Annotated in this window: 52 protein-coding genes (1 of these 52 cut by a window edge); 13 read left to right on the top strand and 39 right to left on the bottom strand. The window is 71.0% G+C overall.

What is annotated here, in order from left to right; translation table 11 throughout:
- The 4 genes from CIK71_RS15095 to glsA form a co-directional block, all read right to left on the bottom strand.
- Window positions 1-615, bottom strand: the beginning of a protein-coding gene (locus CIK71_RS15095; protein ID WP_096166507.1) for a glycosyltransferase. The gene continues 1,035 nt to the left of window position 1, outside the view; only the first 615 of its 1,650 coding nucleotides appear in the window; its start codon is at window positions 613-615; its stop codon lies beyond the left edge, outside the window.
- On the bottom strand, window positions 612-1,442 hold the full coding sequence (locus CIK71_RS15090) for a DUF5926 family protein (protein ID WP_096166506.1): 831 nt from the start codon (window positions 1,440-1,442) through the stop codon (window positions 612-614). Before CIK71_RS15090 ends, CIK71_RS15095 begins: the two co-directional genes overlap by 4 nt.
- Window positions 1,443-1,483: 41 nt before the next feature.
- Window positions 1,484-2,041 carry a GNAT family N-acetyltransferase gene (locus CIK71_RS15085; protein WP_096166505.1) on the bottom strand — a complete coding sequence of 186 codons (558 nt, stop codon included), beginning with the start codon at window positions 2,039-2,041 and terminating at the stop codon, window positions 1,484-1,486.
- Between the two features lie 99 nt (window positions 2,042-2,140).
- Entirely contained in the window at window positions 2,141-3,175 is a 1,035-nt protein-coding gene (gene glsA, locus CIK71_RS15080) for a glutaminase A (protein ID WP_158541937.1), read from the bottom strand.
- Between the two features lie 91 nt (window positions 3,176-3,266).
- Between glsA and CIK71_RS15075 the strand changes: the two genes are divergently transcribed.
- The 3 genes from CIK71_RS15075 (at window position 3,267) to CIK71_RS15065 (ending at window position 5,621) form a co-directional block, all read left to right on the top strand.
- Window positions 3,267-3,542, top strand: a complete 276-nt coding sequence (locus CIK71_RS15075; RefSeq protein ID WP_096166503.1) for a hypothetical protein — start codon at window positions 3,267-3,269, stop codon at window positions 3,540-3,542.
- Window positions 3,543-3,648: 106 nt separating this feature from the next.
- Window positions 3,649-4,431, top strand: coding sequence for a metal-dependent hydrolase (locus CIK71_RS15070; RefSeq protein WP_096166502.1), 783 nt, complete (start codon window positions 3,649-3,651; stop codon window positions 4,429-4,431).
- A gap of 161 nt (window positions 4,432-4,592) precedes the next feature.
- A complete protein-coding gene (locus tag CIK71_RS15065; RefSeq protein ID WP_096166501.1) occupies window positions 4,593-5,621 on the top strand; it encodes an ornithine cyclodeaminase in 1,029 nt (342 codons plus the stop codon).
- A 458-nt stretch (window positions 5,622-6,079) separates the two neighbouring features.
- On the opposite strand, the gene CIK71_RS15060 is transcribed toward CIK71_RS15065, so the two are convergent.
- The 10 genes from CIK71_RS15060 to CIK71_RS15015 all read right to left on the bottom strand — a co-directional run bounded on the left by CIK71_RS15060 (window position 6,080) and on the right by CIK71_RS15015 (window position 18,032).
- Window positions 6,080-8,227 carry an iron ABC transporter permease gene (locus CIK71_RS15060; protein WP_096166500.1) on the bottom strand — a complete coding sequence of 716 codons (2,148 nt, stop codon included), beginning with the start codon at window positions 8,225-8,227 and terminating at the stop codon, window positions 6,080-6,082.
- Window positions 8,224-9,267 carry an iron-siderophore ABC transporter substrate-binding protein gene (locus CIK71_RS15055; RefSeq protein ID WP_096166499.1) on the bottom strand — a complete coding sequence of 348 codons (1,044 nt, stop codon included), beginning with the start codon at window positions 9,265-9,267 and terminating at the stop codon, window positions 8,224-8,226. The genes CIK71_RS15060 and CIK71_RS15055 overlap by 4 nt, the downstream gene beginning before the upstream one ends.
- A gap of 173 nt (window positions 9,268-9,440) precedes the next feature.
- On the bottom strand, window positions 9,441-10,283 hold the full coding sequence (locus CIK71_RS15050; RefSeq protein ID WP_096166498.1) for an ABC transporter ATP-binding protein: 843 nt from the start codon (window positions 10,281-10,283) through the stop codon (window positions 9,441-9,443).
- Window positions 10,284-10,427: 144 nt separating this feature from the next.
- Window positions 10,428-11,726, bottom strand: a complete 1,299-nt coding sequence (locus CIK71_RS15045; protein ID WP_096166497.1) for a uracil-xanthine permease family protein — start codon at window positions 11,724-11,726, stop codon at window positions 10,428-10,430.
- A 72-nt stretch (window positions 11,727-11,798) separates the two neighbouring features.
- Entirely contained in the window at window positions 11,799-13,574 is a 1,776-nt protein-coding gene (locus tag CIK71_RS15040) for a DUF7937 domain-containing protein (protein WP_096166496.1), read from the bottom strand.
- A 157-nt stretch (window positions 13,575-13,731) separates the two neighbouring features.
- Complete coding sequence (locus CIK71_RS15035) at window positions 13,732-14,424, bottom strand: DUF6320 domain-containing protein (RefSeq protein WP_245857641.1); 693 nt, start codon at window positions 14,422-14,424, stop codon at window positions 13,732-13,734.
- Window positions 14,421-16,067: an alcohol acetyltransferase gene (locus tag CIK71_RS15030; RefSeq protein WP_096166495.1), complete on the bottom strand. Its 1,647-nt coding sequence runs from the start codon at window positions 16,065-16,067 to the stop codon at window positions 14,421-14,423. Before CIK71_RS15030 ends, CIK71_RS15035 begins: the two co-directional genes overlap by 4 nt.
- Complete coding sequence (locus tag CIK71_RS15025) at window positions 16,064-17,032, bottom strand: alpha/beta hydrolase (protein ID WP_096166494.1); 969 nt, start codon at window positions 17,030-17,032, stop codon at window positions 16,064-16,066. Before CIK71_RS15025 ends, CIK71_RS15030 begins: the two co-directional genes overlap by 4 nt.
- 58 nt (window positions 17,033-17,090) lie before the next feature.
- Window positions 17,091-17,609 (bottom strand): flavin reductase family protein, encoded by a 519-nt coding sequence (locus tag CIK71_RS15020; RefSeq protein ID WP_096166493.1) that lies wholly within the window; start codon window positions 17,607-17,609, stop codon window positions 17,091-17,093.
- Between the two features lie 3 nt (window positions 17,610-17,612).
- Window positions 17,613-18,032 (bottom strand): YccF domain-containing protein, encoded by a 420-nt coding sequence (locus tag CIK71_RS15015; protein WP_096166492.1) that lies wholly within the window; start codon window positions 18,030-18,032, stop codon window positions 17,613-17,615.
- A gap of 193 nt (window positions 18,033-18,225) precedes the next feature.
- Here CIK71_RS15015 and argS point away from each other — a divergent pair, with 193 nt between their 5' ends.
- On the top strand, window positions 18,226-20,016 hold the full coding sequence (gene argS, locus CIK71_RS15010) for an arginine--tRNA ligase (protein ID WP_096166491.1): 1,791 nt from the start codon (window positions 18,226-18,228) through the stop codon (window positions 20,014-20,016).
- A gap of 173 nt (window positions 20,017-20,189) precedes the next feature.
- Window positions 20,190-20,900, top strand: coding sequence for a lysoplasmalogenase family protein (locus CIK71_RS15005; protein ID WP_096166490.1), 711 nt, complete (start codon window positions 20,190-20,192; stop codon window positions 20,898-20,900).
- Between the two features lie 59 nt (window positions 20,901-20,959).
- Here the strand turns inward: CIK71_RS15005 and CIK71_RS15000 are convergent, their stop codons facing one another.
- Complete coding sequence (locus CIK71_RS15000; RefSeq protein WP_096166489.1) at window positions 20,960-21,859, bottom strand: alpha/beta hydrolase fold domain-containing protein; 900 nt, start codon at window positions 21,857-21,859, stop codon at window positions 20,960-20,962.
- A 242-nt stretch (window positions 21,860-22,101) separates the two neighbouring features.
- Here CIK71_RS15000 and mtnN point away from each other — a divergent pair, with 242 nt between their 5' ends.
- Window positions 22,102-22,851 (top strand): 5'-methylthioadenosine/S-adenosylhomocysteine nucleosidase, encoded by a 750-nt coding sequence (gene mtnN / locus CIK71_RS14995; RefSeq protein WP_096166488.1) that lies wholly within the window; start codon window positions 22,102-22,104, stop codon window positions 22,849-22,851.
- A 308-nt stretch (window positions 22,852-23,159) separates the two neighbouring features.
- Window positions 23,160-25,094: a BCCT family transporter gene (locus CIK71_RS14990; protein ID WP_176485663.1), complete on the top strand. Its 1,935-nt coding sequence runs from the start codon at window positions 23,160-23,162 to the stop codon at window positions 25,092-25,094.
- A gap of 90 nt (window positions 25,095-25,184) precedes the next feature.
- On the opposite strand, the gene CIK71_RS14985 is transcribed toward CIK71_RS14990, so the two are convergent.
- Complete coding sequence (locus CIK71_RS14985) at window positions 25,185-26,126, bottom strand: NAD(P)-dependent oxidoreductase (RefSeq protein ID WP_096166487.1); 942 nt, start codon at window positions 26,124-26,126, stop codon at window positions 25,185-25,187.
- A 228-nt stretch (window positions 26,127-26,354) separates the two neighbouring features.
- Here CIK71_RS14985 and CIK71_RS14980 point away from each other — a divergent pair, with 228 nt between their 5' ends.
- Window positions 26,355-28,151, top strand: a complete 1,797-nt coding sequence (locus CIK71_RS14980; RefSeq protein ID WP_096166486.1) for an alpha/beta hydrolase — start codon at window positions 26,355-26,357, stop codon at window positions 28,149-28,151.
- 56 nt (window positions 28,152-28,207) lie between these two features.
- Here CIK71_RS14980 and CIK71_RS14975 read toward each other — a convergent pair whose 3' ends face one another.
- Window positions 28,208-29,059 (bottom strand): sulfurtransferase, encoded by an 852-nt coding sequence (locus CIK71_RS14975; RefSeq protein ID WP_096166485.1) that lies wholly within the window; start codon window positions 29,057-29,059, stop codon window positions 28,208-28,210.
- Complete coding sequence (locus tag CIK71_RS14970) at window positions 29,060-30,286, bottom strand: endonuclease/exonuclease/phosphatase family protein (RefSeq protein ID WP_096166484.1); 1,227 nt, start codon at window positions 30,284-30,286, stop codon at window positions 29,060-29,062.
- A 224-nt stretch (window positions 30,287-30,510) separates the two neighbouring features.
- Here CIK71_RS14970 and CIK71_RS14965 point away from each other — a divergent pair, with 224 nt between their 5' ends.
- Entirely contained in the window at window positions 30,511-31,383 is an 873-nt protein-coding gene (locus CIK71_RS14965; RefSeq protein WP_096166483.1) for an NAD(P)-dependent oxidoreductase, read from the top strand.
- 34 nt (window positions 31,384-31,417) lie between these two features.
- On the opposite strand, the gene CIK71_RS14960 is transcribed toward CIK71_RS14965, so the two are convergent.
- From CIK71_RS14960 to CIK71_RS14940, 5 genes are read right to left on the bottom strand one after another with little or no spacing between them, the layout of a single operon-like run.
- On the bottom strand, window positions 31,418-31,933 hold the full coding sequence (locus tag CIK71_RS14960; protein ID WP_096166482.1) for an AAA family ATPase: 516 nt from the start codon (window positions 31,931-31,933) through the stop codon (window positions 31,418-31,420).
- On the bottom strand, window positions 31,930-33,639 hold the full coding sequence (locus tag CIK71_RS14955; RefSeq protein WP_096166481.1) for an FAD-binding dehydrogenase: 1,710 nt from the start codon (window positions 33,637-33,639) through the stop codon (window positions 31,930-31,932). Before CIK71_RS14955 ends, CIK71_RS14960 begins: the two co-directional genes overlap by 4 nt.
- 4 nt (window positions 33,640-33,643) lie before the next feature.
- Window positions 33,644-33,964, bottom strand: coding sequence for a hypothetical protein (locus CIK71_RS14950; RefSeq protein WP_096166480.1), 321 nt, complete (start codon window positions 33,962-33,964; stop codon window positions 33,644-33,646).
- A 45-nt stretch (window positions 33,965-34,009) separates the two neighbouring features.
- On the bottom strand, window positions 34,010-35,452 hold the full coding sequence (locus CIK71_RS14945; RefSeq protein ID WP_241964015.1) for a TFIIB-type zinc ribbon-containing protein: 1,443 nt from the start codon (window positions 35,450-35,452) through the stop codon (window positions 34,010-34,012).
- 6 nt (window positions 35,453-35,458) lie between these two features.
- Window positions 35,459-36,688 (bottom strand): SPFH domain-containing protein, encoded by a 1,230-nt coding sequence (locus tag CIK71_RS14940; protein ID WP_096166479.1) that lies wholly within the window; start codon window positions 36,686-36,688, stop codon window positions 35,459-35,461.
- A 95-nt stretch (window positions 36,689-36,783) separates the two neighbouring features.
- Here CIK71_RS14940 and CIK71_RS14935 point away from each other — a divergent pair, with 95 nt between their 5' ends.
- Entirely contained in the window at window positions 36,784-37,803 is a 1,020-nt protein-coding gene (locus CIK71_RS14935) for an arsenic resistance protein (protein ID WP_096166478.1), read from the top strand.
- 36 nt (window positions 37,804-37,839) lie between these two features.
- Here the strand turns inward: CIK71_RS14935 and CIK71_RS14930 are convergent, their stop codons facing one another.
- The 6 genes from CIK71_RS14930 to CIK71_RS14905 all read right to left on the bottom strand — a co-directional run bounded on the left by CIK71_RS14930 (window position 37,840) and on the right by CIK71_RS14905 (window position 45,214).
- On the bottom strand, window positions 37,840-39,714 hold the full coding sequence (locus CIK71_RS14930; RefSeq protein ID WP_096166477.1) for an ABC transporter ATP-binding protein: 1,875 nt from the start codon (window positions 39,712-39,714) through the stop codon (window positions 37,840-37,842).
- 533 nt (window positions 39,715-40,247) lie between these two features.
- A complete protein-coding gene (locus tag CIK71_RS14925) occupies window positions 40,248-41,174 on the bottom strand; it encodes a Na+-dependent transporter (protein ID WP_096166476.1) in 927 nt (308 codons plus the stop codon).
- An 83-nt stretch (window positions 41,175-41,257) separates the two neighbouring features.
- Window positions 41,258-42,025: a response regulator transcription factor gene (locus tag CIK71_RS18080; protein WP_245857639.1), complete on the bottom strand. Its 768-nt coding sequence runs from the start codon at window positions 42,023-42,025 to the stop codon at window positions 41,258-41,260.
- The gene (locus CIK71_RS14915) at window positions 42,022-43,173 is read right to left on the bottom strand and encodes a sensor histidine kinase (RefSeq protein ID WP_245857635.1); all 1,152 of its coding nucleotides are present in this window, start codon (window positions 43,171-43,173) and stop codon (window positions 42,022-42,024) included. The genes CIK71_RS18080 and CIK71_RS14915 overlap by 4 nt, the downstream gene beginning before the upstream one ends.
- Window positions 43,174-43,202: 29 nt before the next feature.
- Entirely contained in the window at window positions 43,203-44,180 is a 978-nt protein-coding gene (locus CIK71_RS14910) for an ABC transporter permease (protein WP_241964007.1), read from the bottom strand.
- Window positions 44,177-45,214, bottom strand: coding sequence for an ABC transporter ATP-binding protein (locus CIK71_RS14905; RefSeq protein ID WP_096166474.1), 1,038 nt, complete (start codon window positions 45,212-45,214; stop codon window positions 44,177-44,179). The genes CIK71_RS14910 and CIK71_RS14905 overlap by 4 nt, the downstream gene beginning before the upstream one ends.
- Window positions 45,215-45,317: 103 nt before the next feature.
- Between CIK71_RS14905 and CIK71_RS14900 the strand changes: the two genes are divergently transcribed.
- The gene (locus tag CIK71_RS14900; protein WP_096166473.1) at window positions 45,318-46,826 is read left to right on the top strand and encodes an amidohydrolase; all 1,509 of its coding nucleotides are present in this window, start codon (window positions 45,318-45,320) and stop codon (window positions 46,824-46,826) included.
- A 21-nt stretch (window positions 46,827-46,847) separates the two neighbouring features.
- Here CIK71_RS14900 and CIK71_RS14895 read toward each other — a convergent pair whose 3' ends face one another.
- The 6 genes from CIK71_RS14895 to CIK71_RS14870 all read right to left on the bottom strand — a co-directional run bounded on the left by CIK71_RS14895 (window position 46,848) and on the right by CIK71_RS14870 (window position 51,539).
- Window positions 46,848-47,030, bottom strand: a complete 183-nt coding sequence (locus tag CIK71_RS14895) for a hypothetical protein (protein ID WP_096166472.1) — start codon at window positions 47,028-47,030, stop codon at window positions 46,848-46,850.
- A gap of 230 nt (window positions 47,031-47,260) precedes the next feature.
- Window positions 47,261-48,091, bottom strand: a complete 831-nt coding sequence (locus CIK71_RS14890) for a carbohydrate ABC transporter permease (RefSeq protein ID WP_096166471.1) — start codon at window positions 48,089-48,091, stop codon at window positions 47,261-47,263.
- Window positions 48,084-48,995 carry a carbohydrate ABC transporter permease gene (locus CIK71_RS14885; protein ID WP_096166470.1) on the bottom strand — a complete coding sequence of 304 codons (912 nt, stop codon included), beginning with the start codon at window positions 48,993-48,995 and terminating at the stop codon, window positions 48,084-48,086. Before CIK71_RS14885 ends, CIK71_RS14890 begins: the two co-directional genes overlap by 8 nt.
- Window positions 48,985-50,274, bottom strand: coding sequence for an ABC transporter substrate-binding protein (locus CIK71_RS14880; RefSeq protein ID WP_096166469.1), 1,290 nt, complete (start codon window positions 50,272-50,274; stop codon window positions 48,985-48,987). The genes CIK71_RS14885 and CIK71_RS14880 overlap by 11 nt, the downstream gene beginning before the upstream one ends.
- A 129-nt stretch (window positions 50,275-50,403) precedes the next feature.
- Window positions 50,404-50,793 carry a DoxX family protein gene (locus CIK71_RS14875; protein ID WP_096166468.1) on the bottom strand — a complete coding sequence of 130 codons (390 nt, stop codon included), beginning with the start codon at window positions 50,791-50,793 and terminating at the stop codon, window positions 50,404-50,406.
- Window positions 50,790-51,539 carry a VOC family protein gene (locus CIK71_RS14870; RefSeq protein WP_096166467.1) on the bottom strand — a complete coding sequence of 250 codons (750 nt, stop codon included), beginning with the start codon at window positions 51,537-51,539 and terminating at the stop codon, window positions 50,790-50,792. The genes CIK71_RS14875 and CIK71_RS14870 overlap by 4 nt, the downstream gene beginning before the upstream one ends.
- A 236-nt stretch (window positions 51,540-51,775) precedes the next feature.
- On the opposite strand from CIK71_RS14870, the gene CIK71_RS14865 reads away from it, so the two are divergent.
- Window positions 51,776-52,678 (top strand): serine protein kinase RIO, encoded by a 903-nt coding sequence (locus tag CIK71_RS14865; RefSeq protein ID WP_096166466.1) that lies wholly within the window; start codon window positions 51,776-51,778, stop codon window positions 52,676-52,678.
- On the opposite strand, the gene CIK71_RS14860 is transcribed toward CIK71_RS14865, so the two are convergent.
- From CIK71_RS14860 to CIK71_RS14845, 4 genes are all read right to left on the bottom strand, one after another.
- A complete protein-coding gene (locus CIK71_RS14860) occupies window positions 52,671-53,108 on the bottom strand; it encodes a DnaJ family domain-containing protein (protein ID WP_245857633.1) in 438 nt (145 codons plus the stop codon). The two genes, CIK71_RS14865 and CIK71_RS14860, sit on opposite strands and share 8 nt — an antisense overlap.
- A 46-nt stretch (window positions 53,109-53,154) precedes the next feature.
- Window positions 53,155-53,613 carry an SRPBCC family protein gene (locus CIK71_RS14855; protein WP_217990178.1) on the bottom strand — a complete coding sequence of 153 codons (459 nt, stop codon included), beginning with the start codon at window positions 53,611-53,613 and terminating at the stop codon, window positions 53,155-53,157.
- On the bottom strand, window positions 53,610-54,773 hold the full coding sequence (locus CIK71_RS14850; RefSeq protein WP_245857630.1) for a YncE family protein: 1,164 nt from the start codon (window positions 54,771-54,773) through the stop codon (window positions 53,610-53,612). The genes CIK71_RS14855 and CIK71_RS14850 overlap by 4 nt, the downstream gene beginning before the upstream one ends.
- A gap of 165 nt (window positions 54,774-54,938) precedes the next feature.
- Window positions 54,939-55,979 carry a GNAT family N-acetyltransferase gene (locus tag CIK71_RS14845; RefSeq protein WP_096166463.1) on the bottom strand — a complete coding sequence of 347 codons (1,041 nt, stop codon included), beginning with the start codon at window positions 55,977-55,979 and terminating at the stop codon, window positions 54,939-54,941.
- 183 nt (window positions 55,980-56,162) lie between these two features.
- Here CIK71_RS14845 and CIK71_RS14840 point away from each other — a divergent pair.
- Window positions 56,163-56,365, top strand: a 203-nt coding sequence (locus tag CIK71_RS14840; protein WP_141393735.1) for a MerR family transcriptional regulator, incomplete at its 3' end; no start/stop codon positions are given.

Here is a 56,365-nt window from a genome sequence, read left to right as displayed (position 1 = left end):
CTCGCGCGTGATGCAGCGAGTGCCCGACAGCGGCTGGGCCGCCTCCCACCCGGTGGCCCGCTGGATGCCCTTGCGCGCGGTGCGCACCACGATGCCCATCCCGGCAGCGCCGTCCTGAGGGGGCAGCAGCGCGATCGCCATGTCCACGCCCTGCCCGAGCACAGCATCCACGAGCGGCTGTGAGGCGATCGCAGAGGTCTCCATGTCGGCGTCCAGGAACAGCAGCGCGCGCGGAGGCGGAGCCGTTCCCCCGATCACGGGGAGCGGACCGGTATGGCCCGGCGAGCGCGGTTCGGCGTGCAGCTCCTCGGAGAAGTGGTCGCCACCGTCAGCGCGCTCGGCGTCCTCTCGGATCGCGACCATCTGCGCGCCGGTGGCCATGGCGGCCGCCTTGCCGCGGTTGGACTTGTGACGCACCACGAGCGCGTCGGCCCCCATGGCGACGGCGGAGGTCGCATCACTGGACCCGTCGTCGACGACGACGACGAGATCCACGCCCCGGATCTCCCGGGCAGCGCCGATCGTCGCCTCGATCCTCTCCGCCTCGTTCTTGGCGGGGATCACGACGGCCACCCGCTCGGGGCGGTATGCCGTCAGCGGCCCCGCAGTGCTCATCGCAGGGTCACCTGGCGAGCCACGATGCCGCCGCGCGCACGCCGCTCGAGCGCGGTGAGGGGCTCCTCAGTGGTCAGGGCCTGCTCGAAGCGGGTGCGGAAGGCCTCGGCCTCCGCCTCGACGCCCTCCGCGCCGAAGCCCTTGGGCAGGTCCCAGACGGGGACCGAGAGACCCTCGGCACGGAAGGACCCCACGTACTTGGTGCCCTCGCCGATGCCGGACTCGCGGCGGGCGTGCAGGCGGGTGACCGCATCGATGACCGTCTCCTCAGCGGCGTCGAGCACCCAGCGCAGGTGCTCCTTCGGACCGGCGTCCACCCAGTAGGCGTGCGGGAGACCCTCGACCGGCCGAGTGGGCATGATCGAGTCGTTGGCCTGCTGGATCGACGACTCGATCTCGGCGGTGCGCTCGGCGCGCGGATCGAGCCAGAACTCGAAGGTGTCCTCCACGGAGATCTCGAAGTCCCCGTCCAGATCGAGGATCTCCTGCAGGCGCGGTGCGTCGTCGTCGAGAGTCACCGCGGTGACCGGGTTGCCGGGCTCGAGGGCGAGGGCCTGCTTGATCGCCTGGCCGAGACCGCGCGAGAGGTCGCCGCCGGGGAAGCCGGCCTGGATGCCCACGGTGACCGAGCCGTCGGTGCGGCGCACGGCGGGCCAGGCCATCGGCAGGATCGTCGCCAGTTCGACGTCGACCGAACCGTACTCGGCGGTGGTCTTCGCGGCCATCGTCGCCGCGGGGATGAGCTGCCGCATCGCGACCAGGTCGCGTTCGTTCGGCAGCCCTTCGAAGGGGCGGAGGACCAGGGCATCATGCGAGGCGGAACTCATGCGAGAAGTCTACCGATCCGCAGGGGTGCCTCGTCGGACGCTCACGCCCCGGGCTTCGCGTCGCTGCCTGACGCGCTGGCTGTGGAGCTGGGTGAGGCGCTGGCTGTGGAGCTGGGTGAGGCGCTGGCTGGAGCGGGTCGTTCCATGAGCAGTTCGGCGTCGTCGTCCGGATTGCGACCGATCACGGCGAAGCCGCAGCCCTCGTACAGCCGACGGGCGGGCATGTTGGTCTCGACGACGGCCAGGCGCAGCCGGGTCAGCGGATGGTGAGCGGCGAGGTGGTCGATGCCGGAAGCGACGAGCGCGTGGCCGACGCCGCGATCACGAGCCTCCGGGGCGACCCAGACGGAGACCAGCTCGGCGCGATCAGGATGGTCGGGGAACATCAGCCGTGCCATGCCGGCGGGCGCCCCGTCGACCTCGGCGACGAACGGGACCATCGGCGGCGAGACGCCCTGGCGCCAGTAGTGCTCGGTGTCGCGGGCGATCACCTCGGCCAGGGTGCTGCCGAAGGCTTCGGGCGAGTCCTCGAGGGCGCGCAGGCGCAGGCCCCGCCAGATCGGCCATTCATCGGAGTCCAGGGAACGCACGGTGATCACCCCGCAAGTCTTCTCGTCGGCCCGCCCGCCGCGCAACCGGGTTCGCCGACACCCGCTCGGCACGACCAGAGCCCCCACCCGGACAGGCCTCACGGGGCCTCACAGATGCGTGCCGACCTCCATCAGCTCCCGGGCGCGCTCCTCGAGGTCCACGGGCTCCACCCCGTCGAGCATGTGGAGCACGAAATCCTCGCTGAAGCGTTCGAAGAACAGCGTGCCGCGCACCGAGTTGCCGTGCAGATCGAGCTGCGGGGCGTAGCTCGCGATCCCATAGCGCGAGGGCAGCGCCGCGATGATGCCGCCGCCCACTCCGGACTTCGCGGGCAGGCCGACGTCGCTGACCCAGTCGCCGGCGTTGTCGTACATGCCGCAGGTGAGCATCACCGAGAGCACCTGCCGAGCCGCGACGCGGGAGAACACCCTCTCGCCCGTCAACGGATTGGTGCCGCCCGAGGCGAGGGTCGCCGCCATGACCGACAGGTCCGAGACGGTGGTCTGCACGGCGCAGCCCTCGATGTAGCCGGCGACGACCTCCCCGGCGTCGTCCTCCATCGAACCGGCCGCGCGCAGCATGTACGCGAGCGCGAGGTTGCGGTCGGCGATCGTCAGCTCGGTCTCGAGGGTCTCGCGATGCACCTCGAGACGGCGCCCGGCGGCGGCGTCGAGCACCTCGCGCAGTCGCTGGGTGCGCTGCGCCTGCGTGGTGCCCAGCATCGCGTGCGTGCGGATCGCCCCGATGTTGACCAGGGGGTTCTTCGGCTTCTTGGTCTGCGCGTCCAGGCTGAGGGCGTTGAACTGCTCCCCCGTCGGCTCCTCGTCGACGACGCAGTCCACATAGTCCATGCCGTGCAGATCGATCGCCGCCCCGTAGGCGAAGGCCTTGGAGATCGATTGCATGGGGAAGGCATGGTCGGTGCCGGCCCCCGTGATCTCGCCCTCGACGGAGCACAGCGCCACACCGAGGTGGTGGGACTCGGCGCCGGAGACCAGCGAGAGCTCGGGGATGTCGCCGTCGGCCTCAGCGCTTCCGGAGATGCCGCGATCCGGGAGCACGACGTCGGGATCACCGGTCGCCGAGGCGGTGGACAGGGCCCGAGTGAGCCGGTCCAGGTACGTGGTCAGTGCGCTTGTCACGCCCCTGACGGTACAGGCCGACGGCACAGGCCAGGGCGGTGCGCCGCACGGGAACGCCTCGCCCGCCGGACCTCGCGGAGCCCCGTCGGGCATGGCGGTCGCACCCCTGCTCGGCGCCGATGCCGTCGCCTCCCCCACCGACGCGGCCCCCGCGGCCCCCGCAGCCCCCGCGGCCGCGAGGTGCCGCGAGGCGACGGCTGGGCCCGACGCCGACCCCGAGGTCGCCTGCACCATCGGCGGCGTGATCGCCAACAACTCCTCCGGGATGGCAGCCGGGCTGCACGGCGACACGGCGGCACGACGGCAGCGATTCGGCGGAGCACGCGCCAGGACTCGACTGGACTCGCCTGTCATGACCCGCCGGTAGTCTTCCCGGCGGCCCTCCTCCCCCGGTGACGACCTGTGTCCCACCAGCGGCTCCGTCCGCATTCTTCCCCTGGTGAGGCCATGTCGACCATCTGCCGAGGAGGACGATGCCCATGATGGGCGGACACCATGCGATCAGCGGCACCGCCGCCTGGCTGGCCCTGGCGGGCTCCGTCCCCGTGATGGGGCATGCGGCCGGCCTCGACCTGTGGGACCTCGACCCCGCGCAGGTGGTCTCCGGTGCCGTGGTCGCCACCGGCGCCGCGCTGCTGCCGGACATCGACCACCCCAGCGCCACCATCTCCCGCTCCGGCGGCGGCCTCACCAAGGCCGTCACCCGAGCGGTCAGCACCGTTGCGGGTCATCGCGGCGCGACCCACACCCTCCTGGCCGCCGTCGCCTTCACCGCGCTGGCGGTGCTCGTGAATCGCCTGGACTGGCAGGTCCGGGTGCCCGTGCTGGGCGAGATCGAAGCGGGCGCCGCCCTCCTGGTCACCGTGATGTGCGCCTTCGGCACCCGGGCCCTGAAGATGGTCGAGGGACGCCTGCTGCCCTGGGCGGTGGGCGTCGTCGCCGGTCTGCTGGTCGCCGCCATCGCGCCGGACACCTCGATCTGGCTCCCGGCCGCCGTGGCCGTCGGCGTGCTGACGCATCTGGTCGGCGACCTGCTCACCACCGACGGCATCCCCTTCCCCACCTGGCCGCTCGTCGTGAAGCCGCCGAAGCGGATGGCCTCGGGCCTCTGGCAGCGCAGCGGGGACATCGCGGTGCCGCTGCTCGGCGACGCCGGCAGCCTGCGGGAGTGGCTGCTCTGCACGGCGGTCACGGCCTATGCCGTCGTCGGCATGATCGGCACCCTCGTCGCAGAGCCCTGGGTGCTCGGCATCTGAGGCCCCTCCGAGCTGCGAGGGCGTCAGAGCCGGACCGCAGGCCATTCCGTGCGTTCCCTGCATTCCCTGCGTTCCCTGCATTCCCTGCGTTCCCTGCAGTCCCTACCCTGGAGGGGTCCGGGCCGACACCGTCGTCGGCCCCGCATCCAGGAGGTGCCGCCATGACCCAGCTGCTCGATGTCGCGCACACGGCCCGATGGCTCCGGCGCGACGGGGTCGAGAAGATCCTCATGCGCATGACCGACTGTCTTGAGGCGGACTTCCGCCGCTGGCAGAGCTTCGAGAAGATCCCGCGGATCGCCAGCCACACCCCGCTGGGCGTGATCGAGCTGATGCCTGCCTCCGACGGGGAGCTCTACTCCTTCAAGTACGTCAACGGCCATCCCTCGAATCCGTCGCGCGGCCTGCAGACCGTCACGGCTTTCGGGGTGCTGGCCGACGTCGACACCGGCTACCCGACCTTCCTCGCGGAGATGACGCTGCTGACAGCGTTGCGCACCGCTGCGACGTCGGCCCTCGCGGCGAGACTCCTCGCCCGGCCCGATTCCCGCACCCTCGCCCTGATCGGTGCCGGCTCGCAGTCGGAGTTCCAGGCTCTCGCCGCCCGCGGAGTGCTCGGCATCGAGGACCTACGGGTGTTCGACATCGATCCTGCCGCGATCGAGAAGGTGCGCAGGAACCTCGAGCCCCTCGGTTTCCGGGTGCACGCCGCCGCCTCGGTCGACGACGCGGTCGCGGGGGCCGACATCATCACCACCTGCACGGCGGACAAGGCCCGCAACACGATCCTGGACATCGCCCAGGTGCGGCCGGGCGTGCACGTCAACGCGATCGGCGGTGACTGCCCCGGCAAGACGGAGCTCGACGCCCGGATCCTGCAGGCCGCGCAGGTGATCGTCGAGTTCACCCCGCAGACCCGCATCGAGGGAGAGATCCAGCAGATGGCGCCGGACTTCCCCGTGACCGAGCTGTGGCAGGTGCTCACCGGTCGGGCCGCCGGACGTATCGATCCCGAGGCGATCACGGTGTTCGACTCCGTCGGCTTCGCGATCTCCGACTTCTCCGCGCTGCGCTGCGCCCGCGACGCCACCGCCGGGACCGACCTGCAGTCAGTTGTGGACCTGGTGGCCGACCCCGACGATCCCAAGGACCTCTTCTCCCTGGTGGACGTGCTCGCACCGGTGGGCTGAGGGGGCCTGAGGGGCCCGAGGGGACGTGAGCGAGCTGAACGACCTGAGGGAAAGGGAATCTGAGCGACCTGAGGCGATCTGAGCGCCCCGGAGCAGCACCCGACCGCGAGAGGAGCGGCAGCATGGATCCGCCGGGCTCGCACCGCCCACGCCGAATCGCTCAGGTCCGCCAGCACCCGGACCACCCTCTCGTCCTCCGTGAGCTCCTCCCCCAGCACCTGCGTCCCGTCCGACGCGACAACGCGACAGCGCGAAGCTGGCCACCCCAGATCCTCGGCCCGCAGTGGCCGACGCTCCGGCAAGGCTCCGGTAACCGGGCGTAATAGGCGTTTAGAGCGCCCTATACCGCCTATTACGCCGGGGTGGCGGGAGGTGCGAGGCGGGCGGACCGGCGAGAGCACTTCTGTCTGCCCGATGCTCGGTGCCCGGCACCCGGCACTGGAGCGTGCCGCGTGCGCTCACACGCGGGAGCGCCAGAGCAGCCAGACGAAGTAGGGCGCGCCGATCAGGGAGACCAGCAGCCCGGCGGGCACCTGTGCCGGGGCGATGAGCGAGCGGCCCAGCGCGTCGGCCAGCCCCACCAGGACGCCGCCCAGCAGCATCGCCACCGGGATGCTGCGCAGGTGCCGGCCGCCCACGAGGGATCGCGCGAGGTGGGGAGCGATCAGACCCACGAAGCCCACCACGCCGACGGCGACCACGCTGATCGCGGCGAGCACCGCGGCGAGGCCGAGCACCGCCATGCGGGTGCGTTCGAGCCGCACGCCGAGCAGACGCGGGGAGTCCTCGTCGATCGCCAGCAGGTCCAGCTCGCGGTGCAGTCCGAGCATCAGCGGCACCGCGATCGCGAGCACGACCAGCACGGGGACCACGTCGTTCAGAGTGCGGCCGTAGGTGGTGCCCGAGAGCCAGGTGAGGATCCGCGGGGTGTCCCAGGCATTGGCCTGCAGGAGCAGGAAGGTGGTCAACGAGCTCATCGCGTAGCCCACGCCGATGCCCACCAGCACGAAGCGCTCCGGGGCCAGACCGCCACGCCAGGCCAGCAGCCCGATGAGCGCGAAGGTCGCGATCCCGGCGAGCACGGCGGCGAGGATCATCAGCGTTCGGCCGCCGCCGAGCGCCGTCACGACGATCACGGCGCCGAGGCCCGCACCGGCGGTGATGCCCAGCAGGCCGGGCTCGGCGAGCGGGTTGCGCACGGTGGACTGGACGACGCAGCCGGCCAGGGCCAGCGCCGCACCGGCGAGCACGGCGGCGCTCATCCGCGGCACGCGCTCCCCCAGCGCCCGCGCCACGAGAGAGGGGGCGTCCCCCTGGAACCAGAGGGCGATGTCGCCGGTGCGCAGCCACAGGCTCCCGGCCAGCAGGCCCAGCAGCGCGATGCCCAGCAGTGCCGTCACGCACGCCACGAGCACGATCACCACGCGGCGTCGCGAGCGCAGGCCGGTGCGCGCCTGCGGCGGCTGGGCGGCGGCCCCGGAATCCGGCAGCCTGCGGGCCATGAGGATGATGACGATCGCGCCGAGCAGCGCGGTGGGGATCCCCGTCGGGACCGAGGTCGCGCCCTGCGGGCCGAGGATCGCGCGCACCGTGGCGTCGGCCAGGAGCACCACGAGGGCGCCGATCAGTCCGGCGGCGGGGATCAACAGCAGGTGGCGGTTCAGGGAGCGCACCACGCCGCCCAGCAGACGGGCGAGCACGGGGGCGCCGAGGCCGACGAAGGCGATGGGCCCGGCGACGGTGACGGCGGTGCTGGTCAGCAGCACGGCGGCGAGCACGGCGAGAACCCGGGTGGAGCGCACCGGGACGCCCAGCCCCGAAGCGGCGTCGTCGCCGAGACCGAGCACGTCCAGGCGCCTGCTCAGCACCAGGGCCAGGATCAGCACGGCGGCGATGAGCGGGAGCGCGCGCAGGGAGGCCGTGAGGTTCAGCTGGGACAGGGAGCCGCTGCCCCACGCGTACAGCCCCGTGGTCTCGGCCTCGAAGAGGATCAGCAGCATCGAGGTGCCCGACTGCAGCGCCATCGCGACCGCGGAGCCGGCGAGGATCAGGCGCGTGGTCGAGGAGCCGGCGCCGCCGGCGAGGGCCAGCACGATGCCGGCGGCGAGCAGCCCGCCGACGAAGGCGACGCCGCTGGAGGCCCACAGCGGCACCGCGATGTTCAGCGCTGCGACCAGCGACAGGGCGAAGTAGGATCCGGCGGTGACGGCGAGGGTGTCCGGCGAGGCGAGCGCGTTGCGGGACACGGACTGCAGCAGGGCGCCGGCGCAGCCGAGGGCCACTCCGACGGCGACCCCGGCCAGCAGGCGCGGCAGCCGGGACGCGGTGACGACGTCGCTGATCGCGACCCCGCCCACCGTGTCCTCTCCCCCGGCCAGGGCGGCGAGCAGGTCCCCCAGCCCGATCCCGGAGGTGCCCTGGGTCAGGTGCCAGGCGCCGACGAGCGCCACGCCGAATGCCAGCAGCACCAGCGTGGAGATCCCGCCGAGGATCCCCCCGGCGCCGACCCGCAGCGACTCGCGAGCCCTGCGGCCCGGGGCCTGATCGGGCGAGGGGTGAGCGGGCGAACGGCGAGCGGGCGAGGGATGAGTCGCCCGGGACGTCACGAGGCGGTCAGGATTTCGACATAGGCGTCGATGGCCTGCTCGGAGGAGCGGGGGCCGCCGAACGTCCAGATGCCGGCGGGGAAGGCGTAGGCGCGGCCGTCCTGCACGGCAGGAAGGCCGGTCCACAGATCGTTCTTCTCGAGCTCGGTGACGTAGTTGCCCGCGGGGTCGTCGGTCGAGGTGTAGATGAGGTTGGCATCGCCCACCGCGGTCAGGCCCTCGATGTCGGTCTGGCCCAGTCCGTAGGCGGGGTCGGTCTCGCCGGTCCAGACGCTGGTCAGCCCGAGCTCCTCGCCGAGCGCCGTGAACAGCGCGCCCGAGCCGAAGGGCCGGATCGACACATTGCCGCCGTCGACCCAGCCGTCGAAGTAGACGAAGTCGGTGGTGGTGAGGTCAGCGTCGGCGACCTGGGTGCGGGCCTCGGCGATGTGCTCGTCGAATTCGCTGAGCACCGCGTCGGCGCGCTCGGTGCGTCCCGTGGTCTCGGCGATGAGCGAGAACAGCCCGGTCATCGTGCCGATCGGGTCTGCAGCGTCGGCGCCGACGGTCGCCAGGACGGGGACGCCGAGGCTCTCGAGCTGCTCGACGACGGGATCGTCCTCACCGGTGGCCTCGACGATGATCAGGTCCGGATCCGCAGCCGCGAGGGCGTCGAGGTTCGGCTCTCCGCGGGTGCCGACGTCGGCCGTGCCCTCGGGCAGGGTCTCGGCGGTGTTCCAGGTGCCGAAGCCCTCGACGTCCGCGACCGCGACGGGCGCGACGCACAGGGTGAGGGCGTCCTCGACCTGCTGCCACTCCAGGACGGCGACGCGCTCGGCGGGCCCGTCGAGCTCAACGGTGCGGCCGAGGTCATCGGTCACCGAGACCGGCTCGGTCGACGTGGTCGTGGTGTCCTGTGCGCAGGAGTCGCTGAGCGCGGCGGCGTCCGAGGGCGTCCCCGCCGCGGAGTCGTCCATCTCGGTGGTGCCGCAGGCGGCGAGGGCGGCCGTGGCCGCGACGGCGGTGAGCGCGGCGAGGGCGCGACGGGGACTGCGGATCATGGGGGCTCCTGGCGGGATGAGGGACGACGTCGACGGGATCGGCGTCGGGCGGAGGAATGACGGAGGGATCAGGCGTAGGGCTCACGGGGGTCACGCGCCGGGGTCACGGTGGTCAGGTGCCGCGGTCAGACGCGGGGCCCCCGGGATCACGCAGATCGAGCGTGCGTCGGCGGTCAGACCGGTGCGGCCACGCGTGCGCCGTGACGTCCCAGGGCGTCGATGCGGAGGCGGCCGGTGCCAGGATCGTGCGCGACGTCGATGGGGATGTCGTAGACATCGCTGAGGTGCTCGGAGGTGAGCACGTCCGCGACGGCGCCCGCGGCATGGATGCGGCCGGCGCTGAGCAGCACCACCTGATCGGCGATGCGGGCGGCATGGTCGAGGTCGTGCAGCACGATGCCCACGGCGACGCCGTGGATCTCGGCGAGATCGCGCACCAGGTCGAGGGTCTCGATCTGGTAGCGCAGGTCGAGGTGGTTGGTGGGCTCGTCCAGCAGCACGATCCCGGTGTCCTGGGCGAGACACGAGGCGAGCCAGACGCGCTGCATCTCGCCGCCGGAGAGCTCCCCGATGCCGCGGGGAGCGAAGTCGGCGATGCCGGTCAGCTCCATGGCGTGGCTGATCGCGGCGCGGTCCGCGTCCGTGAGGCCGGCGAAGCGCCGCCGGTGCGGGTGCCGACCGAAGGCGACGACGTCGCGCACGGAGAGCCCCTGCGGGCTGGTGCGGGACTGGGAGAACAGCGCGAGGGCCCGGGCGAGCTCCTTGGCGCTCAGCAGAGCGGCGTCGCGCTCCCCCTCGGGCCCGCCCAACCGGATCTCGCCGCTGCCCAGCGGATGCAGGCGCGCCAGGGACCGCAGCACGGTGGATTTGCCGCTGCCGTTGGGGCCCAGCAGCGTCGTGACCGTCCCGGGGATCAGGTTGATCGAGACCCCGTGGACGACGGGCGTCCGGCCGTAGCGCAGATGCAGCTCCTGCCCGGTGAGGGCGGGGCGAGGGGTGGAGAGGTTCTCGGGCACGAGGGGAAGCCTAGCCTTACCTCATTACGCGCGTCGAGGCTTGTCCAATTCTGTGAGCAGCCCGTGACCGTCGGGCGCCCGACGTCGGACGCCCGAGGTCGGATGCCCGACGTCAGCATCAGCCATCGGGCTCATGCGTCGGGCTCAGCCGTGCGGCGTCGGCTCCACGGCCTCGGCCGGCTCGGAGTGCACATCGGTGCCGGTGATCCGGCCCAGCACGTTCATCGCGTGGTAGATGACCAGAGCCGCGATGGTGCCCAGCGCGATACCGGTGAGCGTGATGCCCTCGAAGGTCCAGGTCACGTTCGCGATGCCGACCACGAGGGCCACACCGGCGGTGATCTGGTTCTTGGGCTGGGAGAAGTCGACGCGACCGTCCACCCACATGCGCACCCCGACGATCCCGATCAGGCCGTAGAGCACGAAGGTCACACCACCGAGCACGCCCGGCGGGATGGTGAAGATCGCGGCGCCCACCTTCGGGGACAGCGAGAGCAGGACGGCGACGATGCCGGCCACCCAGTAGGCGGCCGTGGAGTACACGCGGGTCGCGCTCATGACACCGATGTTCTCGCCGTAAGTGGTGGTCGGCGAGCCGCCGAAACCCGCCGAAAGCGCGGTGGCCAGGCCGTCGGAGGCGAGCGTGCGACCCACCATGTGATCGAGGTTGCGATGGGTCATCAGGCCCACGCTGGTCACGTGCCCCACGTTCTCCGCCAGCAGCACCACGACCACGGGCAGGAACATCGGCAGCAGGCCGAGATGGAACTCGGGGTGGTGGAACTCGGGCAGACCGAACCAGGCGGCCTCCGCCACGGGGCTGAAGTCGACCTCTCCGCGCAGCACGGCCACGACGTAGCCGACCAGCACGCCCAGCAGCACCGAGACCCGGCCCAGCATCCCCTTGAACAGGGCCGTGCACAGCACCACGGCGAACAGGGTGACGGTCGCGGTGAACGCCGACTCCTGGAAGTTCTCGTACGCGGTGGGGGCGAGGTTGAAGCCGATCAGGGCGACGATCGCGCCCATCACGACCGGCGGCATGAGCGCACCGATCCAGCCGGTGCCGATCCGGGAGACCAGCAGCCCCAGCAGCGCGAGCAGGATGCCGGTGATCATCACGCCGCCGAGCGCCGCGCCCATGGAGTGCGCCTGTGTGGAGGCGGTGATCGGCGCGATGAAGGCGAAGGAGGAGCCCAGGTAGCTGGGCACCCGGTTCCGGGTGATGGTGAGGAACAGGATCGTGCCGATGCCGGAGAACAGCAGTGTCGTCGAGGGCGGGAAGCCGGTCAGCAGCGGCACCAGGAACGTGGCGCCGAACATGGCGATCACGTGCTGGGCGCCGATGCCGATGGTCAGCGGCCAGGTCAGGCGCTCCTCGGGCAGGACGATGGCGTCGGGCGAGATCGTGCGGCCGTCGCCGTGCAGTCTCCAGCGGAACATGGGTCTCCCAGGGGTGATCGGGGCCGGGCGACCGCAGCGGTCGCGGGGTCAGGCGGAGCAGGCCTCCGGGCGTCAGCGGCCCGGGAACGCCTTCTTGCGAGCGGTCTCCTCGGTGACGTCCGGGACCTGGCTCAGCAGCGAGATGCTGCCGGAGTCGCGGGCGCGGAAGTCCGCGAACATGCGCACGATGTCGGGGGCGCCGAACTCGTCGCGGACCGGGGCGGGCACGGTGAGCATGAGCGCGGCCGCGATGCCGACGGTCAGCGCCGTGCCGCCCGTGACGAGCCCCGCGCCGGCGCCGGTCGCGAGCGAGTTCACGATGACGTCCAGGAAGCCGACGACGACCATCAGCAGGCCTGCGATCACGCCGTTGGCCCGGGCGGTGACGGCGGGCCGCGACAGCAGCGAGGTGCGGGCGAACAGCGAGACCGCGACGAAGCACAGGCACACGGCGGCATCGATGAGGTGCAGCACGGGGCTGCCTTGGATGCGCCCGCTGGTCGCGACGACGGCGGCCAGCACGTGCCACAGGACCGCCGCGGTGTGCAGGAGGGCGCTGAACTCGAAGGCGCGCACGGTGAACACGAGCCAGTCCGTGCGCTGGAAGGCGATCGGCATGGTGCGCACGAACGACCGGGAGATCATCAGCCCGAGGGCGGCGAAGAGGAACGGCAGGTACACGTAGTCGGTCGCGAAGCTCAGCGGTGCGGCGAACTGCAGCTGCAGGGTGTTGTCCGCGAGTGCCGCGACCGCCAGGCTGCTCACCGCGGCGGTGGAGAACACGTACCAGGAGCGCTCGCGCAGCAGCGCGGAGGCCAGCACGATGCCCAGCAGCAGCGCGGAGATCACGGTGTCGCCGATGACCAGCAGCGAGTAGCTCCAGCCCGTGGTGAACAGGCGCCCGATGATCATCACGAGGGCCAGGAGCAGCGCTGCGGCCGCGGCGATCCCGACGGCGACCAGCAGGATCCTCGCGACGCGGCGGGCGCGGGCCTGCGGGAGGTAGCCCTCATGAGCGCGGGGCTCGATGCCGAGGATCGCGCCGAGCAGCAGCAGCGAGACGCCCACCCCGAGGCCGACGGGCGGGCCGTCGGGCAGGGAGGAGAACAGCACCGGCAGCGAGCCCACCAGATCGGAGACGACGGTGCCGACGGCCACCAGCAGCGCCGGGGCGAGACCCGCCACCCGCACCACGCGGATGGCGGGCAGCGGCGGCGTCGACGGGATCCAGCGCATCAGGTGCACGGCGACCAGGGCCGCCAGTCCCACTCCGATGACGATCTTGCCGACGCCGTCCACCAGCGTGCTGTGGGCGACGGTGAAGGTGGTGGTCATGGCCGCGACCATGCAGATCAGGGCCATCACGTCGCGCAGTGCGTCGAAGATCCCGAGGTTCTTGAAGCGCTCCGGGAGCACGAAGCCGTTCAGCCCGGTGGCGGGGGCGTCCTCATCCTCGGCGTTGGGCGTGGTGCCCGAGCGGGCGTAGGTGACGTCTCGCGGGGCCCGCAGCGGAGCGGTGGTGCTGGGGCCGACGGACTCCTCGGGCACGGTCACCGTGGTCGGGACCGCATCCTCCTCGGCGTCGGGGTCGATCGCGGGGATCGCGCCGGTCGCCGCGTCGGGCTCGGTGCCCGCGCGCAGCTGCTCGGGGTCCAGGCCGCTGAGGTCGACGGTCTCGTTCTCGCCCGGCGGCAGGGCGGCGCTGCGGCGCCGTGCGAGCAGCGGGGCGGAGTAGCGGTCGAATTCTGCACGGTCGGGCAGACGTTCGGTGGGCAGGGTGTGAGGGTCATCGGTCGCGAAGATCCAGTCCGAATCCTGGTTCTCCCCGTGCCGGCGCTCCTTGTCCATCGACCTGCTCTCCCGTGGTTCCGCGTGCATCGACCGGAGGGGTGTCCCCTGCTCGGCGCGCACATATCCTTCCGATCATAGAGAGACGACTCCCGCCGCCCCGTGGCGACGCGCCGCAGGGACCGGCCGTGAGGGTCGCGTGAGGGCCGTGCGAGCGCTAGAGATGCAGCCGTTTGGCGAGCTCGTGGCGCGCCGCGGAGCCGCTGGAGAGCTGCAGCAGGCCGAGCGCCAGGACGCACAGCGCGCCGCACAGCGCGGAGGGCAAGGGGGTGTTCACCCAGCCCAGAGCGAGGAAGACCAGGGGCGTCAGGCCCAGGATCACGATCAGTCCGCTGTAGACGATGTGCTCGCCCACCTCGATCCGCATCACCCGCACCACGATCATCACCGCGAGCAGTGAACTCGCACACAGGATCGGCACCACGTAGGTGAGGGACCACGCGCTCCAGCCCAGCAGGAAGTCCCAGTACACGCAGACCAGGCCCGCCAGCACGACGAAGTACACGGTGGACTTGGCGATGTTGCGTCGTTTGCGCACCGCCATCAGCGCCACCAGCCAGAGCGAGGCGACCGCGAGCCACACCGAGCGCAGCACGCCGAGTCCCGAGACCCCGGGGCTGATCAGCAGCTGCACGAGGAAGGAGGCCAGCACGAGTGCCAGCGAGGTCAGCACCAGGGCGCGCAGCAGGCGGCTCCGCGAGAACCGCAGAGGCACGTCGGGAAGCGGGCTCGGCGTCCGCTCCCCCGGTTCCTGCGGCTCCCGGAGCGCTGCGCCGCACAGCGGGCAGCGGCTCCAGGTCCCCTCGACGTCGACGCCGCAGTCGACGCATCTGCTCAGACCGGCGCTCATGAGGCATCCTCCTGGGGCTCATCGCCCTCACGGTCCTCGAAGGCCTCGGCGAGCTCCTGACCGGTGACGCGGCCCGCGGCCACGGAGATCTCCACCCCGGCGCCGGTGAGGATCCGCGCGAACTCCCGCACATGATCGGTCTCGACGAACGGGGAGGTGAACGTGACGGTCAGCCGGCCCGCGTGGGAGATCGCGCAGAACTGGGGACGCACCGCGGAGACCTCGAAGGCCAGGCGTCCGACGTGGTCGCTCACCGGCTCGGGCAGCACCACCCTGCCGAGGTTCGAGACCGCCACGCTGAGGCCCCGGTTGCTGGCCCGGTTGATCCCGCTCAGCAGCACGTCCTTGACCGGGCGCGGCATGATCCGCAGCGCGGGGTGGCGCTCGAACCGCAGGAAACGGCGCAGCTTGCCCTCGAGGGCCTCCGCCGTGGCCTTCGCCCGGAAATCGCGCTCGAGGGTGCGGGCCACGGCTCCGAGATCGTTCGGCCCGCTGCGGTAGGCGTGCTCCACCCGGGTCGTCGCGAAGAAGTTCCGGGCCGACGTGGAGGGGAAGAACTGGCGCAGGTTCACCGGCACCGTGGCGGCCAGGGTGAGGGCGTCGTGCTCGGCTGCCCGGCGCACGGCCTCGAAGAACACCGCGGTCAGGTACATCGTCAGCGCCACGCCCTCGGCGCGGGCGAGCGCGATCACCGCGGCGGCGGGCATCGTGAGCTCGACGACCCGGGTGCGGTGATCCGGCGTGCGGGTGCCGCGCACCCGATACACACGACGGCGCAGCGAGAGACGCCGCCGGCCGACGGGCTCCCTGCGCGGGGCGTCCGCCGAGTCCTCGGTCGAGCCGTCCGCTCCGGCCACGTCCCCGGTGTCGTCACGGGAGCCGGTGCCGTCACGGGGGCTGGTGCCGTCACGGGAGCCGGTGCCGTCACGGGGGCCCGGGTCGGCGTCGGCGCCCCGAGATCCGACGCTGAGAACCCGGTCCTCGGCCTCCGCCTCCTGGGTGAAGGCGGCCCGGGCCTGCCAGGCATCGCTGCCGGGACGACGCCGTCGACGGAAGTAGTGCGCGAAGGAATCACCGGTCAGATCATGCACGGGCTCGTGGGCGGCGAGATCGTCGAGGTCCTCCCCCGGCATCGCTCCCGTTCCGTCCGAGGCGTCCGCTGCGCCCGATCCCCCGGCCGCCTCCGTCGCGCCGTCCGCACCCGGATCCGTCGGCCGCTCCGTCGGGAACCGCAGGCGGACGTACGCGGTGACCAGATCGGTGAGGAACCACAGCGCGCCGGTGCCGTCGGAGAGCGCATGGAACACCTCCAGCGAGATGCGGCGCCGATGGTGCATCACCCGGAACAGCAGGGTCCGGCGGTCCGCCTGATAGATCGGGGCGCAGGGGGCGGTCAGCTCGGCAGTGACCTCCGGGCGCAGGTCGCTGTCCTGGAGGTAGTACCAGAACACGCCTCGACGCAGCACTGCGTGATAGAGCGGGTACTTCTCGTAGGTCTTCTCGAGCGCCTTGTGGAGCAGCGCCGGATCGACCTCATGATCCATCTCGGCACCCAGACGGAACACCTTGGGATCCACATCGCTGCGGGCCGCGAGGAACATGTTCGAGGCGTTGTCCAGACGCACCCAGTGCTGGCGCATCATGCGGTGCCGCCCGGTGGGGTCTCGCGGGAGCCGGCGAGGTGCCCCTCGTCGAGGAAGGTGTTGATCACCTCGTACGCATCGCGCAGCGAGCGGGAGAAGCGGGGCAGGGTGATGAAGCCGTGCAGCGCACCCTCGACCCGGTGGATCCGCACCTCGTTGCCGGCGGCCTCGAGCGCATGCGCATAGGCCTCGCCCTCGTCGCACAGCAGGTCCAGCTCGGCGGTGATCATGAGGGTGCGGGGCTGGGCGGAGAGATCCTCGGCCATCAGCGGGGAGACCCGCGGGTCCTGTCGCGCGAGCGGGTCGGGGACGTACATCTGCATGTAGTCCTGGACCTCCGTGCTGGTGAGGCGGTAGTCCTCGCCGTGGTGGCGCACCGACTCGAACGGAGCGGTGGCCGGGTCATGGTCCCAATGGGTGACGGGGTAGAGCAGGATCTGCTGCCGGGCGCCGCGATACCCGCGCTCACGCAGCAGCAGGGAGACCGCGGCGGCGAGGTTGCCCCCGGCGGAGTCGCCCATCAGCACGATCCGGTCCGCGTCATCGCGGCCGGCGAGCGATGGGTCCTCCAGCAGTCGATGCACGATCTGGAAGCAGTCCTCGAGGCCGGCGGGGAAGGGATGCTCGGGGGCCAGCCGGTAGTCGACCGAGACCACGTCGGCGCCGGTGAGCTCGGCCATCGTGGCGCAGGCCGGGGTGTAGCTCTCGATGTCCCCGGTGACCCAGCCGCCGCCGTGGAAGAACAGCAGCAGCTCGTCGCGGCGTCGCTCCTGCGGCTCGAAGACCCGCACCGGCACGCGGCTGGTGACGTCACCGGGGATCGTGCGCCAGGAGGCGGCGCGATAGCGGGGCCGGGGCAGGGCGGCCAGCTGGCGCTGCAGGCGCCGCACCCGCTCGTAGTCCTCCCGCATGTTCACCCGTGGCGCGGCGAACAGCCGCAGCGCGGCCTTCAGCAGGGGGTTCACGGATGAACGACCGGATCGGAGCAGAGACGTCCCATCGGCCCAGCATAGGTGCCGGTGCTCACCGCAGCCGGTGCTTCTCCCCCGCGAAACGCACGGCGGGGCCGACAGCGGCGAGTCCCGCGCCCTGCTCCACGACGGGCCCGATGAGCAGGCGATGGGTGGCGGCGTCGACTGCCTGCTCGATGCAGAGGCCGAAGTGCGCGAGCACGCCCGGGAGCACGGCATCGCCGTCGGCCGTGCGTGTCACCTCGATCCCGCTCAGCATGCCGATCAGCGGCGCGGCCGGCGTGCCGAAGCGGTCGGCGAGATGCTGCTGGTCCTCGGTGAGGAGGTTCAGGCAGAAGTGGCCTGCCTCCTCGGCGGCCTCTGCTGCTCGGGACATCCCGTACAGGGCCACCAGCATCGTGGGCGGGTCATAGGAGACGTCGAGGAAGGAGTCCACCGTGACCGCCACGTCGTGGCGGCCCTGCCGGGTGGTGAGCACCGCGAGTCCGGCGGTGAGGAGCTCGCTGAGCTCGCGGTAGTCATCCTGGTCGACGGGCTCGCGGGCGCCGCTGGTGCTCTGCGGAGCGGTCACGGTTCAGCGTGCCGTCGGCAGCATGCGGGCACGGGCCGAGGAGGAGTTAACGACCTCCTTGCCGAAGGGGAAGCAGGTGACCGGGATGAGCTTGATGTTCGCCCAGGCCAGCGGCAGTCCGATGATCGTCACGGCCTGGGCGATCGCGGTGCCCACGTGGCCCAGCGCCAGCCACCAGCCGGCGATGACGAACCAGATCACGTTGCCGAGCGTGCCCATCGCGCCGCCGCGGCCGGTGTCGACCACCTCGCGGCCGAACGGCCAGATCACGAAGCCGGCGATCCGGAACGACGCCAGGCCGAACGGGATCGTGACGATGAAGAGGCAGGCCAGGATCCCCGCGAGCACGTAGGCCAGGAACAGGGCCCAGCCCGCGGTGAGCAGCCAGATGATGTTCAGGAGGAGCGAGAGAACGGTGCGCATCTGGCCACCATAGGCACTCGTCGCGGGCCCGAGAAAGGGGGAGATCCCCCGGTCCCTCCCGCAGGTCCCCGTACATCCCGGCAGATCCGCGCGGATCCCCGTACACCGTGCACCGTCGCGTCGTCGCCGCATTCCGTCGAGCATCACGTCCACGCCAGAGGAACCGGGTCGCGCTCCCGACTAGGCTTGCCCCATGCCTTCTCCCGAGATCGCGCTCACCCAGCGTTTCCAGTCCGCCTTCGTCGCCGCCTTCGGGCCCGAGTACGCCGATGCGGACCCGATCATCCGCCCCTCCCAGTTCGCGGACTTCCAGTGCAACGCCGCGATGGGGCTGGCGAAGCGCCTGGGGAAGAAGCCTCGAGACATCGCTGCGGAGATCCTCGCCGCAGTGGACCTCGACGACATCGCCGAGACGCCGGAGATCGCCGGGCCGGGCTTCCTGAACATCCGCCTGCGCACCGAGTGGATCGCCGCGCAGGCCGCTGAGCTCTCCGCCGATGCACGGCTGGGCATCCCCGCCCCGGCCGCGGCCCAGACGGTCGTCGTGGACTATTCGGCGCCGAACGTCGCCAAGGAGATGCACGTCGGCCATCTGCGCACCACCGTGGTGGGCGACTCCATCGTGCGCACGCTCGAGAGGCTGGGCCACACCGCGATCCGCCAGAACCACATCGGGGACTGGGGCACGCCCTTCGGCATGCTCATCGAACACCTCCTGGAGGTGGGCGAGGACAGCGCCGAGGCAACGCTGCTGAAGACCGATCCCAACGCGTTCTACCAGGCAGCCCGCGCGAAGTTCGACACCGCGGAGGCCGACGGCGCCGCCGGCTCCTCCGAGGACGCCCAGGACGGCCAGGACGGCCAGGACTTTGCCTCCCGCGCCCGTCGGCGCGTGGCGACCCTGCAGTCCGGGGACGCGGAGTCGCTGCGGATCTGGACGCACCTCGTGGACCTGTCCAAGCAGTACTTCCACCGCATCTACGACATGCTCGACGTGACGCTGACCGACGACGACCTCGCCGGCGAGTCCAGCTACAACGACCAGCTCGAGATCGTGTGCAAGGACCTCGAGGCCGACGGCGTCGCCACGATCTCCGACGGCGCGCTGTGCGTGTTCCCCGAGGGCTTCACCGGCCGCGACGAGCAGCCGTTGCCGCTGATCATCCGCAAGTCCGACGGCGGCTACGGCTACGCCACCACGGACCTCGCGGCGATCCGCCACCGCGTGCGCGACCTCGGCGCCGACCGCGTCGCCTATGTGGTCGGCGCCGCCCAGGAGCTGCACTTCCAGATGGTGTTCACCGCTGCGCGGGAGGCGGGCTGGCTGCCCGAGTCGGTCGAGGCGCGGCACGTGAAGATCGGCTCCGTGCTCGGCGAGGACGGCAAGATCCTGCGCACCCGCTCCGGCGCTTCGCTGCGGCTGATGGCGCTGCTCGAGGAGGCCGTGGCGACGGCCCGCACCGTGATCGACGAGCTGCGCCCCGACCTGCCCGAGGCCGAGCGGGAGCAGATCGCCCACGACATCGGGATCGGCGGCGTGAAGTACGCGGACCTCTCGACCGCGCACGATTCGGACTACACCTTCGACCTGGACCGGATGCTCGCCCTGACCGGCAACACTGCGCCGTACCTGCAGTACGCCGTGGCCCGCATCCGCTCGATCGGCCGCAAGGCCGAGACGCAGGGCATCACCGCTGCGGCCGCTCCCCGGGTCGAGAACGGCGCCGAGCGGGCGCTGGCCCTGCAGCTGCTGGACTTCGGCCCGACGCTCGAGCAGGTCGGCGCGGAGTACGAGCCGCACCGGCTGTGCGCGTACCTGTTCTCCCTCGCGCAGGCGTTCACGTCCTTCTACGAGGCCTCGCCGATCCTCAAGGAGAGCGACGAGGAGCTGCGTGCCGGCCGCCTCGCCCTCGCCCAGCTGACCGAGCGGGTCCTCGTCGACGGTCTCGACGCCCTCGGCGTGAACGCACCCCAGCAGATGTGAACGCTCCCGGCGAAACTTCCCGGCGAAAGCTGAGGTGATGACCGTCGGCCGCGCCTCGGAGGGGATGCTCACAGGAGCTCCGTGACCGTTACGTCATCGGATGTTATGCAAATGTGCCCCAGTACAGGGGAAAACCCCTGGTCCGGCGAACGTTTGCTTTCTAACCTTGACTCGTGCCGCCGATCAGAACCCTCCACATCGCCCTGTGGACGGCCTATGCCCTCGTCGTGGTGGTGCATATCGGCAGCCTGCTCGTCGAGGCGGAGACCATCCAGCGGGTGACGCAGCCGCTGTTCGCTCCCCTGCTGATCGCCGTGCTGATCTCGGCGCTGCCTCGCCGCACCCGCACCAGCACCCTGATGCTGATCGGGCTGCTGTTCGCCTGGGCCGGGGACTCCCTCAGCCAGTTCGCGCCCGAGGCGGCGCAGCTGGTCTCCGTGCTCTGCTTCCTCGGGGCGCTGCTGGCCTACTCGGCGGCGCTGTTCCCACTGTGGAACCGCCATCGCGATCCGTTGCGCATCGCCCTGGCGATCCCCTACGGGGGTGTCGTGATCGGCCTGTTCGTGGCCTGCGCCGACGGATCCGGCACTCTGCTGCCCGCGGTCGCCGCCTACGCGCTCGCGCTGGCGGCGATGGCCTTCCTCGCCGCCGGCGGCAACAGCCTCACCTGGACCGGCGGCACCCTTTTCCTGCTGTCCAGTTCGATGCTCGCGATGAGCTGGTTCCTGCCCGGGGCCTCGATCGCCTACAGCGCGGTCTGGGTGATGCTCACGTACACCGTCGGCCATGCCCTGCTCATCGCCGGTCTGGTCAAGGCGATCCCGGCGCGCCGTTGGGCCCCCGCGTGCCGCGCGGGCGCCGCCCTCGTCATCGTCGAGAGCTGAGTCGGGCAGGGCTCAGCCGCGTCGCGGCGTACCGAGCCGCGACCCGTCCCGTCCCGGTCTTACTCGCCCGCGAGGACCCGTCCGATGAGCTCGGACTGCTCACGGTGCAGACGCTCGATGTCCTCGCCCTTGCGCATGATCAGCTGCAGCCCCAGCCGGCCGCTGATCTCCCGGTAGTCGAGGTCCACGCCGTTCTCCTCGAGCTGCAGCTTCGCCACCCGGACGTCGGAGAGGAACAGGTCTCGCAGGCCGGCGCTGAGGTGCATCGACGGCAGTCCCTCGAGGGACGCGTTGATCGGCGACAGGTCGGGGTCATCCAGCGCGGTGCGGCCCGCGTAGCGCCGGGCGGCGTCCTTCAGCAGCCGACGCTCGTGGACCGGGTCCACCTGATCGGTCTCGGTGATACCGGCGTTGGAGAGCTCGAGATCCAGCCACGGAGACATCACGATCAGCGCTGCCGGCGCAGGGATCTCCGTCTGCTCGCGCAGCCGACGCGCTACGACGACGGCGAGCCCGCCGCCGGAGTGCTGACCGGCCAGCACCCAGGGCTGCCCCGTCAGGCGTCCGTCGGCGGCGAGCGCGGCGAGCACCGCCTCGGCGTCGTCGCGGGCCACGGGATGCTGGTGATCCGGGGCATTGCGGTAATCGATCATCAGCCCCGCGCAGTCGTGGGCGTCAGCCTGCTTCGACAGCCAGGTCCAGTCGCTCGCGAAAGGGCCGGAGACGTACGCGCCGCCATGGAGGTAGACGATGATGCCGCGATCGGCACGGTGCCGGTCCAGCCAGACGGTGCGGGAGCGTCCGATCATCTCGTGCTCCACCGCGTGCGACTTCAGCACATGGCTCGGGGGCTGCGGGCTGCGCGCCTCGCGCAGCGCCTGGTGCGTGAGGGCCGACGGGATCGGGATGCGACGCACCGCCCGCGCTCCGGTGATCACTGCATCGCGGACACGACCCATGACTGCCTCCTACCTGCGACCCGAGGGGTCGCTTCGCTGCGGATGCCTCCAGCGTAACGAACCGGACTGGGACCCCCACGGTGCAGACCCACGAAACTGCTGCACGAACCAGCGGACGGGCACGTGCACGGACAGGCGTACGAACTGGTGCCCGCAGAGGACCGGAGAGGTCTGGAGAGGTCCGGAGAGATCCGCAGGGAGCCGGGTCCGCCCCGGTCGGCGCCGCCGGTATCCTTCCCTCCATGACGCCCACCCATGTCTCCACCGACTCCGCCCGTGCCGTCGGCCCGCTGCTCGTCCTGGCCGCCATGCCCGAGGAATCGGCGCCGGTGACCGCCCGTCTGGAGGGCGCGGCCGAGCTGCGCACACCGTTCATCGGCGGGGTCTCCGCCGTGCGGGGGATGCTCGCGGGGGTCGAGAGCGTCGTGGTCACCACCGGGATCGGGGTCGCCGCCGCGACGGCCGCGGCGACCTGGGGGATCCTCGCACATGCTCCGCGAGCCGTGGTCGCCGCCGGCTCCTGCGGCGGTCTCGCGGCCGACGTCGAGGTCGGCACCTTGATCGTGGGCGATTCCTTCACCTACTCCATCGCCGATGCGACCGCGTTCGGCTACGCCCCGGGCCAGGTCCCGGGCGGCCCCGAGCGCCACCTCGCCGCCGCCGACTGGGCCGACCGCGCCGAGCACGCCGCCGAAGCCCGAGCAGGGGAGGCCGGATACCGCCGCGGTCTCATGCTCTCCGGTGATGCCTTCGTGACGGCCCCTCTCGCCGACCCGCTGCGCGCGCAGTTCCCGGGCGCGCTGAGCGCGGACATGGAGACCACCGCGAGCGCCCGCACGGCGGAGAGCCTCGCCGTGCCCTTCGTGGCCCTGCGGGCGGTCTCGGACCTGTGCGGCCCGGCGGCCGGTCAGCAGTTCCACCTCGAGATCGCTCTGGTCGCGGAGATCTCCGCAGCGGCCGTCGAGGAGTTCGCCCGCTCGCTCGCCGACTGAGCCGGTCCGAAGACTCCCACCCGGAACGTCCGCCCCGGAGCACCGGAGCAGTGCGGATCGGCCGCATCGGACGGCGCAGGGCACCGGAGCACACACCTCCTGTGGCGCACCTCACGTCGGATTCGACTATCGTGTGGTGACCACCACGGCTGTGAGTTCCGTGCGCCACCGTCGCTCCAGAGGACTCGCACCGTGCCGCTATCGCCTATACCGTGCTGGAGGCCGTTCTCCCGCGTCACGATCCCATCGCACGCCGGATCGTGGCGAGGAGCGGCCCCGTCCCCATCCCCCACCCGGAACGAGGAAATGTGTCGGCATCCACGGCTCAGAACTCTCCCCCCTCCGCCCCTGAGGGCGCAGGCTCATCAGGCGGCTCCGGAGGCTACGGCCTCTCCAAGCCCGTCTTCTTCTTCGCCGGAGGGATCATCCTGCTGGCAGTGCTCTTCGCGCTGCTGCTGCCCGACGTCTTCAACTCGCTGATCACCACCCTGAACGACACCGTCGTAGCCTCCATCGGCTGGTACTACGTCCTGATCGTCACGGCCTTCGTGGTGTTCGGCATCGTGATCGCGGTGAGCCGGATGGGCAACATCAGGCTCGGCAAGGACGACGACGTCCCGGAGTACAGCGTCTTCTCCTGGTTCGCGATGCTGTTCGCCGCCGGCATGGGCATCGGCCTGGTCTTCTGGGGCGCCGCCGAGCCGCTGACCTTCTTCGCGGACACCGCCGGGCCCGGCGTCCCGCCGAACGCAGCAGCCCTGGACGACCCCGTCCGCGCCGAGCGCGCGCTGGGCCAGACCTTCCTGCACTGGGGCCTGCATGCGTGGGGCATCTACGTGATCGTCGGCCTCTCCGTCGCCTATGCGGTGCATCGCAAGGGCCGGCCCGTGTCCATCCGCTGGGCCCTCGAACCGATCCTCGGCAAGCGCACCGACACCTGGATCGGTGACGTCATCGACATCATCGCCCTGGTCGGAACCCTGTTCGGCATCGCCACCTCGCTCGGCTTCGGCGTGAACCAGATCGCCGCCGGTCTCGATCACCTCGGCGTCCTCCCGAACTCCACGATGGTGCAGGTCATCATCGTGCTGGTGGTCACGGCGCTCGCGACCCTGTCCGCCGCGAGCGGCGTGGACAAGGGGATCAAGATCCTGTCGAACCTCAACATGGGCCTGGCGGCACTGCTGCTGATCGCCGTGCTGATCCTGGGGCCCACGCTGTTCCTGCTGCGCGACGTGGTCTCGAACATCGGCTTCTACCTGCAGAACTTCCTGCAGCTCTCGTTCCAGACGCTGCCCTTCCGTGGCGATGACGGAGCCTCCTGGCTGGGCAGCTGGACCACGTTCTACTGGGGCTGGTGGATCTCCTGGTCGCCCTTCGTGGGCGTGTTCATCGCCCGTATCTCCAAGGGTCGCACCGTGCGCGAGTTCATCACGGGGGTCCTGCTGGTGCCCACCGCGCTGACCTTCCTGTGGTTCACGATCATGGGCGGCACCGCTCTGTACGAAGCCGTCTTCAAGGGCATCGACTTCACCAGGGGCACCGGGGCGATCGACCCGAACACCGCACTGTTCGACACCTTCGCGAACCTGCCCGGCGGAGCGCTGCTCTCCGGCATCGCCGTCGTGCTGGTCTCCATCTTCTTCATCACCAGTGCCGATTCCGGCGCCTTCGTGATGGACATGATCGCGCACAAGGGCGATCCGAATCCGCCGCGCATCACGCGCATCTTCTGGGCCTCGGCCTCGGGCGTCATCGCGGCGTCGCTGATCTGGGTGAGCTCGCTGTCCGGCGATGCGGATGCCTCCGGCATGACCGCGCTGCAGTCCCTGGCGCTGTTGTCCGCGCTGCCCTTCTCGATCGTGATGATCGGCATGTGCATCTCCCTGTGGCGCTCCCTGTCCCACGAGGTGAAGGTCATCGAGAAGCTCGAGCTCCGGCTGCGTCAGCGGGAGTTCATGGAGCGCTATACCGAGGAGATCACCGACGAGGTCACCGATCGCGTCACCGGCGACATCGGCGATCATGTGGAGTCGCACCTCGAGGGCCCCTACGGCCAGCAGATCCAGGACCAGCTGAACCAGCAGGTCGAGGCCCAGGTGGCGGAGCAGCTCTCGACGTACACCGCTGAGCACCCCGCCATCTCGCTCGATGGCGAGGCTCCCGCGGAGTCCACCGACCCCGGCTCCCCCGAGCCGGGCCGCCCGTCCGGGTCAGGTCGCCGCAAGTCCCAGGACCGCTAGCACTGGCGACCGCGGATGCGCTTGGACGGCATCCGCTCAGCACGAGGCCCGGTGGCTGCTGCCACCGGGCCTCGTCACGTTGCAGAGCGTTCAGCGCGCAGCGGCGTGCAGGACCTCGGTGCCCTCCATGAGCGCGCGGACGTTCGCGGCGATCCGCTCGTCGGGCCCGACCGGCCGGCCGCCGGCACCGTGCGGGGTGATCAGCAGGCGCGGAGCATCCCACAGCGGGCTGTCCGCCGGCAGCGGCTCCGGGTCGGTCACGTCGATCGCGGCGCTGCCCAGCGACCCCGCTTCGAGCACCTCGCGCAGCGCCACCTGGTCCACGGTCGCGCCGCGCCCCACATTGAGGAAGATCGCGTGATCGGGCAGGGCGGCGAACGCTTCGGCGCCGACGGCTCCGGCGGTCTGCTCCGACGCGGGCAGGATGTCGATGAGCACGTCGACCTCGGGCAGCGCAGCGAGGACATCACCCTCGGCGATGACCTCGAAGCCTCCTCGGGTGCCTGCGCTGCGCGCCGCACCGCGCACCTCGGCGCCGAGGGCCTTCAGCGTCGGGGCGAGGGTCTGGCCGATCTCCCCGAAGCCCCAGATCAGCACCTTGGCACCGATCAGAGTGGTGACGCGGTCCGCGGGGTGCAGGGGCTGCAGACCACCGAGCTCGGTGGACCACTCGTGGCGGGCCTGCGCCTCGCGTGCCTCCGGCAGGCGGCGCACCAGGCTCAGCAGCAGCGCCAGAGCATGCTCGCTGACGGTCAGGGAATGCAGACCCGCACCCGCGGCGATCACCACGTCCTGCCGGAAGCCGGCGGCGAGGATCCCGTCGATCCCGGCGGAGAGCGACTGCACCAGACGCAGCGACTCGAGGTTCTCGACCGCAGACGTCAGGTGCGTGCGGGAGGGGCCCCAGAGCACGAGCGCCTCGGCGTCGTGGTGCTCGGCGGGGATCTCGGCGCGCGCGTCGACGGTCACGGCCACCCATCCCTCGGGCAGGGCGGGGTTCAGCGGCATGGTGTCAGGCAGGAGGATCTTCATGCCCCCAGGTTACGGCGAGACGGGCTCTGCGTCGCACGGCGCTCACGAGGACGGCCCGCCGTGCGGATCTGATCCGACCTGTGCTGAGTAGAGCTGACCTGAGCAGAGCAGGGCTGAGCGGAGCGGACCTGAGCTGGACCGGGCCAGGCCGGGTCGGGCCGGGCCGGGCCGGACCGCATCCGATCAGCCAGAGCGTTCACGCGGGGGCCCGTCCGATACCCTTTCCGCATGCGTTCTGGCTCCGATTCGCCCGTGACCGGCCTCGTGAGAACTCTCGGCAGCACGGCGAAGGCCGTGCGCACCCTGACGAAGCGGACGGAGCATCGCGCCCGCCGCATCGCGATCTCCCGACCGCTGTCCACCGGTGGGTTCCTGGGGGCCTCGGTGACGAGCTGGATCGCGACCTCGCCGAGCATGCTGCCGCGCACCTGGTGGATGTGGACCCTCAACTTCGGCGCCTCCCAGACCTACGGCTACGCCGGCGGTGTGCTCGCCGAGAGGATCGTCCTGCGGATCATGGACGCGATCGGGCTGCGGATGGAGATCGAGGAGGATCACCGGGACCGTGCGCGCGGCATCGGTGCAGCCGCCCTGGTGGGCATCTCCACCTATTCGTGGGTGCGCGGCGTGCTGCGTCAGCGCGAGATCAGCCACCTGGTGCACGAGGAGCCGAAGAACGTCGCCACTCATGTGGTGGGCAGCCTCGGTGGCCTGGCGGCCTCCGTCGGCGTGCTGGCGACGGTGCGCGGCGTGCTCGCCACTGCTCAGCTGTATCGCGCTCTGCTGCGCCCCTATCTGCCGGCCGGGATGGTGCGCCTCGCCTCGCTGCTGCTGACCGCCGCCACGGTCACCGTGCTCGCCGAGCGGCTGCTGCGCGGCCGGGTGCTCGAGCACATGATCGAGAGCGGCGAGGCCGCCAACCGGCTGATCTCCCCCGATGTCCCCCGGCCCGCCTCCCCGCTGCGCTCGGGCAGCCCCTCCTCGCTGGAGAGCTGGGAATCCCTCGGTGCCCCGGGCCGCAAGATCGTCTCCGCAGGGCCGACCCAGGAGATGATCGCCCGCACCACCGGCGCGGAGGCGAAGGAGCCGATCCGGGTGTATGCCGGGAAGTCGACCTCCCGCACCCTCGAGGAGACCGTGCAGACGGTGCTCGCCGAGCTGGATCGCACCCGCGCGTGGGAGCGCGGGACGCTCGTCCTGTTCACCGGGACGGGGACCGGCTGGCTGCAGGAGTGGTCGCTCTCCGCGATCGAGTTCCTCACCGGCGGGGACTGCGCCACGGCGTCCCTGCAGTACTCCGTCTACACCAGCGGGCTGAGCTATGTGCTGGACCGTCGTTCCCCGCAGCGCGCCGGACACCAGCTGTTCCACGCGGTGCGGCGCCGACTGGACGCGATGCCCGAGGAGGAGCGGCCCGCGCTGTACGTGGCCGGGGAGTCGCTGGGCTCCTATGGCGGGAACTCTGCATTCCGGGACGTCCAGGATCTGCTCGCCTCGGTCGACGGGGCGGTGTGGACGGGCACTCCGAGCTTCACGCCGCTCTGGCGCGAGATCGCCTCCCGCAGCCGCCCCGGGGCACCGGCGATCGCCCCGATCATCGAACATGGTCGGCATATCCGGGTGGTCACGCGCCCGCAGGATCTGCACCGCAACTACTTCGGCGGTCTGTACCGGCGCTGGGAGCATCCGCGTGTGGTCTATGCCCAGCACCCGTCGGACCCCGTGGTGTGGTGGCGGCCTTCGCTGCTGTGGGAGGAGCCCGACTGGCTGCGAGAGCGGGTGGGCCACGATGTCACCCCGGCGATGCGCTGGTTCCCCTGGATCACGTTCTGGCAAATCGCGGCCGATATGCCGCTGTCGGTGAAGGTGACCGGCGGGCACGGCCATTCGTACCATGCGGAGATGGTGCCGATCTGGGCCGGTGTGCTCGGCCAGGACTCTCACGGCGAGGGGGAGGCTCTCGAGCAGCGACACCGCCACCGGGCGATCGTGCAGGCCATCCGGGAGATCACCCCGACCACCTGACACGTCAGGGCCTCAGACGCACCGAGTCAAGACGTCTGGCGTCAGGTCTCAGGGCTTCAGGGCGTCGGGCCGGTGGCGACCGGGCGCGAGGGGTCGCTGCTCCACTGCGACCAGGAGCCCGGGAACAGCCGCACCGAGGAATATCCGGCCTGCTGCAGGGCGAGCACGTCATGGGTCGCGGTGACGCCGGAGCCGCAGTAGACGATGACGTCCTGCTCCGGACGGATCCCGGCGTCCACGAAGCGCCGTCGCAGCTCAGCGGCGGGCAGGAAACGCCCGTCGGCCGCGAGGTTGCCGCTGAACGGCAGGTTCACGGCACCGGGGATATGCCCGGCGCGGGGGTCGATCGGCTCGGTGTCACCGCGATAGCGCTCCGGGGCGCGGGCGTCGATCACCAGGGCCTCACCGGAGGCGACCTCGTCGGCCGTGGCGATCTGGCTGTCCGGCCACGGACGCGACTGGACGTCCCCCGGAGCGGGCTGCACGTCGCCGCTGTCCAGCTCGCCGTCCCAGGAGGCCACTCCCCCGTCCAGCACCGCGGCGTCATGGCCCAGCGCACGCAGCATCCACACCAGGCGCCCGGCCGGGGAGGAGTTCGTGTCGTCGTAGACGATGACGTGCGATCCCTCGGTGACACCGACACGTCGCAGGGACGCGGCGAAGTCCTCGGGAGCGGGCAAAGGGTGGCGTCCCGCACCGGCCCGCGCGGGAGCGGCGAGCTCAGTATCGAGGTCCACGTAGACGGCTCCGGGCAGGTGCGCCGCGAGATAGGCGTCGCGGCCGGTGGAGCCGTCCAGGGCCCATCGCACGTCGAGCAGATGCACCGGTCGGCCGGCCCCGTCGGCCGCAGCGAGCAGCTCTCGCAGGAAGGCCGCAGCGAGGACGGGAGGGAGCGCGCCGGAGGTCATTCAGGCACGCACCTGCAGGTCCACCCGCACCAGGCGGTGATCGGAGGTGGGGAACGGCTCCTCGCCGGTCAGCTCGCTGCCGGGGGCGCCCTTCGCAGGCCAGTAGACGGCCGAGGAGACCACCTGGAGGGTCTTCGAGGGCAGCACGTAATCGACGCGCAGATTGCCGGGGCCGGGGGTGTCCGCGAAGTCGGCGGTGTCGTACTGGGCGTCCGTCTCGTGGTCGGCATTGGCGCCGGCCTGGTCCTTCGCGGCCTCGACAGCTCCCTCGCTGCGAGGCTTGGTGTCCCGCACCCGGGGGTGCGTGAGGAGCTGGTCGATCGCGCCCGGCCAGGAATCGCCGTCGGCCGGATCGGAGTTGTAGTCACCGAGGACGACGAACTGCTCCCTGGCGGCGAGGCCGCCGCGCGTGCCGGCGTCGTCCGTGATCCATCGGGACTGCGCTCCGGGGGTGAGATAGTCCGCCCAGAGCCGGATCTCGTCGTTGTTGCGACGCTGGTTGCGCTTCTCCGGGCCGTCGAAGCTGGGAGGGGTGGGGTGCGCGGCGAGCACGTGCACGGTGGTGGACCCGACCTGCACCGGGACGTCCCAGTGGGACTTCGAGCTCAGGCGGAGCTCCGCGGCGGCCTCCTCGCCGTAGAACTCGGTGGGGAGCAGGTTGGAGGGCATGTCCGTCCACAGCAGCTTCTGGAAAGTGCGCACCTGATCAGTGAGGATCGGGTGACGGGAGAGGACGACCATCCCGTACTGGCCAGGGAACTCGCCGAAGCCCCAGGCGTCCCCCGCACCGCCGACGGTGCCGTCGCCGTCGAGGTCCAGGCCGCTGTCCACGCCGGTGTTCACCGGGCCGCTGTAGGCGTAGGGATAGAACACCGGGGTGCGGCCGTGCTGCCCCACCTCGAGGTAGTTGCGGCGCAGCAGCTCGATGCCGGCGCCGTCCTCGTCGTGATCGAACTCGTTGAGCAGGAGGATGTCGGGGTTGTTGATCTGGATGACCTCGGCGACCGCGCGGATCTGCTCATCCTCGCCGGACTTCAGATCCTCCAGCAGCTTCCCCTCGGTCGCCCGGTTCAGCGACGCGTTGTAGGTGGCCACGCGCAGGTTCTCGAACCGTCCACCGCGCAGGGCGGCGGCGGGAGCAGGAGCAGCATGGGCTGCTGCGGGCAGGCCCAGACCAGCGGCTGCTGCGGCGGCGAACGCTCGGCGACGGCTGATGCGCGGTGACATGCCTTCCATTGTGCAGGATTCGCGGCGCGGATCACAACGAGGCGGTGGACGACCGTTCCTCCACAGGAGGCCGCAGCTCGGCCGCAGCTCTGCGGCCCCGCAGTCGCCCATGCCCTGCAGCCCAAGGCGCGGACCTCGCCGACGCCTCCCCGGCGCGGCCTGCCACGCCCACTCGCGCTCACCCCTCCCTCCTCACCCGACGGCATCGGTGCGAGACTGGGCGCATGAGAATCGCTTTCCTGGGAACCGGTCGCATGGGGACCGAACTCGCCCTTCACCTGCTCACCGACCATCAGCTGACGGTCTGGAACCGGACCGCCTCACGCACCGAGCGGCTCGCCGGCGCCGGGGCGAGCGTCGCCGCCACTGCGGCCGAGGCCGTCGAGGGCGCGGACCTCGTGATCACCTCGCTGTTCGGCCCCGACGCCGTGCGGGAGACCGTGCTCGAGCCGGGGTTGATCCCGGTCGGCACGCCGTGGGCGGACACCACCACCGTCTCCCCCGCCGACGCCGACGAGTTCGCCGCTGCGGTCCCCACCTACGTGGGCGTCCCGGTGGTCGGCACTCTCGGCCCGGCCCGCGCCGGCAGCCTCGGCGTGTTCGTCGGGAGTCCGGATGCTGCGCTGCGCGAACGAGTCCTCGACGTGGTCGCGCCCTGGGCGGATCCGGAGCGGCTGCGCGGGGTGGAATCGGCCCGCAAGGCCGCGACAGGCAAGCTCCTGGCCAACCTTGCGCTCGCGGTCAGCGCGCAGGGTCTGCGTGAGGCGCTCGCGCTCGGCGATGCAGCAGGCGCCTCCGCCGAGGAGACGCTCGATCTGCTGGGCTCGACGGGCCTGGCGTTCATCGCCGGGATGAAGGGCGCCTTCGTGCGCGGTGAACGCACCACCGAGGGCGGCGACTTCACGGCGAGCGCGATCGCCAAGGACGCACGGCTGATGATCGACACCGTCGACGCCGCCGACGGCACACGGCCCGGCGCGGACCTCCCCGCCCTGCGCAGCGCCCTCGCCTCGCTCGACGCGGAGATCGGCGCAGGCCATGGCGAGGACGACTTCTCGACGATCCTGCTTCCGGGAGCCGAGCCGACCGGCGAGTGAGTCCCGTCGGACAGCACCACGAGGTCCTGGGCGCTCAGATGCCCGCTGCGTCGAGCACCGCACGCGCGGTATGCGAGGGAGTGCCGGAGTTCGGCACCTCGGTGTCGGCCACCATCGCGGCATCGAGGATCGCGGTGAGCTCGTCGTACCGGTCCAGGTGCCAGGCGAGACCGTTCGGGTCGAGTTCATGACGGCGATGCAGCCGGGCGCGGACCACCTCGTGCGGGGCGGTCAGGCGCACGACCGTGAGCGGGCAGCCGAAGGCACTCTCATGGGCCAATCGTTCCTCGCGGGTCTCCAGGACTCCTGCTGCGACGAGCACCTGCGCTCCCACGTCGCGATAGTTGCGCGTCATCGACCGGAGGTTCGCGAGGGTGAGCTTCGTCTGGAAGCGGTCGTCGATCGGGGCCGGCCAGGCCTGACGCAGCCGATCGAGGTCCATCACGGCACCGGGGACCCCGCGGATCGCGAGCTCGTCCCCGATCGCGTCGGCCGCCGTCGTCTTGCCGACCCCGACCGCGCCCGTGATCAGCAGCGCCCTCGTGCTCATCGCAGGTCCTCGAGCACGCCGGCGGCGGCCTGTCGGCCGGAGAACAGGCATCCGCCGAGGAAGGTGCCCTCGAGCGCGTTGTGCCCGTGCACTCCGCCGCCGCCGAAGCCGCTGGCCTCGCCCGCCGCGTAGAGGCCGGGCAGCGCGCCGGGCTCCGGCCCCGTCGAGCGCTGCACCCGCCCGCCGAGGTCCGTCTCCAGGCCGCCGAGAGTCTTGCGCAGCAGCACGTGCAGACGCACCGCGATCAGCCCTCCCGCACCGGGATCCAGTAGACGGTGCGGGGCCGCCGTGCGGATGAGACGGTCCCCGAGGTAGCGCCGGGCGCCGCGCAGGGCGGTGATCTGCGCATCCTTCGTGAAGCGGTTGAGGATCTCGGCGTCGCGGGCACGGACCACGCGCTCCAGGTCACGGGCATCGATCAGGTCGGCCCCGGTGAGGCGGTTCATCGCGGCGGCGAGCTCCGGCACGCTGTCGGCCTGCAGGAAGTCCTCGCCATGGTCGAGGAATGCCTGCACCGGGGCGGGAGCTCCGGGCTTCACGCGGGAGAGCACCTGCCGGATGTCCTTTCCGGTCAGGTCCGGGTTCTGCTCGCTGCCGGAGAGCGCGAACTCCTTCTCGATGATCTTCGGGGTGAGCACGAACCAGGAGTGGTCGTGCCCCGTGGTGCGCAGATGGCGCAGCGTCGAGGTGGTGTCGAATCCGGGATACGCGGGCGCCGGCAAGCGTCGGCCGCGGGCGTCGACCCACAGGGACGACGGGCCCGGCAGGATGCGGATCCCGTGACCGCGCCAGACCGGGTCCCAGTTGCGGATGCCCTCGGTGTAGTGCCACATGCGGTCCCGATGGATCCAGCGGCCGCCCGCCGTCTCGGCGGCCAGCATCCCGGCCCCGTCGACGCTCGCGGGCACGCCGTGCACGAAATCCTCGGGCATGGCGCCCAGGTCCGCGGGCCACAGCTGCCGCACCAGCTCCTCGTTGCCGCCGATGCCGCCGGTCGCGACGACCACCGCGGCGGCGCGGTGCTCGAACTCCCCTGTCACCTCGCGGGAGGAACCGACCCCTCGGGCGGTGGTGTCGGCCTCCAGCACGCTGCCCCGCACGCCCACGACGCGACCGCTCTCGACGAGGAGCTCCTCGACGGCGTGCCGGGTCGCCAGGCGGATCCTGCCCGTCTCGCGGTGCGCCGCGAGCGCGCGGGCGAAGGGCTCGACGACGCCGGGCCCGGTGCCCCAGGTGATGTGGAACCTCGGCACGGAGTTCCCGTGGCCCTCGGCGCGGCCGTCGCCCCGTTCGGCCCAGCCGACGACGGGGAAGAACCGGTGGCCCATCCGGTGCAGCCAGTCGCGCTTCTCCCCTGCCGCGAACTGCAGATAGGCCTCGGCCCAGCGCCGCGGCCAGTGGTCCTCGGCGGAGTCGAAGGCGGCCGAGCCCATCCAGTCCTGACGCGCCAGGTCCAGGCTGTCGCGGACCCCCATCCGGCGCTGCTCGGGGGAGTCGATGAGGAACAGCCCGCCGAAGCTCCACCAGGCCTGCCCGCCGAGGTCCTGCTCGCCCTCGCGCTCGAGCAGCAGGACCCGTCGGCCGCCGTCGGCGATCCGGGTCGCGGCCACCAGTCCGGACAGCCCGGCACCGACGACGATCGCGTCGAAGCGCCCGTCCGTGGCCGTCGGGGCGTCTGCGCTCGAGGGACCATCTGCGCTGGTCATCGGGCTACTTCACGGAGATCCGGTGGACCCGCTCGAGCGGGTCGGTGGAGTTGTCGCCGCCCATGGTGCGGCTGCGCTGTCGGTTGTTGGAACCGACCTTCTGATCGCGCCGCTGGAGGTTGCCGACGGCGACCTCCGTCTCCTTCTCGAAATGGTGGCGCTTGTCGGTGTTGCGGTAGTAGCGGTAGATGCCGCCGTAGACCGCGGCGAACACCGCCGGTCCGGCGATGAAGGGGAAGGCGAGGCCGACGGCGCCGTCCCCGGAATCGGCCAGCAGCATCGGCGTGACCGGATCCGCGGCCAGCTCAGCGAGCAATGGAAGCATCGTCGGTGTCCCTTCCCTCATCGATCGGTGACATGGTCGTGGTCGTCATCCTGCGAAGAACCAGCCGAAGCCCACCACTGCGCCGATCACCGCGGCGATGGAGCCCGCGAAGCAGGAGACCGCGAAGATCTTCGGGTGCGAGACCGGCACGGAGCCCATCGTGTTGCCGTTGCGGCCGTTGACCGCGATGTAGTGCACCAGCCCGTCGCCGACGGCGGAGTCTGCATAGCTGTACAGCCACACCGGCACGTTCACCGACACCCACCGGGTGCCGCGCACGGCGACGCCCTCCTGCTCCCAGCGCACCCCGCGGTCGTACCGGCCGATGGTCGGAGTGGCCTTCGCCCGGGCGATCGACAGGAACTTCTCCTCGACCTCGTCGTCGACGTCACGCACGTTGAGATCGCGCCGTTCGGACGTGAAGTTCTTGAGGTAGTTGGAGTTGTAGGCGACGGCGTTCTCGGTGTCGTACGGCTGAACGGCATTGAGGATGTTGTTGGTCGCGTGCGAATTGTCCCGGGCGTCGAAGCGCTGCGCGGACTCCACCGTGAGGTCGTCCACCAGCAGGTCGAAGGCCCGCTGCACGGAGTAGACGTCCGCGTCGTAGTAGGTCTCGCTGCGCGTGTTCTTCCCCGAGCCGGTGCGCACCGTGTACTGACGGGTGGTGACCTCGCCGCGCCCGCCCAGCTGGGCATGCATGCTGCCGTCCACGACCAGGTAGGGGATGTACACCCCCATGACGTTCTCCGGGACGAACTCCGACTTGAACCGACCCTGTGCGAAGGCCTTGCGCTTGTCCGCGAACGCGGAGATCTGCGCGATCGCCTCCTCGCGGGTGAGCTGGAAGGGCAGCACCGCATCGGGCACCGCCCCGTTGGGGATCTGCGAGTTCACCGAGAGGGTCTGGCGGCACCAGTGGCATCGGGCCTGCAGCTCCTGGTTCACGTTGATGACGACCTCGGCGCCGCAGCCCTGGCACTTCAGGGTCATCATCGTGAGGTCCTCGCGGACGTCCGCGGTGCCGGAGGCGAGGGTGTGGCCGTGCAGGTCGGCGATCGAGGTGTTCAGCCCGAAGGCCTCCTCGGCGTTGACCTCGTTCCACTCGTGACGGCAGTAGGCGCACACCAGGGCCTTGGCCGTCAGCGAGTACGTGATGTCCGTGCCGCCGCACGTCGGGCACTTGTCCAGGCCGTCGTCGCGCCCCGAGCTGGTGTCGATGATGCGGTTCTGCGGACCCTGGGGCCGGGGCGGGGCCGGCTGCTGGGGTGGTGCGGGCTGCTGAGGTGGGGTCGGCTGCGGGGGCGAGCCCTGCTGCGGCGGCTGCCGCGGCTGCTGCGGCTGGGGCTGCTGCGGGGGCGGGCCCTGCTGCCCGCCCCGCGGTGGCCCCGCGGGCGCGCCCTGGACCGGCCCGCCGTCGGCCGAGGGCCGAGCGGACCGGTGGGGCTGGTCAGGGCGCACCCCTCGCGGGTCCTGGGGAGGAACGGTCATCTCAGATCAGAGGCCGAGCGCGGACTTCTTCGCCGCCTCGTAGTCCTCTTCCGTGATCAGGCCCTGCTCCAGCATCTGCTTGTACTGCGCGAGCTTCGCGACCGGATCGTCCTGCGCCGGGGCCGCCTGCTGCTGCGGCTGGCCCTGCTGCTGCGGCTGAGCCTGCTGGGGCTGCTGGGGCTGCTGGGGCTGCTGGCCGGCAGGGTTCGACGGCTGGGCGGTGTTCACCATGCCGCCGGCCGCTCCCATGCCCGCACCGAACATCGCCAGGCCCGCACCGCCACCGGTCTCCCCCGCGGACTCCACGCCGCGCGCCGCGGCCTGGTTCATGAAGGACTGCGAGCGGGCGCCGGAGAGGGCGTCGGCCTTCTGCACGTCGTTCAGCAGCTCGCGGGTGTTCTTGTCGTACTCGATCGAGACGATCGCGGTCTTCACGATCGCCAGACCGCGGTCGCTGGACCAGCGGTAGCTCTCCTCGACCGCAGCCGACAGCGACTGCGCGAAGCCCACCGAGTCACCCTGGATCCGAGAGATCCGGTTGCCCTTGTCCGGATCGTTCGTGTAGCGCGAGAAGGCCTGGGCGAGCGAGCCGACGACCTCGCGGAACAGCTGGCTGCCCGCCTCGTTGTCAGGATCGGAGAAGTCGAACACCGGAGCGTTCGCGGAGATGAAGGCCGCCGGCACGAAGTTGTGCACGAACAGCAGCGGATCGATGATCCGCATCGTGTAGGAGCCGCGGCACACCGCGCCGACCTGGGCGTTGAGGTAGGCGTCGTCCCAGTAGATCTCGGACTGGGTGCCGAAGCGGTTGTCCGGGATCTCCTTGAGGCTCACGTAGAAGGCGAGCTGCTGCGAGGAGGGACGCCCGCCGAACTTGAAGCGCTCCCAGGAGGTGCCGACCGTCGAGGCCAGGGCGTCGTCCCCGGCGAAGACGGAGCGGGCATCCGGCGAGGAGTCGGTGAACTCGTAGCCGCCGGCCTCGGTGATCAGACCCGTGGCGCGGCCGTCGACCACCGTGATCAGCCCATACCCCTGGGGCACGAGGATCTTGGAGCCGTTGGAGATGATGTTCTCGGATCCGCGAGTGTTCGAGCCGCGGCCGGCGTTGGTGCCCTGCGGCACCGCCGGGAACAGCGCGGCCGTCTGCGGAAGACCGTTCGGAACGGTCAGGAAGTCCTTCCACTGATCGGCGAGCATTCCGCCGACAGCGCCCTTGAATGCCTGGATGAATCCCATGTGAGCTCCTTCGTCGCCCCCGAGCGTGTGATCCGGGCCATGGTATCGCGCAGCGCCCGAACACTCCCTGGATCCGCGAACTACCGTCAGCTCGCATGGAGGCGGATCGCAGGGGGACGCAGCGCGGGGACCACGGGGACCGCGCGGCCGGGCGACCTGCGCGCCCCGGCCTCCCGGCCGGTCTCGAGCGGCATCAGGTGCAGATCTACCTCGCCGCGATCGCGTTCGGTCTCGGCGTCGGGATCCTGCTGCCGCACGGTGCGCCGCGGCTCGAGGTCGCGGTGGAGCCGACGATCGCCGCGCTGCTGCTGGTCACCTTCCATGGCATGCCCCTGCGCGGGATCGGCACGGCCCTCCAGGACCGCCGATTCCTGCTGACGCTGTTCGCCCTGAACTTCCTGGTGGTGCCGGTGATCGTCCTGGTGATCACGCGGCCGCTCGTGAGCTCCCCCGAGCTGCTGATCGGCGCACTGCTGGTGCTGCTCGCCCCGTGCATCGACTACGTCATCGTGTTCACGGCCCTCGCGGGCGGAGCGAAGGATCGCCTGCTCGCCGCCACTCCCCTGCTCATGCTCGCGCAGATGCTGGCGCTGCCGGTGCTGGTGCCGCTATTGAGCGGCGGCGCGGCGACAGGACTGATCGAGCCGTTCCCGTTCCTGCGCGCCCTCGTGCTGCTGGTGCTGCTGCCTCTGCTGGCGGCGACGCTGATCCAGCACCTCGCGCCGCGCTGGGACCTCTCGGTCGCGATGGTGCCGCTCATGGCGCTCGTGCTGATCAGCGTCGTCGGCTCCCAGACCCCACGGGTGCTCGGCGCGGGCACGTCATTGCTCGCCCTGGTGCCGGTCTATGTCGGCTTCGCCGCGCTCGCCACCGCCGCCGGGGTCCTCGCGGGCCGCCTTGCACGGCTCGGGGCCGCGCAGACTCGCGCCGTGACGTTCTCGGGCGCGACCCGCAATTCGCTCGTCGTGCTGCCCCTCGCTCTGGCGATGCCCTCGCCGCTGGTCTCGGCCGCCGTCGTCACCCAGACCCTCGTCGAGCTGCTCGCGATGGTGCTGCTGGTGCGTATCCTCCCGCGCCTGGTCAGGGACGGGACGCGACCACCAGCACCGCGCTGACCGGGAACGCGAGACGTCCGGCGCCGTCGGAGCTGCTCAACCGGTGATGTCGAACTTCGCGAGGCGGCGGCTGTCGCCGGAGCTCTGGAGGTCCAGCAGCTGGGCGTAGATGCCGCCGCTGTCGGCGAGCTCGGCGGGGCTGCCGATCTCGTCGATGTGCCCGTCGCGGAGGGTGACGATGCGGTCCACCTCGGCGATGGTCGAGAGCCGGTGGGCGATGATCAGGGAGGTGCGACCGTCCATCAGCTCGTCCAGTCCCTTCTGCACCTGGATCTCGGCCTTCGTGTCCAGGGCGGAGGTGGCCTCGTCGAGCACCAGCACCGGGGCGTCCTTGAGGATCGCCCGGGCCACGGCGATGCGCTGGCGCTGCCCGCCGGAGAGCTTCAGACCGCGCTCCCCGATCACCTGCTCGTAGCCGTCGGGGAAGCGGAGGATGAAGGCATCGGCGTTCGCGCGCCGAGCTGCCTCGATGACCTCCGCGTCGCTCGCCTCGGGCCGACCGTAGGCGATGTTCTCGCGGATGGTGCCGGAGAACAGCGACGCGTCCTGGAAGACCACGCCGATGCGCGAGCGCAGCTGGTCCAGTGGCAGGTCGGAGCTCGGATGACCCACCACCTCGACGCTCCCGGTGCGTGGCTCGTACAGCCCCAGCAGCAGGTTCACGATGGTCGACTTCCCGCCGCCGGACTCCCCGACCAGGGCGATCTTCTCCCCGCGGTCGACCTGGAAGTCGATCGCGTGCAGCACGTCCTCGCCGTCCTCATAGGCGAAATCCACACTGCGGAAGGCGACCACCGGAGCGCCCGGGATCGGGTCGACGTGGGCCGTGGGCACGGCCGACGCGGGGACCTCGTCGGCCGCATCCGTCCCGGCCGCATGCCCGGCATCGGCGGCGTCGGACGGACGCGCGGCCATGACCGCGGCGGTGCGCGGATCGACCGGAGTCTCCATCACCCGGAAGTAGTCCTTGGACCCGGCGATCGCGCGCTGCGCGGAGTCGATCACGAAGCTCATCGACTCCACCGGGGCCTTGGCCATGGTCATCAGCTGGACCAGCAGCACCATCTCACCGAGGGAGAAGGCGCCCTGGACGGTGCGGACGAAAATGATCGCGTAGATCGCGAAGAAGATGATGTTGAGGAACGCCCGACGGATCACGTCCATGCGGTGCCAGTGCGAGGACTGCTCCCTCGTGGTGGCGTCGGTGGAGCGGAAGCGGCGGGAGAAGTCCTCGAGCTCGCCGCGCTCGCGGACGAACGACTTCACGACCCGGATCTGCCCGACGACCTCCGCGAACCGTCCCGACGCGATATCGACCTGCTCGTTCTTCTCTCCCTCGAGCCGCTGCCACTTCACCGACGTCAGCGAGGTCAGCCACACGTAGACGGGGAACACGATGAGCAGCAGCAGTGTGAGCGGCCAGGCGTACCAGGCGCTGATCGCGAGCACCGCGGCGGTGGTGATCAGCATCGAGGCGAACGAGTTCGACATCATCTTCACGAAGTTCGTGATCTCGGTGATCGACCTGTTCAGTCTCGCCACGATGGTGCCGGTGACCTCGCCGTCGAACCAGCGCTGCGGCAAGTGGAGCAGCTTGTCGTAGTAGCGCACCGAGAGGATCGTGCGCATCCGGTTGCTCATCACGTCGCCGAACCAGCCGCCGACGTTGGAGACCACCGTGCTGAACAGCTCCGCGATCAGCACTCCGGCGGCGATCAGCACCACGGCGCGCACCGCAGTCCCGGCGGCGGTGCGGCCTTCGACGGCGCCGGCGACGGTGTCGGTGGCGTTGCCGATCAGGAAGGGAACGGCCAGGCCGGCCGCGGCGGTGAGCACCGAGCAGACGATGACCGCGGTGTACAGCGGGGCCAGGGAACGGGTGAAGCGGACGATGCGCAGCAGGGACGACACCGGGCAAGCGTAGGCGGGATCCCCGACGCACGGGATGACGCAGGACACCTGTCCGCCCACTGCTGAACCCCGCCCGCGGGGCCTCGCGCGCCGAGCTCCGCGAGCGAAGCCCGTCCGCTGACCGGCGCCCGCGGGGGCCCGCCACCGCCCGTTGCCCGTCGCCCGTCGCCCGTCGCCCGTCGTGCGTCGCCCGTCGTCAACGGCCCACGGCCACGGCCACGGCCACGGCCCACCGCCCATCTCCCATCTCCCATCTCCCATCTCCCATCTCCCACGGTCCCCGCCCGAACGGTTCAGAAGACCCAGGTGCCGACTCGCTCACGACGCACCAGAAGCAGTCTGCCCCGTCGTACTAGGCGGAATGACTCGGCCTCAACGCCTGTTCCGACGGGGTACCAACCAGTAACCGAGGTGGGGACGGGTGGGCAAGCGGACGGGGAGGGTGGACGGGCAGACGGCCGGACGGGGAGGCGAACGGACGGGCGGGCCCACGGGTAGACGGGCGGCGGTCGCTCGCGTCCGCTCGCTGTCGCTCAGTCCGTCTTCGGGCCGACCACGCCGAGCAGCACGCCGACCGAGGTCTTCTCCCCCGCCCGGCGGCGCCGGATCAGCCCGGAGGCCAGGGTGTAGGGCACGAGCATCACGAAGCCGACGGCGCTCAGCAGCAGGATCGCCACCACGATCGAGCTGTCGCCGTTTCCTGTGCGTGCCACCAGCAGAGCGGCGGCGATGTTGCGCTGACTGGTGAGGATCGCGGGCCCGTCGGAGAGGGTGAGGGTGTCCCCGGCGAGGTCGCCGGAGAGTCGGCCGGCCACGAAGGCGAGGACCACCAATCCGACGGCCACCAGGAGCACCGGGGACAGCAGCAGCTGCAGCACGAGCCCGGTGTTCGCGCCCAGGCCCGAGAGGAACAGCAGGACGGCGGAGACCGCCGCGACGCCGCCGGCGATGCGGGCGATCAGGTCGGCGCGGCGCGGCCACACCGCGGCGATGACGATCCCCGCGATCATCGGCGAGAGCATCGTGCCCAGCAGCAGTCGGGCCACCGCCCACCCGTCGACCGCGACGTGCTGCAGCAGCGACGGGACGACCAGCGGCATGAACACGATCGAGCCGAGCAGGAGCACCGCCATCGGACCGGCGATCTCGCTGTAGGGGACGCGGGCCATCGCGCCCAGCTGCAGCACGAAGGGCGCGCCCGCCGCGCACAGGGCGATGATGAATCCTGACCCGGTCTGGTGCGGGAGGATGCCCTCGAGGAGCCAGATGAGCAGCGTGCCCACCGCAGGGACCACCACGAAGTTCGCGCCGAGCACCGCGAGCACGGTGCGGCGGTCGCGCAGCTGCTGACGGAAGGCTCGCAGCGGGGTGCGCAGCCCCATCGAGAGCATCGACGCGATCGCGAAGGCGGGGACGCTGACGTGGATCAGGTCCGCCAACAGGGCTTCGATCGTCGACACCCCGAAAGGCTACTCGCCCGGGCGGTCAGGACTGGTGGACCGTCGAGCCGGCGGTCAGGAATGGTGGACTGTCGAGCCGGCGGTCAGATCCAGCCGTTGTCCGAGGCGGCACGCACGGCCTCGGCACGGTTGGCCACCCCGAGCTTCCCGATGGCGGAGGAGATGTGGTTGCGCACGGTCCCCTCGCTGAGGAAGAGCGTCGCCGCGATCTTCGCGGTGCTGCCTCCGGCGGCGGCGCCCTGCAGCGCCTCGGTCTCCTTCGTGGTCAGCGGACTGGCTCCGACGGACAGCGACTGCGCCGCGAGCTCGGGATCCACCACGAGCAGGCCCTGGTCGACGCGTCGGATCGCATCCACCAGGCGCTCGACAGGGGTGTCCTTGACCATGAATCCCTGCGCACCGGCCTCCATGGTGCGGCGCAGATAGCCGGCGCGGCCGAAGGTCGTGAGCACGATGATGCGAGGTTGCGCGCGGGACTCGGGGCCGGACGCGCGGGACTCGGGGCCGGACGCGCGGGATTCGGAGCCAGACGCGCGCACCTCGGGGCCGGTAGTGCCTTCCTGGCCCGCTCCCTGCGCCTGCGCCTGCGCCTCCTGCGCTGCCTGCAGCTCGTGCAGCTCCTGCGCGAGCGCGATCCCGTCGGACGGACCGGGCGTCCCGTCGGCCCGGGTCCCGGCAGGCATCTGCACGTCCAGCAGGAGCACGTCCGGGGAGTGCTCGGCGACGGTGGCGAGGGTGCTCGCTCCGTCGGCCGCTTCCCCGACCACCTCGAGGTCCGGTTCCAGGCGCAGCAGCGCCACCAGGCCCGATCGCAGGATCGACTGGTCGTCGGCGACCACGAGGCGGATCATTGCGGGTCCTCCATCGTCGCGGTGAGGCGGGTGCCCGCCTCACCGGTGGTCACCTCGAAAGCACCGCCCGCCACGGTGACGCGGGCTTCGAGACCGCGCAGCCCGGTGCGGGAGGAGCCATCGGGGATCCCCACGCCGTCGTCGGCGATGCTCACGGAACGCTCGTCGACGGTGATGGCGGCGCGGGTGGCATGGGAGTGGCGCACGATGTTGGTGACGCCCTCACGGATGACGAAACCGAACAGCTCGGCGCGGTCGTCGGGCAGCGGGGGCAGGGCGGTGGGCACCTCGGCCTGGATGCCGACGGTCCCGAGCACGCTGCGGGCCGACGCGATCTCGGTGGCTGCGCGGACCTTCTGCATGCCGCTCGCGGTGGCGCGGACGTCCGCGAGGGCCTGGCGCACCGTCGTCTCGATGTGCGCGAGCTGCTCGCGGGCGGCGTCGGGGTCGGAGTCCAGGAGGCGCCGGGCGAGCTGCGCGGAGATCGTCAGCGAGGTCAGCGAATGGCCCAGCAGATCGTGGAGGTCCCGGCCGATGCGCTCGCGCTCGGCGGCGACGGCGAGCACGGCGTTGCGCTCGTGGGCGGCCTCGAGCTGCTCCTGAAGGATCTGCTGGCGGATGCCGTAGCCGATACCCCAGGCCATCATCATGCCCATCACCGCGATCCCGGCGGCGAGGTAGACCTCGGTGGCCACCGCGGTCACGATCACCGCGAAGCTCATCACCATCATGGAGGGCACGGCCCATCTCCACGGCAGCAGCAGCACATGGGTCATCGCCTGGAACATCACCATGAACAGCACGTTCGGGCCGATCAACGGGATCAGCGAGAGCAAGATCAGGGTGCACAGCGCGAACCAGGCCAGCCGCACCCGCAAGGGGTACATCCCGATGCCGCAGCAGTAGACGAACGCCGCCCCGTACACCAGCAGCAGGAGCGTCACCACCACGGCCGACGGGCCCGGGGCCTCGATCCAGCCGTAGACGATCGGGATCACGACGAACAGGACGGGGGCGATCGAGTACGGCAGGCCGCCGGACTCGACCGCGGCACGGTGGATCGCGCGCGGCGTGAAGGGCCGGGCGGCGGCCTCCTCCGCGGTGCCCCGGCCGCGGGCCCCGAACATCGCGTCCGTTTCGATCCCCATGGCGCTCATTGTGTCAGCGTCCGCTCGTGTCAACGTCGGCTCAGGCCCACCGCGCGGGACATGCTCACCGTGCACAGCAGGGCGAGCGCGGCGGTCCAGGCGCCGATCACGGCCACTCCGGTCAGCGGGAACGACGTCCCGTAGAGGGCCCATTCGCCGAGGCTCGAGATCCAGTAGGTGGGGATCGCGTGGCCGAAGGACTGCATCCAGGTCGGGAACATCTCCAGGGGCATCCAGAGCCCGCCGAAGATCGCCATCGCCATCATGGTGACGACGCCGCCGGCCATCGCCGCGCCGCCCTTGAGCACCATCCCGAGCACGAGGCCCACGAGGATGGTGGGCAGCAGGCCCAGCCACAGCACGGCCAGCGTCGCCAGGAACGCGGTGGGAGCCGCCTCCACCCCGCTGACCAGACCGACCAGGCCCACGGCGGCCAGCGCCGGGATGATCACGGCGCTCGCGGCCAGGATGGATCCGGCCAGGAACGAGCGCGGCGACAGGCCGGCCACGATCAGCTGGCGCAGGAAGCCGTTGCGCTGGTCCTCCTGGATCTTGGTGCCCGCGGTGACGGCGGCGCCGAGACCGCCGTAGGCGGCCATGTTGATCATGATCATGCCGCGCGCCTGCCCGTCGGCCTCATCCCCGAACATCATCGAGAACAGCAGGTACATGCCCACGGGCAGCGCGATCGTGAACACCATGAACGGGACGTCGGTGACCGTCATCCGGGTGGTGTGCAGCGCGTAGTGCACGGTCCGACGCGCGGCCGACGGGGTGGCCGTCGTCCGGGCGACGGGTGCCTCCGGCGCCACGGGGGCGTCCGTCGGTGCCAGGGTTCCGGGACTGGTGCTGGTGCTGGTGTGCGAGCTGAGGACGGTGCTGTCCGCTGGTGTAGTCATGACGTGGCTCCGGAGCGAGAGGGGACGGGTGGCGGTGGTACGGATGGCGGTGGTACGGGTGGTACGGGTGGTGATGGGGCGGGATGCCGGGCTGGTACGGGTGCTCATGGCCGGGTTCCTTCCTCGGCGTCGGGTGCGGCGGCGTCCGCGGGGTCGCGGGGAACGCTGTGGTCGGTGATGCGCAGGAAGGCCTCCTCGAGACCGGGGGCGGAGACCAGCACCTCGCGGACGCGCCCGGCGAGGTCCCCGGTGAACAGCGCGGCGAGGGCGGCGTCGGAGTCGGAGCAGAGGGCTCGCACCCGGCCGGGATCCGTCTCGTCGGCCCCGGCGCTCTGCACCCCGGGCAGCGCCACGATCTCGTCGGCGTCGACGCCGCGCAGAGTGATCACACGGCCTCCGACGATCGCGCTGATCTCCGGGCCGGTGCCATCGGCGACCACGCGGCCGCGGTCCATCACGATCACGCGGCGCGCCTCCCGTTCGGCCTCGTCGAGGTGGTGGGTGGCGAAGACGATGGTGCGTCCGGTCGCAGCGACCGCGCGCATCTGGTCCCAGAAAGCGCGACGGGCGCCGATGTCCATGCCGACGGTGGGCTCGTCCAGGAGCAGCACCTGGGGATCGCCGAGCAGGGCGATCGCGAAGCGCACCCGCTGCGCCTGCCCACCGGAGAGGGTGCCGATGCGGCGCGGGAGCAGCTCGGTGACGTCGGCCTGGCGGGCGGCGTCCGCGAGCGGCATCGGGTGGGCCTGGAGGGAGTGGAGCAGGCGCAGCATGGAGCGCACGCTCTGGTCCGGCAGCAGCGGCCCGCTCTGCAGCATCGTGCCGATCAGACCGGTGCGGGTGGCCTCGACGGGGTCGGCACCGAGGATCCGGGCCTCGCCGGCATCGGGCGCGGCCAGGCCGACCATCATCTCCATGGCGGTCGACTTCCCGGCGCCGTTGGGGCCCAGCAGCGCGACGATCTCGCCACGACCGATCTCGAGGTCGAGGCCGTCCAGCGCACGCACCGACCCGTAGGTCCTGGTGAGTCCGCGCAGGCTGATCGCGGGAGCAGCAGGAGCAGAGGTCGGGGCTGGGACGGGGCCGGGGGCGGACGTAGCGGCAGGAGTGGCAGGAGTGGCAGGAGCAGTCGACGTGTTCATGCCAGCAAGCCTTCCTCCGCTCGCGCCGCCGTCCCAGGCGCAGGGATCACGATCTGCCCATGACAGTCGTCATGATCCGCTCCGGCCGGGCTACCCTGGATCGGTGCTGATCAGACAGATACGGCCCGTGGACACCGCGACCGGCCACGCCCCGGCCCGCCCGGTCGACCTCCGGCTCCACGACGGCGTGATCGCCGAGATCGCCCCGTCCCTCTCCCCCACCGCCGGGGAGGAGCAGCTCGACGGCGGCGGTGCGATCGCGATCCCCGGGCTGTGGGACCAGCACGTGCACACCGGGCAGCTCTCGCAGGCCCATGCCCGGCTGAACACCTCCGGCGCCGAGAGCGTGGGCGTGATCCTCGAGCTGGTGCGCGCCGAGCTGGACGCGCGGCGCGATGACCGCACCGATCCGCGACGGGCCCTGATCGGCTTCGGGCACCGCCTGGTGGACTTCGCCGTGCAGCCCACGGTGCCCGCCCTCGACGAGGTCACCGGCGCGGTGCCCACCGTCCTGATCGGCGGCGATGCCCATCACGCCTGGATGAACTCCGCGGCGCTCGCGGCGTTGGGGGTGCCCCCGCGCGACGGCATCCTCGCCGAGGAGGACTGGTTCGCGCTCGCCCCGCGACTGCCCGAGCTGCCCGGTGTCGAGGACTCCGTCGCGACCGGAGCGGCGATGATGCAGCGGCAGGCGCTCGATCTCGGGGTGGTGGGCCTGGTCGACATGGAGTGGGGCCGCCCCTGGGAGTCCTGGCCCGCGCAGTCGCCCCGGATGCGTATCCGCACCGCCGTCTATCCCGCCGAGCTCGCGCACGCCCCCGGGCCGACGGGCACCGTGCTGGATCCGACGGGCCTGGTGACGATGGGCCCGTTGAAGGTGATCGTCGACGGCGCGCTCGGCTCCCACTCCGCGTACACCCGCGAGGCGTACTCCGACGGTCACGGCTACGCGGGTCGCGGCGTGCTCAGCTACGGTGCGGACGAGCTCTTGGACGCCCTCACCAGGGCGTCCGCCCAGGGCCTCACCGCCGCCGTGCATGCGATCGGCGATGCCGCCGCCCAGATCGCCCTCGGGGCGATCGCGCAGGTCGACATCCCTGCCCGGCTCGAGCACGCGCAGATGCTCACCGATGACGACGTCGCGGCGATGGCGGCGCTCGGGGTGACCGCCTCGGTGCAGCCGGCGCATCTGCTGGATGACCGCGACGCCACCGAGAGCCTGTGGCCCGACCGGGGCACACAGGCGTTCCGTCTGCGGGATCTGCTCAGCGCGGGCGTGCCGCTCGCGCTCGGCTCCGACGCCCCGGTCGCGCCGCTGGATCCGTGGCTGGCGATGGCCGCCGCCGTGCACCGCAGCGCCGACGACCGGCCAGGATGGCACCCCGGGCAGCAGCTGCAGCCGCGCGAGGCCCTCGCCGCCTCGACCGACGGGGTGCGCCGGCTCGAGGCGGGCGGCCCTGCGGATCTGGTGCTGCTCGAGGAGTCGCCGTTCGGGGACGTCCCGCTCGGGGCCGACGGGCTGATGGTCGATGCCGCAGCGCGGGAGGCCGCGCTGCGCCTGCGGGAGACCCGCGTGCTCACGACGATCGTGGCGGCGCGGGCGTCCTCGTGACGATCCCGCTGCTCCGGGAGGTCACAGAGTGAGCAGGAAGCCTGCGGCCGCGACCACGATGGCGGCGATGCAGACGTAGGCGGCCCACGGGGAGATGTGTCCCTTCCCCTTCCAGAACGTCACGTTGGTCGCGTACATGGAGGAGAGGCTCACGACGAGCAGGATCGAGGCCCCGGCGAAGAGGACGAGCGGGAACAGATTCATCGGAATGCACCTTCTGCAGAAGGTCGGGGAGGAATCCTCGGCCATTTCCCGGAATGCTCACGGACGCCACGAAGAGCACGGCCGGACTCGGCACACGGTCGGGCTGCGCGGCCCTGCACGTCTGGACCGTCGGCCCCTTGCGTCCTGTCCGGCGAGAGCGACCCTGACCAGCACACGACACCGGCCACGAGACCACTCGCTGTGATCCACACCATACCACTCGGGGGTCCTCACCCCTTCATGCCGCTGTGCGCGAGACCTTCGACGACGCGCCGCTGCAGGACGATGAACAGGATCATCAGCGGCAGCATGGCCATGAAGCTGGCCGCCATCATCACCGGGTAGTCGGTGGTGAACTGGCCCTGCATGGTCGACAGTCCCACCGCGAGCGTGGTGCGGTCGTCGTAGGTCGCCACGATGAGCGGCCACATCAGGTCGTTCCACGAGGCGAGTGCGGTGAGGATCGCGACGGCGCTCAGCGACGGCCCGCTGAGCGGGAACATGATCCGCCAGAAGGTCTGCCACGGGTTCGCGCCGTCCAGGCGGGCGGCTTCCTCGAGCGAGCGCGGCATGCCCAGGAAGTGCTGACGCATGAGGAAGGTGCCGAAGGCGCTGAAGATCCCGGGGGCGGCGATACCGGCGACCGTGTTCAGCCATCCCAGCTCCTGGATGATCTCGTACTGCGGGATGAGATAGATCTGGTACGGCACCATCAGGATCGACAGCACCAGGGCGAACAGGATGCCCTTGCCCCGGAACTCCATCCGCGCGAAGGCGTATCCGGCCATCGCGCACAGCAGCAGCTGGCCGACGACGCGGGCGACGGTGACCGCCGCCGTGGTGAGGAACTGGTTGAAGAACGGGATCTGCTCGAAGACCGCCGGGTAGTTCTGCCACTGCAGGCTCTCGGGCCACCACGTCGGCGGCACGGAGGTGACCTCCGCGTGGGTGGACAGCGACATGATCAGCTGCCAGGCGAAGGGGAAGACCATCACCGCTCCGCCGATCAGCAGGGCCGCGTGGGTCCCGTACCGGGGTCGTGTCGTGCGCTTGTCAGTCATAGTGCACCCACCTCTTCTGGGCCTGGAACTGCAGCAGGGTGAATGCTCCGATGATCAGGAGGATCAGCAGCGCGATCACCGAGGCATATCCCTGGTCGTTCTGGCGGAACGCCTCGGAGTAGAACAGGTAGACGAGCGACTGGGTGTCGGCCATCGCCGGGTTGGCCTGGCCCATCATCGCGAACAGCAGGTCGAACAGCTGGAAGCCGTTGATCGCCGTGATGATCATGAGGAAGAAGATGCTGGGCGTCAGCAGCGGGACGGTGACCGACCGGAACTGCTTCAGCGCTCCTGCTCCGTCGAGCTGGGCGGCCTCGTAGAGCTCCGGCGGCACGCCCTGCAGACCGGCCGACAGGATGATCACGGCGAGCGGCAGGCTCGACCACAGGCCGACGACGGAGACCGCCAGCAGGGACCACCAGGGGGCGGTCACCCAGTACGGCCCCTGGATGCCGATCACGGACAGCGCCCAGTTGACGACGCCGAACTCCTGGTTGAAGATCATCCGCCATACGAGCGCGACGGCAACCGGCATCGAGACGGCGGGGAGGAAGAACAGCACCTGGTAGAACCGGGAGAAGCGCAGGCCCTTCTGGGTCAGGAGGGAGGCGACGACGAGGGCGATCGGGATGCCCAGCAGCACGATCGCGGTGTACACGGCGGTGTTCAGGACCGCTCGGGGGATGAACGAGTCGCCCAGCAGCGTCCGATAGTTCTCCAGCCCCGCGAAGCTGCGACCTCCGAACGGGTCGAAGCTCGCGAAGGAGTTCAGCACGGTGGCCAGGATCGGCCAGAAGTAGAAGGCCACCACGCCGATCATGAGCGGGGCGAGGAAGACCAGCGGCCAGAGACCGTCGCGGCCGCGCCGTCGGCGTCTTGTCAGGGGTGCGGGATCATGATTCATCGGCGAGCACTCCGTTCATCCTCATGGCGAGATCCGCGGCGTTCTTCTCCAGCTCTCCGTCCCCGCTGAGGATCTTGGGGAAGAGCAGCTCCTCCAGCTGCAGCCAGGCGGAGGTGTTCTGCGATGCCGGGTACGGCCTCGCGGTCTCCGCGGCCTCGACGAAGACGTCGAGGGAGAATTCCGGGATCGCCTCGATGTAGGCGTCGTTGGTGCCCACGAATGCCGGATTGGCGGCGCCGGCCTCCGCCTGGATGCGGTGGGCCTCCTCGGACCCCAGGAACGCGAGGAACGCCGAGGCCGCCGGTTTGTTGCGGCTGCGCGCGGACATCGCGTACCCGATCCCGTGGATGACGTTGGCCTCCTCGCTCCCGTGGATCAGCGGCGCGACCCCGAGGTGCTCCCGCACCGGCGAGTCCTGCAGCTGGGCGGCCTCCCAGTTGCCCGACTGGAGCAGCGCGGCGCGTCCGCTGTTGAAGAGGTCCGAGGGCACGTTCTCCGCGGTGTAGCGGACGTCCGGGGCGATGCCGTCACGGATCATGCCGTCGAGGAAGGAGAACGCCTCGATCGCGCCCGGGCTGTCGTACCCGGAGACGGCCTTCCCCTCCTTCCCCTCGTCCAGCACGAAACCTCCGGCCTGCATGATCAGCGGATAGATGTAGGCCTGGTTCGCGACACCGCCGGGATTGCCCCAGATCTGCTCCCCGCCGAGGGCACGGGTCACCGTCTCGGAGGCGTCGCGGTACTCCTCCCAGCTCCAGCTGCCGGTGGGCTCGTCCACTCCGGCGCGGTGGAGGAGGTCGCGGTTGTACCAGAGCGCGATCGTGTCAAAGTCCTTCGGGATCGCGTACGGCGACCCCTGGTAGGTGTACAGCTCGGTGAGGTTCTCCGGATAGTTCGCGGGGTCGAAGCCCTCGAGCCCGCTGAGGTCCTGGAGCATCCCGTAGGAGGCGTAGAGCTCGAAGTTCGGTCCGTTGATCCAGAAGACGTCCGGCAGGTCATCACCGGTCGCCTGGATGCGCAGCCGCTCGAAGTAGCTGGCGAAGGCTGCGGAGGACATGGTCACGTCGATGTCCGGGTACTGCTCGTGGAACGCGTCGATGATCTGCTGCATCGCGGGCTCCTGGGCCTTGTCCCAGATCTGGAAGGTGATCGCGCCCGAGTCGCCCGGCGCGGCCGGCGGCTCCAAGGACCGATCGATCTCGGGCTCGCGGGCGCAGCCGCCGACGAGAGCCACCCCCGTCGCCCCGGCGGCGCCGAGCAGGGAACGTCTGGTGATCACTGGTGCTCCTTCGGACCGGATGAACGACGGCCCACAGTAGAGCATGTAGAAGCTTTCACCTAGCAGGCGTCCACGTCGTGGAGCGCCGACGCAGTCATCAGCCGCGCCGATCGGCGCTCACCGATGCGCTCAGGAGTTCTCCGCACGGCTCCTGGATGCGCGGGCCACCTGCAGGCCCTGTGCGATGAGCACCCCCTGCAGGGGCAGGCGCGCAAGGGCGATCGCCCGCTTCCGCGGCTCGGCATGGCGCCAGTCGTAGGCCATCTGCAGGTTGGCGGGATACACGGCCACGAACAGCGCCGTCGCGGCGAGACCGCCTGCTCGGCGCGTGCACGGGACAGCGAGCAGACCGGCCACGCCCAGTTCCGCGACGGCGGAGGCATAGGTATAGGTCCGAGGCTCTCCGGGCAGGGCATGAGGCACCATGGCGTCGAACGGGGCGGGCTTCGCGAGGTGCAGGATCCCGGCCCCTCCGAGCAGCACGGCCAGGAAGGCGGTGGTCTTCCGGGCGCCGGTCATGCGGACGCTCCGGGCGCCGGCAGGAGGCAGAACTCGTTGCCGGAGGGATCCTGGAACACCCGCCAGGGCAGTTCGCCCCAGTCAGGGTGCAGCTCACGGCCTCCGCGCTCGGCGACCTGCGCGGCGATCTCGTCAGCGTCGTCCTCGTCCTCGAGCCGGATGTCCAGATGGATCGGGTTCTTGGCGCCGGCCTGCTTCGGCTCGGGTTCCGCGCAGAACTCCAGCAGGGGCCCCCGCAGAGAGGGATGGCGGAGCGTGCGCGGGGCGATGCCGGGGACGTCGGCGTCGGCGTCGGCGTCGGCCCAGCCGGTCAACCAGGCCCAGAAATCGGCGTCCCGCTGCGGATCCGCGGAGTCCAGGGGCAGAGCGGCGAGCGGCCCTGTACCGGTGAACTCCGCGCGCTCCTCCCTCACGCAGAACGCCGTCCCCTCGACATCGCCGAGCACGATCCAGGGCACCTCCCCCTGGCCGATGTCGAGGTCCCTCGCGCCGAACTCCCGCAGCTGATCGGCCACGTCGAGCTGTCGGTCGCCGCCTCGCAGATCGAGGTGGAGGCGCAGCGGCGACATGGGAGGCTCCGGCACCTGCGCGAAGCACAGATCGAGGTAGGCGTCACCCGTGATCTCCAGGCGCGTCTCATAGATGTCGGGCTCCACGGTGAGCGCGGTGGTGCCCAGGGCCGCCTCCCAGAAGCGGCCGAGGCGGATCGGGTCGACGGCATCGATGCCGAGGTTCTCGAGGAACATCGGGCCAGTCTTGCGGCGACCGCTGCGGGTGTCCAGGGCCCGGGCTCGCCGAGAGCATCGCCGAATATTCGGTGGACCGCGCCCGGCCTCGGTCCTACCGTGATCACGTCGCCGACCCGAGCGGGCCGGCCCTGAGGGAAGGAGGAGCCGATGGTTGTCGCCGTGCTGACCCCTGCTGTCCTCCCTTCCGCCCCGACCTGCTGAGCATCTCGCAGGTCACCCCCTCAGGAGATCCCATGACCTCGTCCTTCGACAGGGACGCCTTCTTCGCCCGCGCCATGTTCACCGCGACCGTCGCCGAGCTCGACGAGGACCAGCGCTGGTCCACCTGGCCGGAGACCGCCCACACCCTCGACCGTGGACCGCAGCCCTTCCCCGACTGGGTCGTCCAGCACGACGGGGCGATCGACACCGAGCTCGGTGTGCTCAAGTCCGGCAAGGAGGCCGACGCCTTCCTGCTCGAACGGGCCCTGTCCGAGGAGCTGCTCACCGGCGCCGACGGCGAGGCGACGCTGCTGGTCGCCAAGCGCTACCGCTCCCCCGAGCACTCGAGCTTCCACCGTTCCCACGCCTACACGGAGGGGCGCCGGGGCAAGGACACCCGCGAAGCGCGGGCGATGGCCAAGGGCACCGCCTTCGGCCGGCAGGTCGCCGCTTCGCAGTGGGCCCGCACCGAGTTCGACGTGCTCGGGAAGCTGTGGTCCGCAGGCCTGCCCGTCCCCTATCCCGTGCAGATCGTCGGCACCGAGGTGTGCATGGAGTTCGTCGGGACCGACGACGAGCACGGCGCGGTCGCCGCTCCCCGTCTGCAGGAGACGACGCCGGACGCGGCGACGATCGAGCGCTGGGCCCGTGCCCTGCGGGAGGTGGTGCTGGGCTTCGCCGAGCTGGGTCTCGTGCACGGCGATCTCTCGCCGTACAACATCCTGGTCGACACCCGCCAGGCGGAGCCGGACCCCGTGATCATCGATGTCCCGCAGGTCATCGACCTGATCGCGAACCCCCACGGTCGCAGCTTCCTGCAGCGGGACTGCGAGAACGTCTGCGCCTGGCTGCGCGGCCACGGCGCGAGGGATGCGGCCGCCGAACCGGAGGAGTGGGTCGCCGCCGCGCTCGGCATCTGGAAGGCGCTCAGCTGAACGGCCACCACCAGCGGCGCCGTCGCGGCGGTTCGACGGGCTCCGGACGCACGGGTTCGGTGTCGGCCGTCGCGGCGCGCAGCTCGCGCCATCGCTCCACGGCGTCGTCGGGATCCATCTCGGGCGCCAGCATCCGGGCCAGCGGTGTGCCGCGGCGGTCCTCGCGCACGCGCTCGGTGAAGTCGTTCGCGTAGTCGCGCACCATCTGCTCGTCGGGCAGCTCGGCGAGGGTGGCATCGCGCTGCTCGTACTCACGGCGCAGCAGCACCACGACGGGCAGCAGGGCGTCGCGGTCCACGTCGTCCTCCGCGAGGCGCTGCCTGATCCACCAGTCGGGATCGTGCGAGGGCGGCAGGTCCAGCGGCGTGCCGGCGCCGGGCAGGTCGTCGAAGTCTCCGCGTGCGATGGCCTGCTCGAGGGCGGACTCCACCCTTGCCCGGTCACGATCCCCCGACGGGCCCGATGACATCGCGCCCTCAGCCCTCGACGAGCGCCGCGAGCCGATCGATCGAGGCGCGCAGGGTCCCGGCGGTCGTGGACCGCGCCCGCTGGATGCGCGCCTCCGGGCCGTGCAGATCGGTCCAGTCGTACGTGTGCGTGACCAGCGTCGACCCGTTGTCGAGGGGCTCCAGCTCCCAGCGCCAGAGCTGGCCGAACGTCGGCCCGTCGATCTCGCCGGGCTTCCAGGCGATCCGTCGGCCCTCCTCGAGCTCGACGACGTGGTTGGCGCGCTCGGCGCCCTTGGTCAGGGTCATCACGAACACGTCCCCCACGGCGGTGACCCGCTGACCGGGAGCCGCACTGCCGAGGTTGTCGTTGCCGTCCCAGCGGGGCTGCTCAGCAGGGTCGGCGATGAGCTCGAAGAGGGTCGCGGCCGGTGCGGCGATCTCTCGCGAGGCCCGCACGATCCGCACGTCGGATTCGCTCATGCTCATGTCATCTCCTCGGGGACGGCGGTGTCGTCGAAGACATCGATGGATCCCGCATAGTTGGCCACCCAGACGCGGCGCTGCGTGGACTCATAGGTGATCCCGATCGGGTTCTGGCCCACCTCGACCGTCTGGATCTCCTCCATGGTCGTGGTGTCGAACTTCGAGACCGTGTTCGCGTAGTAGTTCACCACATACAGGGCGAGACCGTCCGGCGAGATCGTCATCGAGCGCGGCTCCCGACCGGTCTCCGCCTCCCGCAGCACCCGGCCGGTGGCGGTGTCCAGCTCCAGCAGCCGGTCGGAACCGGACTCGGTGAGGTACATGCGGCTGGCATCCGGCGAGAGCACCAGGTGGCGCGGTTTGCGACCGGTCTCGAGCACCAGCTCGCTCTCGCCGGTGTGCAGGTCCACCTTGTACAGCTCGTCGGCGAACATCGCGGTCACATAGGCGGTGCGGTTGTCCGGCAGCACCACCGAGCCGCGGGGCGCTGCGTCGACCGGGATCTGCCGGACCTCCTCCCCTGCCGCGAGGTCCACGACCGAGACGCTCGAATCGCACCAGTTGGAGACCAGGGCGGTGCTGCCGTCGGGCGAGAGCGAGATGTACTTGGGGACCCGCCCCACCTCGATGACCTGGTCCCACTGCGCGCTGGCCAGATCCAGGCGGAACACGGCCGAGGTGCCGATCTCGTCGCCTGCGGCGCAGTCATCGGTGGCCGGCGCGCCGGACCCGGGGCCCGTGAGCGAGTACTGCGAGACGTACGCATGGGCGCCGTCGGGCGAGAACACCGCCTCGACCGGGGCGCCGCGCGTGGCGCCGGCCCGTTCTCCGATCCCGTAGTCGGCGAGGTCGATCTCGTCGGAGACCGTCGCGGTCAGCTCGAGGGAGGACGCGTCGTAGAGCGTCGAGCTGTGGCTGTACATCATGTTGTTCGCGATCACCGTCCCGCCGGGACCGGCGACGACGGACTTCGGGGTGATGTCCCCGGTGATGCGGGCGCGGTCGTCCAACCGCGTGGTGTTGGACGGCTCCCCCGGCGGCGCGACCGGCTGCGCGGCGCCCTCCGGTGCCGCGATGCCCGAGGTCGGGGCGAAGAGGTGGGTCAGCAGGCCCGCGGCCATCCCGGTGGACATGATGAGCGCCATGATCGCGATCGCGACCATGAACTGCTCATGCGGCCGCCCTGGCCGCAGCGACTTCCTGAGGTGCCTTGCCTGCACGCCGATCCCCCTCAGCCGGTTGCCCTGAACCTAGGCCGGGCGCGGCACGGGGGCAGGGAGCCGACGGACTGCGGCGTGTCGCACGCGCGCCGCATGTCGCACGCACGGTCAGAGAGCGGGACGGCCCTGCAGAGCCAGCTCGCGGTACGCGATCTCGTAGCCGAGCTTCTCGTTGATCCCGATCATCCACGGGTTCACGTGCGAGTTCCAGGTGACCACCGCCCGCAGCCCGGGCGCTCGTTCGCGGAGCAGCCGATGGGTGGAGACCTTCAGCGCGAGACCGAGCCGGCGCCCTCGATGCTCAGGCATGACCAGGGTGTTCTCCTGGAAGGCGAGCGTCGTGCCGGGCTCCTTCTGGAGGTGCACCTCGGAGTTGCCGACGAAGCTGCCGTCGGGCGCGATCGCGACGGCGATGATCGCCTGCTTGCCCGCGTCCCGCCTCCGCCGCTCGTTCGCGCGGATCCGCTCGGGGGTGTACTCCGCCGGCTCGTGCTCGACGTCCTCGTCGGGCTCGTCGAGCTCGATCTGGCGCAGCAGCGTGCCGTAGTCCGCCAGGTGCTCCTCGGGGACCTCGTCGAACCAGACCTCGACGCGATGGTCGCCGACCCTCTCCTCGGCCTCGTCCTGCAGGGACGTCAGCAGGGACTCCTCGAGGGGAAGGGGCAGGACGCGGCACACTGCGAGGTTCCTGCGCTCGATGCCCAGGCGACGGGCGAGACGATGCACCGGCAGCGTCGGATCGTCGGGGTCGCCGCTGGCCGGGATCTCCCCGTAGGACTCGACCAGAGCGCGGCCCGTGGCACGGATCGCCGGGATCAGCGCCTCCTCGACGAGCGCCGTCCCGATGCCGTGGCCGCGGAAGTCGGGATGGACGGCGGCATGCGCACCGATCGTCTCGAGGTTCTCCTCCTGCGCGAGGAACACCGCTGCACTGCCGACGATCACCTCGCCGCCCTCGAACGGTTCGGCGACGGCCACCCAGCGTCGGCTGCGATAGTACGGCGAGTCCGTGAGCGCAGCGCGCCACTGCTCGAGCGTGCAGACCTCGTGGCCGCCGTAGAGGGCCTCGTCCATCGCGACGTCGAGCGCGGCGTACTGGGCGATATCGGCGTCGGAGGCCGCGTCCAAGGGCCGGATCGAGAAGTGCATGGACGCAGTGCACCACACCGGGTTCCGGCAGGTCGACAGATTATTCCGTCGCCTGTTCCGTCACGAGTTCCTTCACCTGTCCCATCGGCCGCTTGACCCTTCCCCTGGGACAATCCGGACGGTGGCCATGGCCGGGATCGTCCCGGTGCCCGGGGAACCGGGCGAGGCACGACGGAGGAACGCATGTCCCACGAGCAGACGGGTCCGGGCCTGCTGAGCATCGGCGAACTCGCCGCCGCGAGCGGCCTGAGCCCCAAGGCACTGAGGATGTACGCCGAGTCGGGGCTGCTCGCGCCACGGCGCGTGGACCCCTTCACCGGCTACCGCTCCTACGGGGCCGACCAGATCGAGCGGGCGCGGCTGATTGAATCGCCCCGGGTTTGTTA

This window comes from Brachybacterium alimentarium, assembly GCF_002332425.1.
In the GTDB taxonomy this organism is placed as follows: domain Bacteria; phylum Actinomycetota; class Actinomycetes; order Actinomycetales; family Dermabacteraceae; genus Brachybacterium; species Brachybacterium alimentarium.
This window is presented reverse-complemented; position numbering and strand designations above follow the sequence as displayed.

What these genes read in the sequence shown, in the direction of transcription:
- CIK71_RS15090 (WP_096166506.1), bottom strand. Translation starts at nt 1,442, where the DNA reads ATGAGTTCCGCCTCGCATGATGCCCTGGTCCTCCGCCCCTTCGAAGGG.
- CIK71_RS15075 (WP_096166503.1), top strand. Translation starts at nt 3,267, where the DNA reads ATGGCGGTCGCACCCCTGCTCGGCGCCGATGCCGTCGCCTCCCCCACC.
- CIK71_RS15070 (WP_096166502.1), top strand. Translation starts at nt 3,649, where the DNA reads ATGCCCATGATGGGCGGACACCATGCGATCAGCGGCACCGCCGCCTGG.
- CIK71_RS15065 (WP_096166501.1), top strand. Translation starts at nt 4,593, where the DNA reads ATGACCCAGCTGCTCGATGTCGCGCACACGGCCCGATGGCTCCGGCGC.
- CIK71_RS15055 (WP_096166499.1), bottom strand. Translation starts at nt 9,267, where the DNA reads ATGATCCGCAGTCCCCGTCGCGCCCTCGCCGCGCTCACCGCCGTCGCG.
- CIK71_RS15045 (WP_096166497.1), bottom strand. Translation starts at nt 11,726, where the DNA reads ATGTTCCGCTGGAGACTGCACGGCGACGGCCGCACGATCTCGCCCGAC.
- CIK71_RS15040 (WP_096166496.1), bottom strand. Translation starts at nt 13,574, where the DNA reads ATGGACAAGGAGCGCCGGCACGGGGAGAACCAGGATTCGGACTGGATC.
- CIK71_RS15035 (WP_245857641.1), bottom strand. Translation starts at nt 14,424, where the DNA reads ATGAGCGCCGGTCTGAGCAGATGCGTCGACTGCGGCGTCGACGTCGAG.
- CIK71_RS15030 (WP_096166495.1), bottom strand. Translation starts at nt 16,067, where the DNA reads ATGATGCGCCAGCACTGGGTGCGTCTGGACAACGCCTCGAACATGTTC.
- CIK71_RS15015 (WP_096166492.1), bottom strand. Translation starts at nt 18,032, where the DNA reads ATGCGCACCGTTCTCTCGCTCCTCCTGAACATCATCTGGCTGCTCACC.
- argS (WP_096166491.1), top strand. Translation starts at nt 18,226, where the DNA reads ATGCCTTCTCCCGAGATCGCGCTCACCCAGCGTTTCCAGTCCGCCTTC.
- CIK71_RS15000 (WP_096166489.1), bottom strand. Translation starts at nt 21,859, where the DNA reads ATGGGTCGTGTCCGCGATGCAGTGATCACCGGAGCGCGGGCGGTGCGT.
- mtnN (WP_096166488.1), top strand. Translation starts at nt 22,102, where the DNA reads ATGACGCCCACCCATGTCTCCACCGACTCCGCCCGTGCCGTCGGCCCG.
- CIK71_RS14985 (WP_096166487.1), bottom strand. Translation starts at nt 26,126, where the DNA reads ATGAAGATCCTCCTGCCTGACACCATGCCGCTGAACCCCGCCCTGCCC.
- CIK71_RS14980 (WP_096166486.1), top strand. Translation starts at nt 26,355, where the DNA reads ATGCGTTCTGGCTCCGATTCGCCCGTGACCGGCCTCGTGAGAACTCTC.
- CIK71_RS14975 (WP_096166485.1), bottom strand. Translation starts at nt 29,059, where the DNA reads ATGACCTCCGGCGCGCTCCCTCCCGTCCTCGCTGCGGCCTTCCTGCGA.
- CIK71_RS14970 (WP_096166484.1), bottom strand. Translation starts at nt 30,286, where the DNA reads ATGTCACCGCGCATCAGCCGTCGCCGAGCGTTCGCCGCCGCAGCAGCC.
- CIK71_RS14965 (WP_096166483.1), top strand. Translation starts at nt 30,511, where the DNA reads ATGAGAATCGCTTTCCTGGGAACCGGTCGCATGGGGACCGAACTCGCC.
- CIK71_RS14960 (WP_096166482.1), bottom strand. Translation starts at nt 31,933, where the DNA reads ATGAGCACGAGGGCGCTGCTGATCACGGGCGCGGTCGGGGTCGGCAAG.
- CIK71_RS14955 (WP_096166481.1), bottom strand. Translation starts at nt 33,639, where the DNA reads ATGACCAGCGCAGATGGTCCCTCGAGCGCAGACGCCCCGACGGCCACG.
- CIK71_RS14950 (WP_096166480.1), bottom strand. Translation starts at nt 33,964, where the DNA reads ATGCTTCCATTGCTCGCTGAGCTGGCCGCGGATCCGGTCACGCCGATG.
- CIK71_RS14945 (WP_241964015.1), bottom strand. Translation starts at nt 35,452, where the DNA reads ATGACCGTTCCTCCCCAGGACCCGCGAGGGGTGCGCCCTGACCAGCCC.
- CIK71_RS14940 (WP_096166479.1), bottom strand. Translation starts at nt 36,688, where the DNA reads ATGGGATTCATCCAGGCATTCAAGGGCGCTGTCGGCGGAATGCTCGCC.
- CIK71_RS14935 (WP_096166478.1), top strand. Translation starts at nt 36,784, where the DNA reads ATGGAGGCGGATCGCAGGGGGACGCAGCGCGGGGACCACGGGGACCGC.
- CIK71_RS18080 (WP_245857639.1), bottom strand. Translation starts at nt 42,025, where the DNA reads ATGATCCGCCTCGTGGTCGCCGACGACCAGTCGATCCTGCGATCGGGC.
- CIK71_RS14915 (WP_245857635.1), bottom strand. Translation starts at nt 43,173, where the DNA reads ATGGGGATCGAAACGGACGCGATGTTCGGGGCCCGCGGCCGGGGCACC.
- CIK71_RS14910 (WP_241964007.1), bottom strand. Translation starts at nt 44,180, where the DNA reads ATGAGCACCCGTACCAGCCCGGCATCCCGCCCCATCACCACCCGTACC.
- CIK71_RS14905 (WP_096166474.1), bottom strand. Translation starts at nt 45,214, where the DNA reads ATGAACACGTCGACTGCTCCTGCCACTCCTGCCACTCCTGCCGCTACG.
- CIK71_RS14895 (WP_096166472.1), bottom strand. Translation starts at nt 47,030, where the DNA reads ATGAATCTGTTCCCGCTCGTCCTCTTCGCCGGGGCCTCGATCCTGCTC.
- CIK71_RS14890 (WP_096166471.1), bottom strand. Translation starts at nt 48,091, where the DNA reads ATGACTGACAAGCGCACGACACGACCCCGGTACGGGACCCACGCGGCC.
- CIK71_RS14885 (WP_096166470.1), bottom strand. Translation starts at nt 48,995, where the DNA reads ATGAATCATGATCCCGCACCCCTGACAAGACGCCGACGGCGCGGCCGC.
- CIK71_RS14875 (WP_096166468.1), bottom strand. Translation starts at nt 50,793, where the DNA reads ATGACCGGCGCCCGGAAGACCACCGCCTTCCTGGCCGTGCTGCTCGGA.
- CIK71_RS14870 (WP_096166467.1), bottom strand. Translation starts at nt 51,539, where the DNA reads ATGTTCCTCGAGAACCTCGGCATCGATGCCGTCGACCCGATCCGCCTC.
- CIK71_RS14865 (WP_096166466.1), top strand. Translation starts at nt 51,776, where the DNA reads ATGACCTCGTCCTTCGACAGGGACGCCTTCTTCGCCCGCGCCATGTTC.
- CIK71_RS14855 (WP_217990178.1), bottom strand. Translation starts at nt 53,613, where the DNA reads ATGAGCATGAGCGAATCCGACGTGCGGATCGTGCGGGCCTCGCGAGAG.
- CIK71_RS14850 (WP_245857630.1), bottom strand. Translation starts at nt 54,773, where the DNA reads ATGGTCGCGATCGCGATCATGGCGCTCATCATGTCCACCGGGATGGCC.
- CIK71_RS14845 (WP_096166463.1), bottom strand. Translation starts at nt 55,979, where the DNA reads ATGCACTTCTCGATCCGGCCCTTGGACGCGGCCTCCGACGCCGATATC.